Source organism: Streptacidiphilus sp. EB103A (genome assembly GCF_041261405.1).
Classification (GTDB): domain Bacteria; phylum Actinomycetota; class Actinomycetes; order Streptomycetales; family Streptomycetaceae; genus Streptacidiphilus.
The window spans coordinates 285,871-343,541 of the sequence record NZ_JBGCAQ010000001.1 but is presented as its reverse complement, the minus strand read 5'-3'; the positions used below and the strand labels follow the sequence as shown (position 1 = coordinate 343,541).

Sequence of the window (57,671 nt, the reverse complement as noted above, 5' to 3'; positions counted from 1 at the left end):
GTGGCGATGGTCTGCCCTGCGCCCGGTCCGATCAGCGCCAGCGAGGACAGCGACTTCTCGCCCAACGGAAGGGTGGACCCGTCGTTCTTGAGCAGAGTGGCGGCGTCCTGACCCGTCTTGAGCACGGCCTTCTCGTCCGCCGCGGTAGGCAACGGGGTGACGCCGTGCTTGGACCTGCCGTCCAACAGCCCGAAGCGGTCGTACTCGTAGAGGATGCGTCCCACCGCCTGAGTCACCCGGGACTCCTGGACCGAACCGTTGGCGATCGCCGCCTTGAGCGCGGCGGAGGTGAAGAACGCGGGCAGCAGCCCGCCGAACCCGCCTCCGGGCATCTCCATGTCCAGACCGGCGTTGAGGTAGCCGGTGGCGTGGTTGGCGCCCCAGTCCGAGGTCACGAATCCCTTGAAGCCGAGCTCGTCACGCAGGATCGTCGTCAGAGCGTCCGAATTGCCGCACGCCTGGGCACTGTTGACGACGTTGTAGGAGCACATCACCGAGGACACACCGGCGTTGACGGCATCGGCGAAGGGCTGCAGGTAGATCTCGTGCAGGCTCTGCTGGTCCACGCTCATGTTGTTGCCGCCGTCATAGGCGATGTAGTGCTTGACCTGCGCCATCGTGCCCTGGCTCTGGATCCCGGTGATCTCGGCCGCACCGGTCTGACCAGTCAGCAGCGGGTCCTCACCGAAGGTGTTGAAGCCCCGGGACCAGGAGGTGTCCCGGTCCATGTTCACGAACGGCTCCAGCACCACGTCCTGCCCCAAAGCCCTGGCATCGCGCCCGATCACCTCGCCGTTGAGCCGGGCATCGCTCCGACTGAAGGTGGCGGCGACGCCCATGGTGGCGGTCATCCCGGTGGAGTCCTGCTTGGTGATCACTCCGGGCGGCCCGTCACTCAACCGCAGCGAGGGAATCCCCAACCGCGGGACGCCCGGCAGATACCCGGCCTGGTACTGGTTGGTGGACGCGGCCTCGGCCTGCCCCTCGATCATGGAGAGCTTCTCGTCCAGGGTCATCCTGGCCAACAACCGGTCCACCCGGGCATCCCCGGTGACCGACACCGACCGAGCGGACGCAGCGGGCGCCCCGGCCCCGGCCAGCCCGAGCGTACTGACCAGCGCAACGGCACACACCGTCGCCCGGCGGAGACGGCTGCGGTTGTTCATTGACCTGCTGTTGAGGGTGGTGTGCATACGGCTCTGCCTCTCTTCAAGGCGGCACGCCCCTGTGCGCCTGGTGAGCGGAGAAGCCCCCGCCGTCAGGTGGGAACGGCGGGGGCGGCACTGTACGCGAACGGCCGGCAGCGGAGCCCCGGCCTGGGCGAATGCATGGTCATCAGCCGACAGGTCGTCATCCCGACTCACGTGTCACCAAGGACCCATGGCTGTTGAGTGTTCAATGGAACGCCGAACCGGTCAACCCCTTGCACAGGAAGCAACCAGGTTGACCCGCTTGGCTTCAACAACTGAAGACAGCCAGGCAGTTGACGCCCCACACCTGCAACGGCACCACCCATGCCGCGACCGCACCCACCACCTCCCGGGCTCCGCCCGGACAGAAGCGGCTCCGCCGCGCGACAGGACCGGGGGCGGGGCGCTCCGGCGCGGAGCGTTTCGCGGTGGGCGGAGGTAACGCCCCACGCCTGCAACGACAACGCTCGGCGAGGCGCATGACCGCCGTCTCCCGGGCTCCGCCCGGACAGAAGCGGCTCCGCCGCGCGACAGGGCCGGGGGTGGGGCGCTCCGGCGCGGACCGTGCGGCGGGGGCGCGGGGCTGGCAGAATTCACCATTTTAGGGTCACTCGACCTACTTTGGGGTCACTGCCTTGACGTCATATCGGACATACCAGTCACATTTCGTCGGACGAGTGACCCCAAAGTAGGTCGAGTGACCCCAAAACCAGGTCAGTCGCTCAAACCGGGGTCACTTTCGGGACAAGGTGTCACTTTATCTTGCCGATATGCCCGATTCATCCAGAGATTCATGTACCAAAAGTGCCCCGGCGTACCAAAAGTGACCCGAGTTCAGCCGAAGGCACCATGAGGGAACGTTTCTGCAGCTCCGCCCCGGGAGGGCACCGGCGCGCACCCGGCAATGCACGCCCCACCAACCGCCCCCGCTCCTCGTGGTTGCCGCGAGGCGGAGCCGAGCCACCCCAGCCAGGCACGGACCGGCGTGCCCCACGGAGGCGGCGGACGGTCATCGGGAGCGAACGCGCACGTCAGAGACGGCGTCGGGACGGGGGCTCGGCCGGGCGACGGACCCCGCCTCGCCACCGACGGCGACGCCCCGCCTCCCCCGACCGACCACCCGCCCCGCCCCCCTCAGCTCACCGCCGTCGCCAGGAGTCCGCTCCCCAGCCAGTCCGAGGAGTCCTTCACCCCCGGCAGGACGAAGAAGTAGCCGCCGCCCGTCGGGGAGATGTAGTCGACCAGGGGCTCGTCGATCAGCCGGGTCTGCACTGCCTCGAACTGGCGCTGTACGTCCTGCTGGTAGCAGCAGAAGGCCAGGCCCATGTCCAGGTTGCCCACCGAGTCGATGCCGCGGTCGTAGTTGAAGCCGCGGCGCAGGATGCGGGAGTCGTCGGTCTTGGTGGTGCGGGGGTTGGCGATCCGGATGTGGGCGTCCAGCGGGATCGCCGTGCCCTGCGGGTCCTTGGCGTAGTCGGGGATGTCGGTCTCGTTGGCGCCGTCCAGCGGAGCGCCGGTGTCCTTCCGGCGGCCGAACATCTTCTCCTGCTCGCTCAAGGAGACCCGGTCCCAGAACTCCACCAGCATCCGGATGATCCGGATCACCTGGTAGCTGCCGGCCGTCGCCCACGCCGGTTCGCCTGCGCCCGCGTCCACCCACACCAGGCGGTCCATCTCGCGGGTGGAGGTGACGTCGGGGTTGGCGATGCCGTCCTTGAAGCCCAGCAGGTTGCGCTGGGCGCCGGTGGGACGCGGGGTGCTCTGGAAGCCGTCGATCCGCCACTTGACCTGCATCTGCCCGCGGGTGTGCTTGGCGATGTCGCGCATCGCGTGCAGCACGGTGTCCTGGCGGTCTGCGCAGATCTGCAGCGAGAGGTCGCCGTGCGACTCCGCGACCTTGAGGTTGTCGTTGGGGAACGTCCGCATCGCGGTGAGCTTGCGGGGCTTCTGCGCGGCCAGCCCGTAGCGTCCGTCGAAGAGGGACGCGCCGACGCCGACGGTCACGGTGAGGTTGTCCGTCGGGACGACCGGGCCGAGGATGCCGTTGTCGGACGGCGGCGCACCGACGCCCAGGTCGGGTGGGGTTCCGCCGGAGGTGAGGAAGCGGATCCGCTCGGTGAGGGTCTGCAACAGGGTCTGCAGGCCCTTGCGGTCGGCCGCGACGACGTCCATGGAGAGGAAGATGGCGTACGCAGGCGCGGGTGTGATGACCCCGGCCTGGTGGACGCCGTGGAAGGCGACCGATCCATTGCTCGTCGAATCGGCTGACGCGGGGGCGGCGGCCGAGGCGGAGCCGGTGCCGAGGACGACCGCGCCGGTCGCTATCGCGGCACCCGCGGCACCCGCGCCCAGCGCCGTCTTGACGACGGTACGGCGCGACGTGCCGGCTCCGCTCCCGAAACCGAAGGGGCAACTTCCCGTCGAAGGCTGGTACTGGTCAGTGTCAGTCATCAGGCGGACTTCCGGATCTCGAGCAGGTCGGGGATGGGCGAAAGGTCTTCCAGCAGCTGCCCGGTGGCGCCGTTGATGGTGGCGCGGACGGTCGGGTCGAGCTGCTCGACGGGCGTCCAGGTGACGCCCTGGTGCTGGGCGTCCAGCAGTCCGGACAGCCGCGCGATGTCGGCGTCGACGGTGCCAATCAGCGTGGGGCTGCGCTTGGTGATGAGCGGGCGGAGCACCGAGAGCAGTTCCTTGGTGCCGGCCAGGTTGGCCTGAGCGGTGGCCAGGTTGGAGCCGCTGCCCTCGTCGGTGTCACCGGTCAGCTCGAACTGGAGCGTGTTCTCCAGGATCTCGTGGGTGCGCAGTGGCAGGTCGGTCGGGTCGAAGTCCTGACTCGGGAAGGCCTTGCGCAGTCCCGCGACATCCGTCGACAGCTGGGCGGCCACGGACGTCAGGCTCTGTGCGGACTCCCCGTGCCACAGTCCGTACTCGAGGCGGTGGAAGCCGGTGAAGTCCTTGTCGTGGACCCCGTCGGTCAGCCCGTCCGCACGACCGTTGATCTTCGAGTCGAAGTCGGAGAAGGTGCCGTACGCGGCACCCAGCGAGGCGTACTGCAGGTGTGCAGTGAGCCAGTCGGCCTTCGCGGCAGTGAGGTTGCCGGCCTTGACGTCGGCCTGCAGCTTGTCGGTCTCGGTGACCAGGGTGGCCAGGCCCGCGTTGACGTAGGCCTTGTAGGCGGCAAGCGGTGCGTCCAAGTCGGCTGCGGCGAGCGGCAGTACGGCCTGGACCGTCCCTCCGCCGCTGACGGTGACGCTGGCCGAGGTGACGGCCTGGCCTCCGGTGGGCACGCAGCGCCAGGCGTAGGTGCCCTTGCCGATGGTGGCGGTGAGCGCGCGGGTGGTGCCGGGAGCCAGTCCCTCGATCTCGCCGAAGACGGCGTTGCTGCTGGGATCGACCAGGTACACCTCGGAGGTGACCTTGCCGGTGTTGTGCATCTGGAAGGTCTGCTGGCCCGGCTTCGGCGCGGTGAAGCCCTTGCCGCACTCAGTGGGTGAGACGGTGACGGTCGCCGCTGAAGCGGGCTTGCCGTTGCCGGTCGCGATCACCAGGCCGGCGACGACCGCCGGGACGGCGACCACGACGACCGGAACGAGCCACCGGGGACGCGGGCGCTTTCCCTCTCCCCCTGCGCCACCTGCCGCGACGGGCTCCGCCTCGGTCGCGGGTGCCGGTTCCTCGGACACTGGTGCCGGTTCCTCGGTCGCCGCCTCTGCCTTGCGCGCGGATCCCGCCCCGGACTCCGCCGTCGGCTCGGACGCTGCCTCGGACGCCGTCGCGGCCGTCGAAACCGAGGCCGAAACCGCCACCGGCTCAGCCGCCGTTGTTGCCGCCTCCGCCACCGGAGCAGCCGCAGCTGCCGCAACCTTCGGTGCGCGAACTCCCCTCAGGAACAGGGTCATCACCACAATCAGGTAGACGCCGTACGCGACGATCTGAAGCCAGGTCATCTGGGTCGTCAGGTTGAACACGCCCTGGACCAGGGTGGCGTACCAGGAGTTGGCGTCGATGCTGCTGCTGACGTCGACGGCCAAGGCGTGGATGCCGGGGAGGATGCCGCCCTCCTGGAGGTCCCGCATGCCGTAGCCGAGGACTCCGGCGGCGATGACGATCAGGCCCGCTCCGGTCCAGGTGAAGAACCGGGTCAGATTGATCTTCAGCACCCGTCGGTACAGCGCCCAGCAGAGCACCACCGAGAGCACCAGTCCGATGGCCGCGCCGACCAGCGGGCCGGTGGACTCCCCCGCCGTCTGCGCGGTGGTCCAGATGAACAGCGCCGTCTCCAGGCCCTCGCGGCCCACCGCGAGGAAGCTGGTCGCGACGAGCATGCCCGAGCCGACCACCAGCGCGGCGCCGATCTTCTCCCTCAACTCGCTGGAGAGGTTCCGGGCGTTGCGCCGCATCCAGAAGACCATCCCGGTGACGAACGCGACCGCGATCACACTCAGGGTGCCGCCGAACGCCTCCTGCGCGGTGGCGGAGAGGCTGTGCGCGGTGAAGGTGAGTACCGCGCCGAAGCTGAGCGAGAGTGCGATCGCCGCCAGGACGCCGGTCCACACCTGCGGGAGACGCGACTTCTGGTCACTCCGGACCAGGGTGGCCACGAGGATGGAGACGACGAGGCCAGCCTCCAGTCCCTCTCTCAGCCCGATGAGAAAGCTCGGGAATGCGTCGTCCCACATGAATGATCCTTCTGCTCGGCCTGCTTAGCTTAGGCATACCTTACCCAGCCGCGCCCCAAGCATTCCAGAGGGGGGTCGTTCTTACTTGCGCATCGAAGGTCTACAACGCGGTAGACGTTAGGTTGTGGCAGTGATCGCACAACCCCACCGGCGCCTCCCCCTCCGCATGCTCACCGCGGCCCTGTTCCTCGTGGGCCTCGTGGGCCTCGCGGCCCTCACAACCCTGACGGCCCTGGTGCTCGCCCGCGACGGCCGTCCGTTCGGCGTCGACAGCGCCTTGCACAACTGGGTGCTGACGCACCGTCACCCCGCCCTCGACCGCTTCGGCGTCGATCTGGCGGTCACCGGCACCGGGGCGCCCGCCTATGCCATCGCAGCCCTCGCAGGCGCCCTCGCCACCGGCACCCGGCGCTGGTGGTGGCGCGGCGCACTGGTCGGGATGACGGCACTGGCACTGGCCGAGCTGCTGCGCATCTCGCTCGCCACGGCGATCGCCCGCCCTCGCCCACCCCGGGCTGACTGGCTCGCGTACGCCTCCGGCCATGCGTTCCCCTCCGGGCACACCACCACCTCGGCGCTGCTCGCCATCGGACTGTCCGCCGCCCTGCTGAGGCGTTCTCACCGCCCGCCAACCCGAGCCGCCGCCGTGCTCGGCCCGGCCCTGTGGGCGGTCGCAGTCGGCGTCGACCGGGTCTACCTCGGGGTGCACTGGCCAACCGACGTCCTCGCCGGGTGGCTGCTGGCCGCGCTGATCGGCTGCGCTCTGCTGACCCAGCTCGGCGCACTGACGCGAGCGCTGAGCTCGTCGCCCGTTGCATGGTGGCCCACACGGCGGTGGCGGCCACGACCGGAACCGTCCGGAGACCGGGACGCGTGAACCGCCCCAGCTCAGCGCCACGCCACGCCATGCCACGCCCATGCGAACGAACGGTGCATACGCCGCATACACCCCATGCGGCACAAGCGGCACTCCGGCGTCGGGAGAGAATGACCCCATGCGGATACTGCTGGTGGAGGACGAGGTGCGGCTGGCCGAGCGCATCGCCGAGGGTCTGCGCGACCAGGGCATGGCGGTCGACGTGTGCCATGACGGCGAGCAGGCCCTGGCCAAGATCGACCTCACCAGCGGCTACGACGTCCTGGTCCTGGACCGCGACCTGCCCGGCCGCAGCGGCGACCAGGTCTGCCGCGAGCTGACCGGACGCGCCGAGGCGCCGATGGTGCTGATGCTCACCGCGCTCTCCGGGACCGACGACCGGGTCGACGGCCTGGCCCTGGGCGCGGACGACTACCTGGGCAAGCCGTTCTCCTTCGCCGAACTGACCCTGCGCATCCAGGCCCTGGCCCGCCGGGGCCGGTCCCACACCGCCGTGCTCAGCTGCGGGGATGTGACCATGGACACCCTCCGCCGGACGGTCCACCGCTCCGGGCAGCCGGTCGCGCTCACCACCAAGGAGTTCGCCGTGCTGCAGCTGCTGATGGCCGCCGACGGCGCCGTCCTCAGCCAGGAGCAGCTGCTGGAACGCGCCTGGGACGAGCACGCGGACCCGTTCACCAACACCGTCCGGGTCACCGTCAACCGGCTGCGCCGCAAGCTCGGGGCTCCCGAGCTGGTGGAGACGGTGGTCGGCGCGGGCTACCGGATCACCGTGTGAGGCGGCCGGCGATGCCCCCGCTCACCATCAGGGCCCGGCTCACTCTCATCTACGCCGCGCTGTTCACCCTCGGCGGCAGCGCCCTGGTGCTGGCCCTGACCACGGCCTTCTACCACTTCATCTTCCAGCCGCTGCCCGCCGACCAGATCCCCAGCAGCCTGGACCCCGACCACGACCACTTCGTCGGCCTGAGCGACCAGATCCGCGACGCCGCCGCCTCCCATCTGCTCCGGGTCGCCCTGGTGCTGCTGGTCCTGGTGGTCGCGGTCTCGGCGCTGGTCGGCTGGTGGGTCGCCGGCCGGCTGCTGCGGCCGATCGCCGACATCACCGCCGCCGCCCGCCGCGCCAGCGGCACCACCCTGCACGAGCGGCTCAACCTGTCCGGCCCCTCGGACGAGCTCAAGGAGCTCGGCGACACGTTCGACCAGATGCTCGAACGCCTGGACGCGGCCTTCGCGGCCCAGCGCCGCTTCGTCGCCAACGCCAGCCACGAGCTGCGCACCCCGCTCGCACTGACCCGTACCGCCGTCGAGGTCACCCTGGCGAAACCGGAGCCGGACCAGGAGCAGTGGCGCAGCATGGCGCATGACGTGGCCGACTCCACGGTTCGGGCCCAGCACCTGATCGACGCCCTGCTCACGCTGGCCCGCTCGGAGCAGCGGGTCGCCGATCCGGAGGAGGACGACCTCGCCGACATCGCCGCCGAGGCGATGGACCGGGTCGCCGCCCGCTCCCGGGACCGGCGGTTGCGGGTGGAGACCGAGCTCGAACCCGCTCCGCTGCGCGGCAATGTCGCACTGCTGGGCATCGCGGTGTCGAACCTGCTGGACAACGCGGTGAAGTACGGCAGCGAAGGCGGCCTGCTGCGGATCATCAGCGCGCGGTCCGGCGCCGACCGGGTCGAGCTCACGGTCGTCAACGACGGTCCTGTGCTGTCGGCCGACCGGATCGGCCTGCTCTTCGAGCCCTTCCAGCGCGGCGGCCGGGGGCTGGGCCGGGCCGCGGTGCCGGAGCCTCCCGAGGGTGCGGGGCTCGGCCTGTCCATCGTCCGCGCCGTCGCCACGGCTCACGGCGGCAGCGTCACCGCCGAGGCCCGTCCGGAGGGCGGACTGACCGTCAGTCTGCTGCTCCCAGCGGTCTGATCAGCCCGATCCGACCGTCAGCCGAAGCGCGGCGGTGCAGCTCAGGAGGGCCATCCCGCCCAGAACCAGAGGACGACGGCCTGGGCGATGAAGAGCATGGCCTCGCCACCCTCCCGGGACTGCAGCCACGACCATGCCTGCTGGGTGTGTCGCATGCGCCTTCTCCTGGATTCGCTGCTGGGTTTGTGTCCGTACCACTGGATCCGCACAGGCTTCGTCTACAGCGGTGTAGACAAAGCTACCCCCAAACCACTCGATCAGGTGATCCACGCCGATCTGACGTGACATCGACCCCGCCGACGTGATGCGGTCATACCAGGTCCGGATCAACTGATCGACCCCATCGACCCCTGACCGGGTCGACCGTCGATCGCGGACCGGTCGATCACTGACTGATCGGGGAATCTTCATGGCTGAATCGTCGCCATCTCGCAGTGAACTCAGTGAACACAGGGAACGCAACCGGCACCGAAAGCCGGGAACCGGAGTACTCGCCCTCATCGCCGCACTCGTCCGGGCACTGCAGCGACAGCTGCTGTGGATCATGTTCGGCGCGTATGCCCTGGCCGCCGTCCTGCCCGGTCCCGGGGAGGCGGTTCGGTCCGTCACGCTCGGACGGATCGGCGCCACCGCGCTCCCCCTGCAGGCGGGGCTGCTGGCCGTGGTGGTCTTCAACGCCGGGCTGACCGCCAAGGCGGAGCAGTTGCCCGCGCTGCTGCGCCGCCCAGGGCCGCTGGCCCTGGGGCTGGCCATCAACGCGCTGCTGCCCAGCGTGCTGCTGGCGCTGGCCTCGATCGGCGCGGAGGGGTGGCACAACCCGCACGAGGCGCAGAGTCTGCTGGCCGGCCTCGCCCTGATCGGGGCGATGCCGGTGGCGGCCGGCGCCACCGTCTTCTCCCAGGGCGACGAGGGCAGTGCCACTCTCAGCCTGGGCCTGGTGCTGGGCTCCACCCTGCTGAGCCCGCTGACCATCCCGCTCGGTCTGCACCTGGGCGGATTCCTCACCACCGGTGGCTACGCCTCCGATCTGCACGCCGCGGCGAAGACGGCCGGCAGCCTGTTCGCGGTCATGATCGTGGTGCTGCCCTGTCTGCTGGGGCTGCTGACCGGACGGATCGTCAGCAGGATCGGCCGGGGCACGGACAGGCCAGGCGGCATGGGTGGCCTGGGCGGCCTGGGCCCGGCCCTGCCGGTGATCCGGCTGGTGAACCTGACCGTTGTGGTCACCCTCAGCTACACCAACGCCTGCGGGGCGCTGCGGCAGGTGATCCGCAAGCCGGATCCGGACTTCCTGCTGCTGGTGGTCGCCGCGGCGGCGCTGATGTGCTCGGTGTCGTTCCTGTGCGGGTGGGTGATCGCGGGCCGGCTCAGCTGCGACCGGGGCGAGGCGGTGGCGCTCACCTACGCCTCGGGAATGAACAACAGCAGTGCCAGTGCCGTACTGGCGGCGACGCGGATACCGGACCACCCGGCGGTGCTGCTGCCGATCCTCGCCTACAGCCTGCTGCAGAAGATCCTCGCCGGGTCGGTGGGCCGCTTCATCGGCAGCAGCCCCGTCCGCCCGCACGGCCTGCCTCCCGGCCCGCCGCCCGGACGGACAGCAGGACAGGCGGCAGGCCGGGGTCACGCCGGACCGGTCAGCGCGTCCAGTTCGGACGCAGGGTCACGCTGAGGATGGTGCGGTACTCGGCAGGCTGCGCCGCCGGGACCGTGTAGAGGCTGCTCGGGTCGGTGCCGACGACCGAGCCGGTGACCGGCAGCGGCTTGGGCGTGGAGTAGCCGGCGAACAGCATGGTCAGCGTGCCGTTGCGGTTCTGCACCACGGTCGGGTCGTAGACCCGGCCCGAGTAGTAGCCGGAGAGGCCGAGCGCGCCGCCGCTGGTCGCCTGCTTCGCCAGGGCGGAGAAGGTGTAGTCGGTCCCGATCAGCCTCTGCGGGGTGCTCCAGTTCTTCCCGTCCTTGGAGGAGGAGTAGAAGATCTGGTTGAAGGCGTCGCTGTCACCGTCCGAGGCATAGGCGCCGGACAGGAACAGGCCGTAGGTCCCGTCCGGGTTGGTGATGACCGTGCCGCGCGAGCCGACCCAGCGCAGCACCGAGTCACTGCCGGAGGTCGGGTCGTTGAGCCCGGAGACCTGGCCGAGGTCGGTGAAGTGCACGCCGTCGTAGGTGTAGGCGGCGCGGACCACCGAGTAGTCCTCGTTGTTGCCGTAGAGCGACTTGGGCTTGTTCTTGCCCTCGCCGATCGCGGCCAGTTGGGCGTAGGGAACGGTGGCAGCGCCGGGGGCGCCGACGCTGCTGCCCTTGGCCACCGCGCCGGTGCCCCCGGTGCAGCCGGTCAGGGCAGGGCCTCCGTCAACCGTGGTGGCGTTCGCGCCGGTGCAGCTGACCTGCACGATGCCGGCCGCGGTGCCCAGGCTCACGGTGACCGAGCCGCCGGTCGGCTGGAGCGCGGTGGTGTCGCCGACCGGGATGGTGGCGGCAGGCAGCGTCACGGCCGCCGTGGTGGTGGTCGGGGTGAAGTAGTTGAGGATCTTCTCGGTGTAGAGCACGGCGACACTGCCCCTGGGCGCGCCCTGGTAGTGCGACAGGGTGCTGATGATGCCGTCGGGGGCGATCAGGCCCGAGGTCTGGTCGGCGCCCGCCGGGATCGCCGCGTCGGCCGTGACCGCGTCGCCCGCCGCGACGCCGACCCCGGCCGTGTCGCGGGTGGTGCACCCGGTCAGCGCGGTGGCCGTGGCGGCGGCGTCGTTGCAGTCCAGGATGTGGCCGTCGACATTGAAGTGGCCCGGCTGCTCGAAGCCGGTGGTCGAGCCGACGTTCACGGTGACGCCCGCACCGGTCGGACCGGCCGGGATGCTGACCGCCGCGGTCGCGGCGGTGCTGCCGCCCTTGCCGACCGGCTCGGTCGCGGGCAGCCCGGCCAGCGGGTCGCCACCCTTGGGCGAGAGCTTGTGGACGATCAGGTTGACGCCCAGCGCGTCCCCGGTGGGACGGCTCAGGGTGTACAGCACCTGCGCGCGCTTTCCGCTGCCCGCCTCGCCGTTGCCACCGTAACCGGGGACGGACAGCACGAAGGCGTGGCCCTGGCCGTCGTCGTTGGTGTTGCCGGTGGCGCACAGGCCGGCGTTCTGCTCCAGCGCCTCGCCGGTGTACTTCCAGGTCTTGCCGTGGTCGGTCGAGGTGGCCGAGACGACCGCCTCGTTCGTGTCCTTGGGCCGGTAGTCGAAGAAGCCGGTCAGCGTCCGGCCGCCGTCGTCACTGGTGACGAAGGGGAAGTAGTACGGCTGCATCGGCAGCACCGTGCCCTTGGGCTGGCGCAGCACGGTGCCGGTCGCCGAGCTGGTGCCGTTGTCGGCGGAGCAGTAACCGGTGAGCGGACCGGGGGTGCCTGTCGATCCGCTCTGCGCGGGCACGGCACCGGTGCCGGACGGGTCGACGGCCACATTGGGGTAGGTCACCCCGCCGACGCTGATGGTGGAGCCGAACGCCGGGTCCCCCTGGGCGAGGGTCCACGGACCGCCCTTTACCTTGTCGACGACCGGGGTGCCGATCGAGTATCCCGCCAGATGCCGGTGGGAGTGGTTCAGGCTGCTCTGCGGCAGGGCAGCGACGCAGGCGAGTGCGGCCACGCCGACGGCTGCTGCCGTCGCGGTGCGGCAACGAGTCATGGTGAAGCCCTTCAGGGGTGGGCGGTACGGGGATTCGGCGTGATCCTGACCCCATGGCGGCAGCGGCGGCAGGGCTCGAAGCGACTGTTCACCCGGTGTTCGGGCGTCCGCATCCAGCCGGGCACCGGGGCGCTGACAAGTCGAGCCTGTTATCCGGGTGTTAGGTGTTTCGTGCGAGGCTTGCGCGGTCCATGTCCAGCACGAGAACGGTCGCCGCCCACATGTCGACAGGCCAGATGGCAAAGCACCGCGCGGCAGCACCCGCACGGCACGCCCTGAGCAAGGTTCCGGAAGTCACCCTGTACTTCTGGATCACCAAGGTACTCACCACCGGGATGGGCGAGACGACCTCGGACTTCCTGGCCCAGCACATCAACCCGGTGATCGCCGTGGGCCTGGGATTCGTGGCCTTCGCCGCCGCGATGCTGATCCAGTTCCGTGCCCCCCGCTACACCGCCTGGATCTACTGGACCGCGGTGGTGATGGTCAGCGTCTTCGGCACCATGGCCGCCGATGTGCTGCACGTCCAGTTCAAGATTCCGTACACGGTGTCCACCGTGTTCTTCAGCGTGGTACTGGCCGTGGTCCTGGTCGCCTGGTACAAGGTCGAGGGGACACTGTCGATCCACAGCATCCACACCCGCAGCCGTGAGCTCTTCTACTGGGCGACGGTGCTGACCACCTTCGCACTGGGCACGGCCGCGGGCGACCTGACCGCGATGAGCCTGCACCTGGGCTACTGGGCCTCCGGCGTGCTGTTCGCGGTACTCATCGCGATCCCCGCGGTGGCGCACTGGCGCTTCGGGATGAACCCGATCACCGCCTTCTGGTTCGCCTACATCATCACCCGCCCGCTCGGCGCCTCCTTCGCCGACTGGATGGCGGTCACCCACGTCCGCGGCGGCCTCGCCTGGGGCACCGGGCCGGTCAGCCTGGGCTGGGCCGTGGTCATCCTGGGCTTCGTGGTCTACCTGGCCGTCTCCCGCAAGGACGTCGCGGAGCGCGAGCTGAGCTGAGCTGGGCTGAGCCCAGAGGTTACGGCGGCGGCAGCGACACCGGCTCACTACTCGACACCGGTGTCGCGCGGCCCGCGCGCCGCCACCACCGCCGTCCCGGCCGCGAAGACCAGACCCGCGCACAGCCATCCCCCCAGGTCGTGCGCCGGTCGGCCGGCCCACATCCACGGCGTCCGCCAGCCCTCCAGCAGCGCGAACTCGGCCACCACGGTGTAGGCCAGCGTCCCCGCCCAGGCGAGCGCGCCGCCGAGCACCGCGGCGGTGAGCAGCCCGACACCCACCAGCCCGGCGACCTCGCGCAGCACCACCGGATCGCCGCCCGGCAACCGCGCGCCCACAGCCCCGAGCACCAGGGCGCCGACCGCGGCCCCGCCCAGCAGCAGGAGGGCGCCGAGACGCAGCAGCGGCAGCCAGTGGCCGGTGGTCCGCTCGCTCTCGCCGAACGGGTTCCGTGCGGCGACGGCGACGACCGAGGCCGCCCCGCACTCGATCAACAACAGCATCTGCTGGGCGGTGGAGGACCCGTCGCCCTGGATCCAGCGCAGCTCCAGGGCGACCCGCAGCAGCACCGCACAGGCCGTCAACGCGCCCATCGCACTCCACGCCTGACGACTGATCAGATGCAGCCGGAACAGCCTGGGTCCGGCCGATCGCGCCGACCGGACCAGCTCCACCGGCGGCGTCACAGCGGTCACGGCAGCTGCTCCAGGGTGATGTTGCCGACCCGCAGCTCGGCCAGGTGCGCGGTCAGCCAGGCGTGCCGTTCGGCCTCTGGAAGTGCGGCGAAGCGGGCGCCCGCGGCGTAGGCCGGCGTACCGGGCTGCGGCACGACCACCGTGGACCCGTCGAGCTGAGCGAAGATCGCCAGGCTGTCCAGCGACACCCCGGCCGCCCGCAGCAGCCCCTCCGACACCGCCTGCTGCGCCTGATCCGCATGGCCGACCAGGCTGTCGACGACCGTCCCGGCGACCGGGGGCAGCACCTCCGCGGTCAGCCGGGAGACGCTGGACCACATCTGCTGCGAGGTGCAGCAGGGCCCCTGCCTCCCGGACGGCGAACCGGCCGACGGACCCGACCCGATCCACATCGCGCCGTCATAGCCGATGTTCAGCGCCAGCTCGACCACCGGTGGCGATCCGGCGACGACCGCACCCGCGAGTGCCACGTGCCGACTCTCCAGGCTGACCTGTTCGAACCGCACCGGCGCCCCCGGCAGTCCGGCCACCTCCCGCAGCAGCGGATCCAGGGCCGCGGCCAGCGTCGGCAGATACGCCCGGTAGACCGGGTTCAGGCACACCGGGACCGTGGACCCACCGCACACCGGGGTATAGGCGATGGGCCGGTCGTCGGCCGCGTCGTGCAGGGCCGGTACGACCACGCCGTTCGCCGCCACCCTGGCCGTCCCGACCAGCCCGATCGCGGTCCCGGACGAGGCCAGCCCGACCGCGACGACGGCCGCGGCCATCCGACGCAGGCCGTGTCCCCCGCACACGGCCTGCACCCCCAGCAGGCCCAGCGCCGCGACGGTGAGGCCGCCGAGGAACAGCAGCTGAGTGATGGACAGATCGGGCAGGTACGGATAGAAGACCCCCGCGTCGGCCCTGGGCGGCGCCAGCGAGTACGCGGGCGAGGCCATCGGCGAGAGCAGGACGTACCGGCCGCCGCTGCGCAGCGTCTCCCGCAGCACCAGGCCGGTGACGATCGCCGCCAGCGGTGCGGTGAACCGGCTGGGGACCAGCACCCCCAGGGCGAAGCCCAGGGCGCTGAACGCCGCCAGCGCCACGGCGCCGACCACGACCGGCCACCACAGCGGACTGCCCGCGGCGCCCTGCCAGGCGGTCATCCCGTAGAGGAATCCCACGCAGGCCAGATAGGTCCCCAGCGTCCAGCCGGCGGTGGCGGCCCAACTGGCCGTCCGGGCCGCCCAGCGCGGCAGTGGGGTGATGTCCACCTGCTCGCCGATCCCGCGTCGACGGTCCCGGCCGCCGACCCAGGCCGCCGCGCCCACCACGAACGGCGCGAAGTCGTCCACGGCCATGCCCTGACGCAGGATCAGCGTACGCGAACCCCACAGGGCCGGGAGCGCCATGCTGCTGCGGTAGGTGTCCAGCCAGAAGGCCACCAGGGCCAGCGGCACCATCCACATCATCGTGCTGCGGCGCAGCTCCAGCCGCAGCAGCCGACCGGCGGAGAGCCTGAGCACAGCCGGAATCCCGGGGATTCGCGGGTTCCGCGGCCCGCCGGGGCTCCGCGCCGGGAGCGTGACGGCGCTCATGCCCGCGCCGCCGCAAGGACCGCGCTGTAGCCGCGCTCCAACGGTGCGTCGCCGGTTCCGTGGCCGACGCCGCGGGCGGTGAGTTCGTCCGGGGTGCCCTGGAAGGCGATCCTGCCCTGGTGCATCAGGGCGACCTCGGCGCAGGCAGCGCCGACGTCCTCGACCAGGTGGGTGCTGACCACAACGGTGGAACGCTGCCCCAACTCCCGGATCAGGGACCGGAACTCCACCCGCTGCTCGGGGTCGAGGCCGGCCGTGGGCTCGTCGAAGAGCAGCAACTCGGGCTCGTTGACGATCGCCTGGGCGATCCCGGCCCGGCGCAGCATCCCCCCGGACAGAGTGCGCAGTTTCGCCTTGGCCTTGTCGCCCAGGCCGACCTGCTCCACGGCGGCGGCCACCGCTCCCGGCACCCTGCCCGGCGGCATCTCCTTGAGCAACGCGAAGTACTCGACGAACTCCACCACGGTGAACCCCGGGTAGTAGCCCAGGTTCTGCGGCAGATAGCCGAGCCTTCGCCGGATCTCCCGGCGCGGTCCGTGCCCGGATGGGTCCCGGTCCAGCAGCCGCAGGCTGCCGGAGCTCGGCGGGATGACCGTGGCCAGCATCCGCAGCAGCGAGGTCTTGCCCGCGCCGTTGGGCCCGAGCAGACCGAACACGCCCGTCCCGGTGCTCAGGTCCACGCCGTCCACCGCCCGGGTGCGGCCGAACCGCCTGGTGAGGTCACTGATCTCGATGTTCACTCGGTCCCCTTTGTGGTCCTGGTGGTGTACAGCACGACGGCGACGCTGCAGACAGCGACGGCCAGATACGGGAGGACGAGGGCGGACCGGGTGACAGCCGCGGTGAGCTGCCCGGTGGCGGACTGGCCCCCGATCACGGTGATGGTCCACACCGCCAGTGCGGCGCCAACCCCCGTGTTCGCCGACTCCGAGACGGTGGCCACGGCCAGCGCGAGCGCCGACACCGCCGCCATCGGCACCAGCCAGCCGACGGCGATGCCCGCCACGGTGGGCGACACCGCCGAGGCGGCCAGGGCGAGCAGGGCGTTGACCGCGAACACCGCGAGGACCCGGGCCAGCAGCACCATCCGGTCGCTGACCGCCATACTGCGCGACAGCTCCCAGGCCGGATCGAGTCCGGGTCCGTAGGAGTAGGCGACGGCGGCCCCGGCCAGCCCGGGGGCGGCCAGCGCCACCATCGGCTGCCCGGTCCCGGCGGTGGCCACGACCCCGGCGCCGAGCACCACGACCGTGGCGAGCAGCCAGGGCAACAGCAGTGACGGCGCGGTCAGCAGCGCCCGGGCCAGGCCGGGCGAGCGCAGCAGCCGGGTGGCCAGACGCTCGACCGGTCCGGGCTCACGCCGCCACACCCGCGCGGCCACGCCCAACCAGACCCGGCCCAGATCCACACCGTCCAGGCCATCCTGGCCGGAATCGCCCAGGCCCGAGCCGCCCAGGCCCGCGCCGTCCGCATCACGCGGCGCCTCCATCACAGTCCCTCCTCCTGCGCCGCACGCCCAACCAGCGCCGTCCGCATCAACCGCCGCACCCGGTGGGCCCGGCTCTTGACCGTGCCCTGGGGCACGCCCATCAGCTGCGCCACCTGCGCGACCGGCTGATCCTCCACATACAGCAGCCGCCAGACCTCCCGCTCGGCACTGCCCGCCGGACCGAGCACCGCCAGCGCGGCGGCCAGATCCGCCCGCGCCAGCACCGCCTCCGCCGGGTCCCGGGCGGATGCCCGTCCCGCCGCCGCCAGCGCGTCGTCCAGAGCCGTCTCGTCCAGTACGGCAGTGTCGACCGCTCCGGCCTCGTGGCCGTGCCGGCGCAGCCACCCGGCGGCCTGCCGACGGGCTATCACCCAGAGCCAGCCGCCCGCCGATCCCTGCGGTCGGTAGCCCTTGGCGCTGCGCCAGACCGCCAGGAACGTCTCCTGCAGCACATCCTCGACGTCCTGGGCCGGCAGCGCCGTGCGCAGCCGGGCCGCCAGCCACGGCGCATGCCGGCCGAACAGCTCGCGGAGCGCACTCTCGTCGCCGCCGGCCAGGCGGGCGATCAGCTCGTCGTCGTCCATCACTTCCTCTATTGCCGCGCACCGGGGTTCGGTTCACCAGAATCGCGGGCCTTCGGAACACCGCCGTCGGGAAAACAGCGGCGGCGGGGCCGGAGCGTCAAGCCCCGACCCCGCCGCTGACCTATCTGTGCGTGCGCGTCAGCGCACCGGCAGCACCTTGGTGCCCTCCTCGCGGACGGCCTTCAGCTGCTGCGGGTTCAGGCCCAGCAGGGCGAGGATGGTCGGCGCGATCTGAGTGGTGTGGACGGTGGCTCCGTCGACGACCCGGTCCGGGGTGCCGGCGCCGGAGACCACCAGCGGCACGTTCAGGTCGTCCGCGTGGCCGCCGCCGTGCTCGGCGACCTTCTTGGTGCCACCGGTGTAGACGACTCCGTACTGGGCGACACCGAAGACGTCGGGGACCCGGGCGTCACCGGGCTTGACTCCGAAGAAGTGCGCGGCGTCAGCACCGGCGTAGACCTTGGTCAGACCGCCGTGGGTGTATGCCTTCGACTTCTTGTTGATGTCGGTGCCGGTGCCGCTCTGCGCCAGCAGGTACGCCTTGGCGAAGTCGGTGGCGGCCTTGGAGCGGTCCGAGAGCCAGAGCAGCATGGCGTCGTCGTCCACCGCGTGTGCCACCAGGTCGGCGGCCTTGGGGTGGAGCTTCTTCCAGGCGGCGTTCAGGCCGTCCAGCAGCGGGCCGTCGTCGATCCGGGTGAGCGCGGCCGGGTCGGTGGGCGACTGGCCGTGCTTGGCGGAGAGGATGATCGTGGTGCTGCCGTCCAGGTGCTGCTTGTGGATCTCCGCGGTGAGCGCGCCGATCTGGGCGTTGATGTAGTCCAGGTTGTTCTGCAGCAGCGGGCCCGGCACGTTCTTGGCGGTGTAGCCGCCGGTCAGCCCGTCCGAGCTGGGGAGCTTCTCGGCGGTGGACACGGACTGGAAGTTCAGGCCGAAGATGGCCGGGGTGCCGACCTTCTGCGAGCGCGAGTGGTCGTAGCCGTCGATCTCGTTGAGGACGGCCTTGACCTTGTAGCTGTCGTACTGCTGGGTGGCCTTGTTGTCGGTGGTCCAGTCGTTGCCGGCGGCGTAGCCGAGCGCGTTCGAGTTGATCTCCGGGGTGAAGAGGTCCTGGACACCCGTTCCCGACGGACCGTCGAGGATGTCGTAGGCGGCGTGCTTGTCCGACCACGCGGTCCGCAGACCGGCCTGGCGGGCCACCTCGAAGATGGTGTTCACCTGGAGGTACTGGTTCGGGTAGACCGGCTTGCAGGTCTTGGGGTCGACCGGGAGCTTGGTCGGGTCGATCAGCTTGGTCGGGTTGCCGGTCATCGAAAGGATGCTGCCGGGGAGGTTCTTCAGGCCCTGACCAGCGTCGATGGAGGCCTTGTTGATGTCCAGGTCCTCGGTGAGGTCCACCTCCACGCCGGGCTTGACGCCCTTGCAGCTGGTGGTCCCGGCCGGCAGCAGCGCCGCGTTGTAGGTGTCGTCGTAGTAGATCCCGGTGGTGCCGGGGCCGCCGCCGGTGGCCTGGGCGACCATGCCGGGAAAACTGTCCGACGGGTTGGTGGTCTTGGCGTCGGTGTACTGGACGCCGCCGCGGACCAGCTTGGCCAGCGCCGACTGCGGGTGCCTGGCGATGTACCAGGTCAGGTCGGATTGGTGCAGGCCGTCCACCGAGATCAGCAGCACATGCTTGACCGCGGCACGGTGTGCGGCCGACGCGGCCGGCACCGCGCCGGCGGGAGTGGCGAGGAAGGCCCCGCCGATCAGTCCGGAGGCGCCGAGGACGGCAGCCAGGCGAAGGTAACGACGGGTCACAAGGATCTCCAGGGAACTCATGGTGCGTGGCATGGGAGCAAGCTGCGAACAGTGCCCGGGCCATGAGTAGTGCGCCGCCGTGTACGAGGAGCAGCGTGCGCATGAACGGCCGACGAATCAACCCGACTCACACCCTTCTCCTGCCTCCACGCGCCCGACTTCGCCAGGATCGTGGGCCGGGCGGCAGCGGTAAGTGGCTTACATGGCGCCACCATTGCCGAGTGACACGCCCGTGGCTTGTTGCTGTTGCTCGCTACGCTCGCGGCGACAGGAGCAGGAGGGATGCGGGGGCCCGCCGTTGCCGGGCGGCGGGGTGGTCGGTGGTGCCTGCAGAAACGATTCGCCAGGTAGGTGCCCTATGCATTTGGGGTCACTCGACCTACTTTGGGGTCACTCGTCCGACAAATCCTGCCGCGTATGTCCGTTATGTCGTCGAGGCAGTGACCCCAAAGTAGATCGAGTGACCCCAAAACGGACCACGCCGACCGACGCACGCCCCCTCGCCAGCCCACCCGCCCCCCGCACGGGCCTACGGCGCCCAACCAGGCCGCCCCCTCCCGCAGTTAGCCCGCGAGCGAAGCGAGCAACAGCAACAAGCCACGGACGGCGGAGGGCGGCAACGAACGCGCCATATAAGCCACCCACAGCTGCCGCGACCAGCGGAAACGCCCCGCCTCCCCCGACCGCCCTCCCCGCCCCTTCCCCGCCCCTCCCGCCCCCTCAGGCCGACGCCCGCACGATCAGCTCCGTCGGCAGGATGACCGAGGCCGGCGGCTCGCCCGCGATCAGGGACTGGAGCACCCGGACCATCTCGGCGCTGATCCGGTCCCAGGGCTGGCGGACCGTGGTCAGCGGGGGGCGGGTGCTCGCGGCGATGGTGGAGTCGTCGAAGCCGCCGACGGCCACGTCCTCCGGCACCCGGCGCCCGGCCTGTTCCAGGACGGCCAGGGCGCCGTCCGCCATCAGGTCGGAGGCGACGAAGACCGCGTCCAGGTCCGGGGCGGTGGACAGCAGCGCGGCCATCGCGGCCTCGCCGCCGGCCCGGCTGTAGTCGCCCTCGGCGACCAGCGCCGGGTCCTGCGGCAGGCCGGCCTCGGCCAGGGTCTCCCGGTAGCCGGTGAGCCGGTCCACCCCGCCGGGGGTGTCCAGCGGGCCGGTGATGGTGGCGATCCTGCGGCGGCCCGTGCCCAGCAGGTACCGCACCATCGCCCTGGCCCCCTCGTGGTCGTCCGCGGCGACATAGGGCGTGGTCGAGGTGTGCCCCAGCGGCTTGCCGCAGGCGACGACCGGCATCCGGGCCTCGTCCAGCAGCTCCACCATCGGGTTGCCGGAGTGCGAGGAGACCAGCAGGACGCCGTCGACATGCCCCGAGGTGATGTAGCGCCCTATCCGGCGGCGCTCCTCCTCGGTGCCCGCGATCATCAGCAGCAGCGGGATGTCGTGCTTGGCCAGGGCCGTGGTGCAACCGCGCAGCAGCTGGTTGAAGTTGGGGTCCTCGAAGAATCGCGTCTGCGGCTCGGTGAGCAGGAAGGCGACCGAGTCGGAGCGCTGGGTGACCAGGCTCCGGGCATGGCGGTTGACGACGTATCCGGTCTTGCGGATGGCGGCGTTGACCGCCTTCAGCGCCTCCGGGCTGACGTTGTGCCCGCCCTGCAGCACCCGGGAGACGGTGCCGCGGGAGATCCCCGCCTCACGGGCGACGTCGTGGATGGTCGGCGGCCGGCGACGGGCCGGCGTTGCTTCGGTCATCTGCGGTGACGGTTCTTCCTCGGGTAAGGGCTGCTGACGGCTCTGCTGATGCCTGATCAGGACTTTACGGCCCCGGAGAGCAGGTCGAGGCGCCAATAGCGCTGGAGCGACAGGAACAACGCGATCAGCGGCAGCACCGAGATCAGCGAGCCGGTGATCACCAGGGTGTAGAGGGCGGGAGCGGCCGCGCCCTGCTTCAGCAGCGTGAACAGGCCCACGGTCACCGGGAACTTGCTGTCGTCGCCGAGCATGATGAAGGGCAGCAGGAAGTTGTTCCAGATCGCGACGAACTGGAACAGGAACACGGTGACCAGGCCCGGCATCATCATCGGCAGCCCGACCGAGCGGAAGGTGCGCCACTCGGAGGCGCCGTCGATCCGGGACGCCTCCAGCAGCTCGTCGGGGATGGCGCCGGCCGCGTAGATCCTGGCGAGGTAGATGCCGTAGGGGCTGAGGATGCTGGGAATCAGCACGGACCAGTAGCTGTCGGCCAGACCGGCCTTGGCCATCAGCAGGTACTGCGGGATGGCCAGCACCACCGGCGGCATCAGCACGCCGGCCAGCAGGGTGTTGAAGATGGCGCTGCGCCCGGCGAAGCGGTACTTCGCCAGGGCGTACCCGCTGATGCCGGAGACCGCGGCCGAGAGCAGTGCGCCGATCCCGGCGTAGAAGGCGGAGTTCAGCATCCAGGTCCAGAACTCGCCGTTCCGGTAGGCGCTGAGGTCGCGGAGGTTGGAGAGCAGGCCGGTGCCGGGGAACAGGGTGAAGGTGGAGAACAGCTGTGCGCTGCTCTTGGTGGCGGCGATGAGCACCCACACCACCGGGATCAGGCAGTAGACCGCCCCCGCCAGCAGGCCGAGGGTGGGCGCCCAGCCGATGCTGCGGAGCCTGGAGGTGAGCGGGGAGCCGCTCAGGGGCACGGTGACGCCGGTGGCGTCCTGGGTCATCGTCACTGCTGCTCCCCATAGGCACGGCTGCCGACCAGCTTCAGGAATCCGAAGGAGATCGCCAGGGTCACCGCCGCGATGACCACCGAGGTGGCCGAGGCGGAGTAGATGTCACCACGCACGAAGGCGTCGCGGTAGACCTTCATCAGCGGGCTCCAGGTGGAGGAGATGCCGTTGGTCAGGGGCGCCAGCGTGGTGGGTTCGCTGAACACCTGAAGCGTGGCGATCAGCGAGAAGAAGAAGGTGAGGACGAGCGAGGGAAGCACCATGGGAATCTTGATCCGTAGGGCGATCTGCAGCTCGGACGCGCCGTCGATCCTGGCGGCCTCGTACACCTCGTTGGGCAGGGCGCGCAGCGAGGTGTAGATGACGACCATGTTGAAGCCGGTGCCGCCCCAGACCGCGATGTTCGCCAGCGCGACGTACATGCCGTTGCCGGAGAGCAGCTGCGGGGCGCTCATGCCGAGCTTGCCGAGCAGGAAGTAGCCCGGGCTGGTGGTCGGCAGGTAGAGGAAGCCCCAGAGCAGGCTGGCCACCACGCCGGGGATGGCGTAGGGGAGGAAGATCGCGATCCGCGAGAAGGCCCGGAGCCGGACCTTGTCGGCGTCCAGCAGCAGGGCGAAGAGCAGGGCCAGGCCCAGCATGACCGGGACCAGCATCGCGCCGTAGACCAGGACCCGGACGGTGCCGTTCAGCAGTTCGGAGTCGCTGAGCGCCGAGGTGTAGTTGGACAGCCCGGCCCAGCCCTCACTGCGCGAACCCGGCCCCAGCCCCAGCCCCTGGATGTGGATCTTGCGGAAGCTGAGGTAGCCCGCGTAACCGATGGGCAGGGCGAACATCAGCGCGAACAGCACGATCGCCGGTGCGAGGAATCCGAACGGCGCCAGTCTGAACGTGCGACGCCTGGGGGGTGGGGCTGCCGTGGCCATGGGGCGCGGCTCCGTTCCAGGGGTTGAGGGGGGTTGAGGGGGGTTGATGGGTGGGAGTTGAGGGGTTGGCCCCCGCCCGGGTGGAGGCACCAGCCCGGGCGGGGGAGTCACAGTGGCGCTACCGGTGATATCAGCCGGCGACCTTGAAGCCCTGCTTCTGCATGTCGGCCAGGGTGGCCTGGTCCATGCTGTTCAGCGCGGCCACGAAGTCGCTCTTGTTCTGGGCGGCCTTGCCGAAGGCGTCCTTGAAGGCGCTGTACGCGACGTTGACGTTGGGTCCCCAGGCGGCCGGGGCCGTGGTCGCGGCGATCTTGGCGGCGGTGGTGTAGAAGTCGGGCTGGTTGCTGAAGAAGTCCGGCGCGGTGGCCAGGGCGCCGCCGGTCTGGGCGTCGCTCGCGGCCGGGTACACGTAGGAGTCCTTGACCAGCGCGGCGACAGCCGTCGGGTCGGTGTTCAGCCACAGCGCGAACTGGGCCGCCGCGTCCTGGTGCTTGGAGTTGTTGGTGACGGCCGTGGACGAGCCGCCCCAGCTGCCGGTGACGTTGGCACCGGCGGTCCACTGCGGCAGCGGGGCCATGGCCCACTTGCCCTTGGTTGCGGGGGCGCTGCTGCTGAGCACACCGGGGGCCCAGACCGCGCTGACCCAGGCGATCTGGGAGCCGTCCGCGAGGGCCTTGCTCCAGGCCGGGGTGTACATCGGCTGGTTGTCGATGGTGCCGTTCTTGACCAGGTTGCCCCAGAAGGTGGCCACCTTCTGGGTGGCCGCGTCGTTGATGCCGACCTTCCAGGTGTCACCGCTGGTGGTCCACCAGGAGGCGCCGGCCTGCTGGGCGAGGCCGGCGAAGAGGCCGGCGTCGTTGCTGGAGAAGGTGGTGAGGTGCTTGGTGGCGTCCGCCGTGTGCAGCTTCGCCGCGTCGGCCGCGAACTGGTCCCAGGTGGTGGGGACGGTCAGCCCGTACTTGGCGAAGAGGTCCTTGCGGTAGAAGAACATCAGCGGGCCGCTGTCCTGCGGGATCGCGTAGACGGCGTTGCCGCCGAGGGTGACCTGCTTCCAGATCCCGGCCGCGAACTTGCTCGACGCGGAGCCGTCCTGCTTGGAGATGTCGGCGAGGACGTTGTTGCTGACCAGGGTGGGCAGCGCCTGGTACTCGGCCTGGACCAGGTCGGGGGCGCCGCCGGCCTTGGCCGCGGTGATCACCTTGGTGAGCAGGTCGTCGCCGGAGGCCTGCTTCTCGACGGTGACCTGGATGTTCGGGTGGGACTTGTTCCAGATCGCGGCGACCTGGTCGAGACCGGGGGCCCAGGCCCAGTAGGTGAGCTTGACCGGACCAGAGGCCGTGGCCGGGGCGGTGGCACCCGAGGAAGAAGTGGAGCTGCTGCTGCAGCCGGCGAGAAGAGCGGTGGCGACACCGGCGGCCGTCAGGCCGAGGGCGATGCGACGGTGCATCGTAAGCATGGACACTCCAACGGACGATGACGTCCGCACCATGCGGACTGTCGTCTCAGTCACTGTGAGCGTTCACAGTACGGAAACCAACACGACACTTGTCAAGAGTTGTTGCAATCCGGTTATCCAAGGGCCTGCAAATCCCGACTTTCCGGCAGTGAGCAGCTCAGATGTGTCGAGTGATCAACAAAATCCAACATGACGCACCACTTGCCAAAGCCCCATACGCATCGGTTAGCGTGTGCACGTTCCCAGCCCTCTCGCTTCCGCAGGAGTCCCGTCATGCCCCCGAAACCCACTCGGCTCCCCACGCGACTCCTGGGACGCGGCCTCGCGTTCGGCGGTGACTACAACCCCGAGCAGTGGCCCGAGGAGGTCTGGGCCGAGGACATGGCCCTGATGCGCGAGGCCGGAGTGAACGCCGTGAGCGTCGGCGTCTTCTCCTGGGCCCTGCTGGAGCCCGCCCCGGGCGTGTTCGAGTTCGGCTGGCTGGACCGGCTGCTGACCATGCTTCACGACAACGGCATCTCGGTGGCCCTGGGCACCCCCACGGTCGTGCCGCCGGCCTGGTTCTACGAGCGCCACCCCGAGGCGCTGCCGGTCACCAAGGACGGCCAGCGACTGGCCTTCGGCGGACGCGGCGCGATCTGCCACAGCTCCCCCGCCTACCGCCAGGCCGCCACCGGCATCACCACCGCCCTCGCCGAGCGCTACGCCGACCACCCCGCACTGGCCCTCTGGCATGTCCACAATGAATACGGTGCGCCGGTCGCCGGCTGCTACTGCGAGCAGTCGGCCGTGGACTTCCGCCGCTGGCTGCGCGAGCGCTACCAGACCCTGGCGGGACTGAACGAGGCCTGGGGCACCGTCTTCTGGGGCCAGAACTACACGTCCTGGTCGCAGATCGAGCCGCCGCGCCGCACCCCCACCGCCGGCAACCCGGGCCACCAGCTCGACTTCAAGCGCTTCAGCAGCGACGCCATGCTCGCCAACTTCACCGCCGAGCGCGACATCCTGCACCGGCTCGCTCCCGAGACCCCGGTCACCACCAACTTCATGACCGCGCTCAGCCAGGGCCGCAATGTCGACTACTGGGCCTGGGGCCGCGAGGTGGACCTGGTCTCCAACGACCACTACCTGGTCGCCGAGGCCGAGCGCACCCATGTCAACCTGGCGATGTCCGCGGACATCACCCGTTCGGTGGCCTCCGGCGCCCCCTGGCTGCTGCTGGAGCACTCCACCGGGGCCGTCAACTGGCAGCCCCGGAACCTCGCCAAGGGCCCCGGTGAGCTGGGCCGCAACAGCCTGGCCCATGTCGCCCGCGGCTCCGAGGGGGCGATGTTCTTCCAGTGGCGGGCCTCCCGCTACGGCGCCGAGAAGTACCACTCGACCATGCTGCCGCAGGCCGGGACGGACAGCCGGATCTGGCGCGAGGTGGTCCAGCTGGGCTCCGACCTGGAACGGCTGGCGGAGATCCGCGGCACCAGGGTGCGCGCCGACGTCGCGATGCTGTGGGACTGGCAGTCCTGGTGGGCCCAGGACCTGGAGTGGCGGCCCAGCGAGGACCACAGCGCCGAGGAGCGCGCCGACAGCTGGTACGAGGCCCTCTACGACCAGCACCTCACCGTGGACTTCGCCCACCCCGAGGCCGACCTGACGGACTACCCGCTGGTGGTCGTGCCCGCCCTCTACCTCACCGAGACGGCGGCCGCAGAGAACCTGCGGCGCTACGTCGAGCAGGGCGGCGTGCTGGTCGTCTCCTACTTCTCCGGCATCGTCGACGGCACCGACACCGTGCACCCCGGCCCTTACCCGGGCGCGCTGCGCGAGGTCCTCGGGCTGACCGTGGAGGAGTTTCTGCCGCTGCGCGCCGGCCAGACGGTCGCACTCGACGGCACGGGAGTCGGCACCGGCACCGGAACCGGCACTGGGACCCCGGCCGGGGCCGAGCCGCTGAGCGGCGACGTCTGGACGGAGACCGTGGTGCCGCGAGGCGCCGAGACGGTGTGGCGCTACAGCGACGGCCCGGCCGCGGGCGGGCCGGCGATCACCCGGCACGCCCTGGGCGCCGGCCACGCCTGGTACGTCTCCACCCGGCTCTCCCCCGCCCAGCTGGCCCCGGTCCTCGCACTGGCCGGCCAGGACGCCCGACTGCCCGACCGCAGCGAGCTGCCGCACGACGTCGAGGTCGTCCACCGCAGCGGCGCGGAGGGCGAGTACCTCTTCGCGATCAACCACACGTCGACCGAGGCCAAGGTCACGCTGCCCGCTCCCGGCACCGAACTCCTCACCGGGGAGCGGGCCTCGGGCTGCCTCCCGCTTCCCCCCGGATCCGTCCGCGTCGTCCGTCTGGAGGGTTGAGGGGCCATACCGGACCCTGACGACCGCGGACGCGGACCGGCCCCGAGCGATCTTCCCCGCTCGGGGCCGGTCCGCGTGCTGCGTTCACGTGACTCAGGTGGGGTCAGGCGGCGAGCTGCTGGGCCTGGCGGATCAGCTGGTCCGCCTGCCACTCCAGGTTCGCGGCCTGGCGCGGGTCGACGCTCCGGTGGTGGAACGCGGCGCCGTCCAGCAGCGCCACGATCTGGTCGGCGAGCCCGTCCCGGGCACTCCCGAGAGCGGTGAGCGTCGCCTCGGTCGCGGTGTACTGCGCGTCACCGGCACTGGTCGAGGAGACCCCGCGGTTGGACACGACCAGCGTCGCGGCCGCGAAGGCCCCGACCCCCGCGTCGAGCTGCTTGTACGCGGCGGCCAGCCGCTGGTAGGCGCCCAGGTGGTCGGCCAGCGAGTCGGGCAGCGCACTGCGGCTGATGAACTCGGTCAGCACCCGGCCGTCGCTGCGGTAGGTGTCCTTCAGCCCGAGCAGCGCCAGCATGGTGGGCCGGATGTCGGTGTGGTCGGACCACACCGTCCCGGTGGTCCCGAGCTTGCGGACGCCCGGACCGACCAGGCCCAGCCAGGTGGTGTTGATGTCGCTCGCGAAGTCCCCGTGGTTCCAGGCGTACGCCGGGCCGAGGGCGACGCACGGTGAGGCGCAGCCGGCCGCGCCGCCGTAGACGTAGTAGTTCGGATCCGCGAACGAGGTGAAGGTCGGCGTTCGCAGCGGGTCTCCGCTGACCATGTGCAGCAGCTTCATCTCGGTCTGGTCGGCGAGATAACTGTTGATGGTCCCCGACGTCCCGGTGATCGGGTTGACCGCGGTGACCTTGGACCAGGCCTGTTCGAAGCTCCGGGTCACCGTGGCGTTCTGGGCCGGATTGCCGGTGAGGTAGAAGTTGGGCGCGGAGTCCGCGTGCACCTTGAACGGGGTGGTGACGCCCTGCTGGGTCGCCAGCAGGCCGGTGGCGTTCGCGTTGACCTCGCCGATCTGCTGGTAGGTGCAGGGAACGGTCACGCCGTCGCAGTTCGCCGGGGTCGGCGCGCCGCCCACGAAGTGGTCGTTCTCGTCCGCGGTGACCACGAACAGGGTGTTCGAGGAGTTGATGCCGTCCTTGGACAGCCGGGTGAAGAAGCTGCCGAAGGCGTCGTCGTAGGACTTCAGCTGCGCCACGTAGCCGGCCTCGCCGGGTCCGTAGGCACCGCTGCCGGCGCCGTGCTGGTCATGGGCGTCGGAGATGTAGGCGTAGGTGACCGGGACGCCGGACTCCTGCATCTGCGCCACGTAGCCGAGCGAGTTGTTCGCCGTCATGCCGTCGAAGCCGGGGAAGCCCGCGTTGCCCTTGGAGTCGGTGATCTGCTTGCCGTCGGTGGAGTTCACCACGCCGTTCGCGGCGATGGCGGGATCCACCGCCTTGGCGCCGAACAGCGCGCTGTAGCCGGTGTATCCACCGGGCTCGTCGGGCAGCAGGTCGGCGCTGGTCGTGCTCTTGGCACAGACTGCTGAGGTCTTGGCACAGTGGATGCCGATCCCGACGTAGTCGGCCTGGGCCTTCGCCGGATTCGCCTTGGCCTCGGCGGCCTCGGGCGAGGCGGTGCCGAACACCTTGTTGATGTCGACGGTGGTGTTCTCCAGGATGGTGTTCGCCGCCGAGACCGAGCCGAAGTCACAGCCGGCCTTGGTGTAGGCGGTCCACGGCGCGGGAGTGTTCTTCCCGGCCTGGGTGGTCATCGTGTAGGCGGAGTCGGTGGGCGTCGGCACCGAGCTGTCGGCCACCCCGTCGGTCCAGTACGCGAAGGTGCTGGCCGAGTTGGTGGTCCCGTCCGGGTTGTAGTACCGGTACGAGTTGGAGACCGGCTGGCCCTGGTCGCTTCCGTAGAGTCCGGTGAGCGAGGTCAGGATGTCGTTGCCGGTGTGCGCGATCAGCGGGGTGTGGTGGTTGCTGTCCACCACACCGTTGCTGTTCAGGAAGTTGAGCAGGTGCGGCATCTGTTCGAGGTCCGAGGGGACATTGGGGTTGTCCCTGGTGAGGTGCACATTGTCGAACTGGAGATAGATCACATGGCTGACATCCCGTCCGCCGGCCGACAGCCGACAGCCGGAGCTGCTGCCGCCGCTGCCTGATCCGTGCTGCGCTCCGGCCGCTGCCGACGCGCTGGTGCCCGAAACGGCCCCCAGCCCCAGCCCGGCGGCCAGTGCCAGCGCCATCACTCTCTTCTTGCGCATCCTGCTCCCTCTCTGGACGCAGTCACGCGTCGCTGATGACGCGCGTAGATGAGGATGGCACAGGCTGCTCGGCGCCGACAGGGGGCACAACCCCATCACAGGTAAGCAATAGGTGAACTGACGGTTACTCATGCCTCCCGGACCCACAGAGGGAGGTGCGCCGAACCCTCGCACGCCCCTCGCACACACCACGCTCGTCCTGGGGCCGCTCGCGGATCCGTCCGCATGCGCCCCATGACTGCCTGCACCACCCGTAGAATCGCCGGATGAGCGCCCCGGAGACCACCGAACCCCTCCTGACCTCCGACGCCGCCGCGACCGCGGTGGCGGAGTCGGCGGCCGAGGACAGTGCTGCGCTGCGCGTACTGCGCCGGGTCTTCGGCTACGACGCCTTCCGCGGCAGCCAGCAGGAGGTCGTCGAGCAGGTGATCGCCGGCGGGGACGCGCTGGTGCTGATGCCGACCGGCGCCGGGAAGTCGCTTTGCTACCAGATCCCCGCGCTGGTGCGGCCCGGCACCGGCGTGGTGATCTCGCCGCTGATCGCCCTGATGCAGGACCAGGTGGACGCCCTGCGGGCGCTCGGGGTACGGGCCGGCTTCCTCAACTCCACCCAGGACATGGACGAACGACGGCTGGTGGAGGCCGAGTTCGTCGCCGGCGAGCTGGACCTGCTCTACCTCGCCCCGGAGCGGCTTCGGGTCGAGGCGACCGTCCGGCTGCTGGAGCGCGGCTCCATCTCGCTGTTCGCGATCGACGAGGCGCACTGCGTCGCCCAGTGGGGGCACGATTTCCGGCCCGACTACCTGGCCCTCTCCTCCCTGCACGAGCACTGGCCCACCGTGCCGAGGATCGCGCTGACCGCGACCGCCACCGAGGCCACCCACGCCGAGATCACCTCACGGCTGGGTCTGGCCGACGCGCGGCACTTCGTCGCCAGCTTCGACCGGCCCAACATCCAGTACCGGATCGCGCCGAAGGACGAACCCAAGAAGCAGCTGCTGCACCTGCTGCGCACCGAGCACCCCGGTGAGGCCGGGATCGTCTACTGCCTGTCACGCTCCTCCGTGGAGAAGACCGCTGCCTGGCTGGTCGAGCACGGGGTCGAGGCACTCCCCTACCACGCCGGACTCGACTCACGGGTCAGGGCCGCCAACCAGTCCAGGTTCCTGCGCGAGGACGGCCTGGTGATGGTCGCCACCATCGCCTTCGGCATGGGCATCGACAAGCCCGACGTGCGGTTCGTCGCCCACCTGGACCTGCCCAAGTCGGTCGAGGGCTACTACCAGGAGACCGGCCGGGCCGGGCGCGACGGGTTGCCGTCCACTGCCTGGCTGGCCTACGGGCTGCAGGACGTGGTCCAGCAGCGCAAGATGATCGACACGTCCGAGGGCGACCAGGCACACCGCCGCCGCCTCGCCGCCCACCTGGACGCGATGCTCGCGCTGTGCGAGACCGTCGAGTGCCGCCGAGTCCGGCTGCTGGACTACTTCGGGCAGAAGAGCGAGCCCTGCGGGAACTGCGACACCTGCCTGGTCCCGCCGGAGTCCTGGGACGGCACGGTGGCAGCGCAGAAGTTCCTCTCCACGATCGTGCGGCTGCAACGCGAGCGCCACCAGAAGTTCGGCGCGACCCAGATCGCCGACATCCTGATGGGCCGCAAGACCGCCAAGGTGATCCAGTTCGACCATGACGCGCTGAGCGTCTTCGGCGTCGGAGCCGAGTTGGCCGAGGCCGAATGGCGCTCGGTGGCACGACAGTTGCTGGCCCAACGGCTGGTCGCGGTCGAGGGCGAGTACGGCACGCTGGTCCTCACCCAAGAGAGCGCCGAGGTGCTGCGCGGCAACCGCACCGTCGCCCTGCGGCGCGAACCCGCCAAACAGCCGCGCGCCGCCAAGGCCGCGAAGAGCGCAACCGGTGGCCGCAAGGCCGCACCGGCAGACCTGCCGGCAGAGCTGCTCCCGGTCTTCGAGACCCTGCGCGCCTGGCGGGCCGCCACCGCCAAGGAACAGGGCGTGCCCGCCTACGTCGTCTTCCACGACGCGACCCTCCGCGAGATCGCCGCCACCGCCCCGACCACCCTCACCGAACTCGCCGCAGTCAATGGCGTCGGCGAGAACAAGCTCGCCGCGTACGGCCAGCAGATCCTCGACCTGCTGGCCGGGGACACGGGCGCGGAGGACGGGGCGCCCGCCGAGGAGGCGGAGTGACCGACCCGCTCGGCACCACCCTCCGGGAGATCTTCGCCGAGGCCGGCGCCGAAGGCTTCGTCCATGTACGCGAGCTCAACGGGGAACGGGACGGGGCCAGCGGCGGCGACGGCGAGGTGGACCTGGGAGCGGACACCCCGGTCGTACTCGCCTCAGTATTCAAGATCGCGGTCGCCCTGGAATACGCACGCCAGGCCGCCGCCGGAACGGTGGACCCCACCGAGCGGCACACTGTCACCCGCGCCCACCGCAGCGGCGGCGGCGCGGGCAGTGACGGCTGCCGGGACGACGTCGAACTCTCGCTGCGCGACGCCGCATTCCTGATGATGAGCCTCAGCGACAACGCCGCGACCGATCTGCTGCTGGAACGGATCGGCGCCCAGAACGTCCGCGACTCCATCGCCGGCATGGGCTTCACCGAATTCCGCCTGGGCGTCGGCTGCCGCGAGGGCTTCGCCGCCATCGAACGCGAACTCGGCATCGACCCGGCCGGGGACTCCGCCGCGCAATGGGCGCGAGTCCCCGAGGACCGCATCCGCGCCCTCGCCTACCTCGACCCCGCACACGGCAGGGCCGGCACCCCGCGCGAGATCACCGCCCTGTTGGCCGCGATCTGGCGCGACCAGGCCGGCCCCGCCGTGGCCTGCGCAGAGGTACGCGACCTGATGAGCCGTCAATTCAATTCCGGTCGCCTGGAATCCGGCTTCCCCGAGGAGGTGCGGGTAGCCGCCAAGAGCGGCACCCACTGGGGTATCCGCAACGAGGCAGGCGTGGTCGAGTACCCGGACGGCACCCGCTACGCCGTCGCGGTCTTCCTCCGCACATGCTCACTGGCCGACCGGCTCCCAGCAGCCGACGCCGCGATCGGCCGGGCCGCCCGCACCGCCGTCGACCACCTCCGCAAGAGCCAGTAACGGGCGCTTCGCTGCTCTGGCGGAATGGGACCCACGCCCCACCCAACCGGATACCCATGCTGCGGCAGGGCAGCAGGCTGCCGGCCCGACTCGGGGAGGGCGGAGCGTCATGGCTGGGACGGCGGCAGCTGTAGGTGGCTTACATGGCGCCACCGTTGCCGCCCTCCGCCGTCCGTGGCTTGTTGCTGCTGCTCGCTACGCTCGCGGGCCAACAGCAGCGGGGGAGCCGGGTCGGGGCCGGGCACCGTTCCCGGGCTGGGGGTCGTGGTTGGGGCGTGCGGAAAGGGAGTGACCCCAAATCCGGACAGCCCCACGGCAGAAGCGTTTCTGCACGCCCCCGTCACCAACCGCCCCGCCGCCCGGCAACGGTGGGCCGCCCGCACCCCTCCCCGGCCTTGTCGCCGCGAGCGGAGCGAGCTACAGCAACAAGCCACGGGCGGCGGAGGGCGGCAACGGTGGCGCCATGTAAGCCACCTACAACTGCCGCTACCAGCGATGACGCCACGCCTCCCCCACCCCCTATCACTAACAACCACTCGCTATAGAGTCGACCCATGAGCAACAGCAACCATGAGGACGAGATCCTTGACTCGGTGGCCGTGCTGGGCGACCCCGTGCGGCGCAGGCTGTATCACGCGGTGGTGGCTGTGCCGACAGCCGTGGGGCGGGATGCGGCTGCGGCGGCGGTGGGGGTTTCGCGCTCGCTGGCCGCGTTCCATCTGGACCGGCTGGTCGAGGCCGGGCTGCTGACGGTGACGTACCAGCGGCTCTCGGGGCGCAGCGGGCCGGGGGCCGGGCGGCCGGCGAAGCTGTATCAGCGGGCTTCGGGGGAAAGGGAGTTGTCGCTGCCGCCGCGCAGCTACGACTCGGTCGCCCGGCTCCTTGCCGACGTCGTCGAACGGGCCGGGCTCGACCGGGAGTTGCAGTCCGCAGCGCGGCAGGCCGGGGCCGAGGTGACCGCGGGTGGCGGCCGCGATCCCGAAACCGAGCTGCGGGAGCGGGGGTACGAGCCGTACTGGGACCAGGCGACCCTGCGGCTGCACAACTGCCCGTTCCGCTTGCTGACCGAGGAGTTCCCCGCGCTGATCTGCGGGATGAACCTGGCACTCGTCGAAGGAATGCTGCCTGGCTGCACAGGAGGTGGGGGCTGGACGGCGGTGCTGGATCCGCTCCCGGAGGAGGGCTGCTGCGTTGCGCTCAGATCTGAAGGCGAGGTCTAAAAACAATTTACATTGACGTTAGAAGGTCGGTCCGGCCATGCTGTCCCTATGGCTGACTTCCATCTCGCCCAGGTCAACGTCGGACGCATCCTCGCCCCACTCGACAGCAACGCCCTCGCCGACTTCGTAGCCCAACTGCCCGAGATCAACGCCGTTGCGGACGGGGCGCCGGGCTTTGTCTGGCGTCTGGTCGACGAGGGTGGCGCGGACTCCACCGGCGTGCGCCCCGACGAACACGACGACATGCTGCTGATCAACCTCTCGGTCTGGGAGTCGGTCCAGGCGCTGAGGGACTTCGCCTACCGGAGCGACCATCTGAAGGTGCTCAGCCGCCGCCGTGAGTGGTTCGAGCGATCGGCCGAGCACCAGTTGGCGCTGTGGTGGGTGCCCGCCGGCCATCTCCCCACCACGGCGGAGGCGATGCAGCGCATCGCCCATATCCGCGAGCACGGGGAGGGACCCGACGCGTTCACCTTTCGCAACCCGCACCCGGCACCGGTGCCGACTCCCCGTTGAGGCCCGGTCAGGCGTCGCGCAGCCGCAGCAGCAGCCCGCCGGTGAGCAGCGATCCGGCTGCCCAGGCAGCGAGCACGCCCAGCCCGGCCCAGGGTCCGATCGGCAGGCTGCGCAGGCCCGTTGTCGCCTGGATCGCGAGTCCGGCCGTCATCGGTGCGATCTGCTGCAGGTGGCGCTGCCAGTGCGGGTCGGTCACCACCGAGGCGACGATCGGGAAGAGGAAGAGCAGCGCCAGGACCACTCCCACCGCCGTGGCCGAGTCCCGTACCGCGGTGGCAACGCCCAGGCTGAGCAGGGCGATCAAGGCGAAGTACAGAACCGAGCCGGCGGCGGCGCGCAGCACCGCGCCGTCGCCCGGCGACAGTTGCGGATACCCGTGGGCGGCGGTGAAACCGTGGCCCGGCAGGATCAGCGCTCCGGCGACCAAACTGCCGAGCACGGCGACGACGCCCGCCGCGGCCGCCGCGCCGGCGACCAGGGTCGCCTTCGCGGCCAGCACGGTCCAGCGGCGCGGCATCGCCCCCAGAGTGGTGCGGATCATTCCGGTGCTGTACTCACCGCCAATCACCAGGACGGACAGGGTCGCGACGACGATCTGGCCGAGGTAGACCCCGGCCAGGGCGAGCTTCGCCGGGTCGGACGCACCGGCCGTGGTAGCCGTCGCGACAACCCCCGTACTCAGCCCGACAGTCAGCACCACCGCGCCGATCAGCAGTGCCGCCGTTCCCGGCTGGGTGCGCAGCTTGGTCCACTCTGCGTGCAGGGCGAGTCTCATACGTCCCTCCTGCGGAGCAGGTACGCGGCGAAGCCCAGGGCGAGCGCGGCCCAGCCGCACATCACCGCGAGACCAGCCCACGGCGACAGCGGGAAATAGCCTGACGACGGCGTGTAGACACTGTCGACCTGAGCAAATGCCCGGAGACTCTGCTGCACGGCGAAACCTGCCGCCGGGGTGACCCGCAGCAGCCACTCCGAAGGACCGGCCGGCAGCACCGATGAGGTCGCCAGGATGTAGGGCAGGACGATCGCCGCGATGACAATGGTGACAGTCCCCGCACCGCGCCGCAGGATCGTGCCGACGGCCAGCGCCAGGACGGCGGCGACGGCGAGCAGCAACCCCGTACCGACCACCAGGCGGAGTTCGGTCAGCAGGCTGACGGGATAGAGCGCAACGCCGTTGGACTTCAGGGTGTGCACGCACAGTGGCATCGCCACCACCGCTGCCGCCACCCCGGTGACGAAGGCGACAGCGGCTGCGACCACTGCCTTGGCCGCCAGCACCCGGCCGCGCCCCGGGCTCGCGGTGAGCGTGGTGCGGATCAGGCCGCGCCGGTACTCGGCGGTGATGAACAGCGTCCCCAGCACAATCACGACCACCAGCCCGGCGAAGGTGCCGATCAGGGTGCGTTCGACGGCCTGGCCGTCCCCCATCGGGCCGCCGACTGCCGGGGCGATGTCGCCCGCCCCACGGACGCTGAAGGCGCCTGTGGACTGGTCCTGCTGGAAATCCCCGGATGTCTGAGGGCCCTGCCCTCCACGGCTTGATCCGACGTCATCACCCTTCCAGGCCGCGCCGACTGTCCCGCCCCCCTGGAGGGTGACCCGGTCGATGGTGGCGGTCGCGCTGGCGGGGGTTCCCGTTCCACTGCCGCTGCCGAATCCCGATGCGGTCGTCTGCACCGCGTCGGGCGAGGCGGCGAACATCCCGATCTGGACGGTGGACGGCAGCCCGGCCAGGTGCGCGGTGCCGATCCGGCTCCAGTTGCTGCCGTCGCCGGAGTCGTAGCCGGTGAGCGTGTCGCCGGAACGGGTCAGCCGGAGCCAGCGCGGGGAGCTCGGGGAGACGGTACCGGAGAGCCCCGCGACGTCATGGGTGAAGTCGTACTGCATCCGCACCCCGTGGGCGCCGGTGACCATGACCGCCGCGTAGGCCGAGCCCCGCCCGGTGCCGTTCTTGACGATGACTCCGGCTTTGGCCCAGGCCTCGGAAGTCGACAGACCGGTGACCCTGACCGTGATGCTGCCGTCGCCCGCCAGCGCCTGGTGCACGAAGTAGAAGGAGTCGGTCACCGACCCTCCCTCGGGGCCGACCGGGGCCGTGGGGCAGGCGATGGGACCGTTCGGGCCGCCGCAACTGCGGTGACTGCTCAGGGCGCTGAGCAGCCCGACCCCGATCAGCAGCAGCGCGGCTACGACCAGGCCGACCACCCAGCTGCGAACGGTGCGGAACTTGGTCCACTCGGCGCGCAGCAGTTGCGGGAAGCCGGCCCGGGCGCCCTGCGCCTGGGAGCGGTACGGCGCAATCGTCGCGCTCATCGCGCCACCTCCTCGGCCGAGGAGCCACCCACGACGAAAGCGGTTCCGGCATCCTCGCCCTGGAACTCCACCGCGTCCCTGGTGAGTTCCATGTACGCCTCTTCCAGCGTCGCCCGGTGCGCGGACACCTCCGAGAACGGCACGCCGTCGGCCGCGAGCAGGGCGACGATGCGTTCCGCCGCCAGTCCCGACACGGTGAGCGTCTCCCGGTCGGTGGCCGCCACCGTGGCGCCGGCCCGCGCGAGCAGCGTCATCGCCGCCGAGCGCTCCGAGGTGCGCAGCGTGACCCGGTCCCCGGACGCGGCCGCGACCAGCTCGCGGACGCTGGTGTCGGCGATCACCCGGCCGCGCCCCAGCACCAGCAAATGGTCTGCGGTGTCCTGCAGTTCGCTCATCAGATGGCTGGAGACCAGGACGGCCCGTCCCTGCGCGGCCAGCGAGCGCAGCAGCCCGCGCATCCACACGATCCCCTCCGGGTCCAGCCCGTTGAAGGGCTCGTCCAGCATCAGCACCGGCGGGTCGCCGAGCAGCGCGGCGGCTATCCCGAGCCGCTGCCGCATCCCCAGGGAGTAGCCCCCGGCCCGGCGGCGGGCCGCCGTCTCCAGCCCGGCCAGCCGCATCACCTCGTCGACCCGCTTTCCGCTCAGCCCCTGGGAGTGGGCGAGCCACAGCAGATGGTTGCGGGCGGTCCGGCTGGGCTGCAGCGCGGCGGCGTCCAGCAGCGCACCGACGTGGCTCAGCGGGTGCCGTAGGGTCCGGTACTCGTGTCCGCCGATGAGTGCGGTGCCCGCGTCCGGCGCGTCCAGGCCCAGGATCACCCGCATCGTCGTGGACTTCCCCGCGCCGTTGGGTCCCACAAAGCCGGTTGTCTGACCCGGCGTCACCGTGAATGTCAGGCCGTCCAGGGCCTGCGTCGGCCCGAAGCGCTTGCGCAGGCCGGTTACCGCGATGGTTGCTTCCATGACAGAAATCATGGCGACGGGCATGACCACGGTCGTCGCGCCGTGGAGCCATCTTGCCCGTCACCGATGCCAGGGACTCCTCCGCCCGCGCATCCCCCACAGGGGGGATCCCGGCGTCCCTGACCCGAGGGTCGCCAACGCGCCCTGCCGACAGTGACAATGATCGACGTGAGCCGAGCGGACGAAAGCAGGCAGGAGCGGCGCCGACGGGAGGGACGGGCCCTCGCCGTGGTCACCGCCCTGCTCGCGCTGGCCGCGACGGTCGAGTGGGCCGTCCGCACCACCGCCGCTCCGCCGACCTTCCAACTCGGTCTGCTGCTCTGCCTGCTCGCGCTCGCCGGGACGCTGCCGCTGGCGCTGCCGCGTCCGGACCTCTCCGCTGCCGCCGTCACGTTGGCCGTGGTGCTGTCGCTGGTGCCCTTCCACACTCTGACCGGCGCCGGCGCATGCGCCCAACTGGTCGCGCTGTACCGGCTCGGCCGCAGCGGTGCGCAGCCGACAGCCGCGGTGCTCGCCCTGCCGCTCCTGGCGCTGGCGCTCAGCGATCCCGCCGACACCGGTACCAGGGTGCTCACCGTGCTGCTCGCGGCCCTGGCCCCGACGGCGGCCTGGGCCGGCGCCGCGCGGCGGGCCAGGGACGAGGCGCTGGAGAGCAGCGCCGCCCGACAGGTGGTCGTCGGCACTCTGCTGGAGCACACCGCACGCGGCGAACGGGCCCGTATCGCACGGGAGTTGCACGATGTGGTGGCCCATCACATCTCGATGATCTCAGTGCAGGCCGAGACGGCCCGGCTGACCACCCCCGGCCTGCCCGCCGCCGGTGCGCAGCGGCTGTCGGCGATCGGCGACACCGCTCGCGCCGCGCTGACCGAGATGCGCCGACTGCTGGGCGTGCTGCGCGAGGACGCCGGGACGGACACCGCCGCCGCGCCCGCGGAACGCCGCCCTCAGCCCGGCCTGGGCCAGCTCAACGACCTGCTGGACGACGCCCGGGACGCGGCGGGGACGGGCACCCGGCTCATCCTGCGGGGGCTGCCCGACCGGCTCGACCCCGGGGTCGAGCTGGCCGCCTACCGGATCGTCCAAGAGGCCCTCACCAACGCCCGGCGGCACGCGCCGGGCGCCGCCGTGGACGTGGAACTGCACTACACCGACGACTCGTTGCGGTTGCGCATCCGCGACAACGGACCGGGCCCGGCCCCCGAGCCGGCGGTCGGCGGCCACGGACTGCTGGGCATGCGCGAGCGGGCCGCCGCCGTGGGCGGCGAGCTGCACACCGGCCCCGCGCCCGGCGGCGGCTTCCTCGTCGAAACCGTACTGCCGACCAGGTCGGAGGCCGTCCGATGACCACCCCCCAGCACACGCCCGGGACGCCCGGGCCGGTCCGCATCGTCGTCGCCGACGACCACCAGGTGGTCCGTACCGGCTTCGCCGCGCTGCTCGACACCCAGCCGGACTTCACCGTCGTCGGCACGGCCTCCGACGGGACCGAGGCGGTGCGGATCTGCCGCGAACTGCGCCCCGACGTCGTGCTGATGGACGTCCGGATGCCGGGCACCGACGGGATCGAAGCCACCCGGCAGCTCACCGGCTCGGGAGTGGAGACAGACCGTCCACGCATCCTCATCCTGACCACCTTCGACCTGGACGAGTACGTCTACGACGCGCTGCGCGCCGGCGCCAACGGCTTCCTGCTGAAGGACGTCACCGCGGAGCGGCTGTTCGACGCGGTGCGGATCATCGCCGACGGCGAAGCCCTGCTCGCACCCACTGTCACCCGCAGGCTCATCAGCGAGTTCACCCGGCATAGGCCCACCCACGCGGACGACCGTCCAGCCGCGGCGCTCACCTCCCTCACCGACCGGGAGACCCAGGTGCTCCGACTGCTCGCCGAGGGCCTGTCCAACTCCGAGATCGCAGTCCGGCTGGTGGTCACCGAGGAGACCGTGAAGACCCATGTGAGCCGCATCCTGAACAAGCTCGGCCTGCGCGACCGGACCCAGGCCGTGGTCGCGGCCTACGAGACCGGACTGGTGGTCCCCGGCGCCCACGACCCGGCCTGACACCCGACTCCGTACTCCTCCGGGGCGCCTGAGTCGGCGACCGCTCCCTCGTGCACGGTCGCCGACTCAGGCGTCCCGGAGGTTGTTCCCCGCTCGGTCAGTCGGTGCTTGCAGCGCCGGCCTCGGACGCCGCGTCGGCCGCCTGGTAGAAAACGGTGGCGCCCTGCTTGGCCTTCTCGACCTGACCACGCTTGACCAGCGCCTCGGCAGCTCCACGGGTCAGGTTGGTCTGAACCGTGGTGACCTCGCCGCCGAAGAGCTCCTGCGCGATCTCGCTGGGCTTCTGCGGTCCCGGCTTCGCGCTCAGAAACGCCAGCACCCGCGAGGGCAGGCTCGGCGTCGCTCCCGTGGCGGCAGGCGCCTTGGCCGCCGCCTTCCGCTTCGGGGCCTTGGGCGCCCGGGCCGGCTTGGCCGCCTTGGCCGGCTTCGCCTCCCGCCGCGGTGCCGGCACAACCGCCTCAGCGGCGACCGGCTCCGGGGCCGGGCTGGCTTCGGTCGGCCCCGCGGTGGGCTCCGGGCCGACCGCGGCCAGGACTCCCTTCAGCCAGGCCTCGGTCTCCCGCAGCGCCGGCAGCTGCTCCTCGATTTCCGCGATCCTTGCCTGGACCGCCTCCAGTCGGGCGGCGATGTCGGTCGCCAACTCGGCCGAGACGGCGGACTTGCTCAGTTCCTCAGCATGCATACGTGATTGCCTTTGCCCAGTGCGGGCACTGGTTCGCCCGCGTGACTGCCGAGCATAGACACTTCACCCAATAACCGGTCACAGGAACGCTGCGGCAGCCACGGCATAATTCGGCGAAACACGCACAGGGAGAGTACAGATGACGAGCGACAGCACGGCAGTTCGGATCACTGAACTGGGCTTCGAGCACGCCGACGAGGTTTTGACGATCTATCAACTCGGGATCGACGAAGGCAATGCCACCTTCGAGACCACCGCCCCGGAGTGGGAGGCTTTCGACAAGGCCAAGCTCCCGGCGCACCGCCTGGTGGCCCTGGACGAGGACGGGCAGGTGCTCGGCTGGGCCGCGGTCACAGCGGTCTCCGAGCGCTGTGTCTATGCCGGGGTCGTGGAGCACTCGGTCTACGTCCACCCGGACGCCCGGGGACGGGGCGTGGGCGCCGCACTGCTGGACGCCCTGATCTCCTCCACCGAGGCCGCAGGCATCTGGACGATCCAGTCCGGGATCTTCCCGGAGAACACCGCCAGCCTGGCACTGCACCGGCGCGCCGGTTTCCGCGTGGTCGGCACCCGCGAGCGCATCGGCCGCCACCACGGCACCTGGCGCGACGTCGTCCTGCTCGAACGCCGAAGCTCCGCCGTCAACTGACCCCCGGCGGGAGCTGCCCGGGACCGATCCCGCCCGATCTTGACCTGCCCGTACGGTGCTCGTAGTCTTCGCTTGGGAAAGCGCTTTCCACTCAGGCGCTCCACCACTCCACACGCCGTCCCCGGAGAGCACCCACCCATGTCCACTCCGCCTGTCCCCGTCCCCGTCCCCGGGCTGACCGTCGTCGCGGACTCCTTCCTCAGGGACGGCCGCCCGCACCGGATCGTCTCCGCCGCGATCCACTACTTCCGGATCCGCCCCGAGCTCTGGCGCGACCGACTGCTGCGGCTGCGCGCCATGGGCGTCAACACCGTCGAGACCTACGTCGCCTGGAACGTCCACGAGCCCGAGCCCGGCAACTTCGACTTCGACGGCCCGCAGGACGTGGCGGCGTTCATCGCCACCGCCGCCGACCTGGGCCTGGACGTCATCGTGCGCCCCGGCCCGTACATCTGCGCGGAGTGGGAGTTCGGCGGACTGCCCGGTTGGCTGCTGGCCGACCCGCTGCTGCGGCTGCGCCGCAACGAGCCCCGCTACCTCGCCGCCGTGGACGCCTGGTTCGACGTCCTGCTACCGGTCCTGACGCCGCTTCAGGCCGGACGGGGAGGTCCGATCGTCGCCATGCAGGTCGAGAACGAGTACGGCAGCTACGCCAACGAGACGGCCCACCTGGAGTACCTGCGCCAAGGACTGCTGCGGCGCGGCGCCACCGACTGCCTGCTGTTCACCGCGGACGGCGCAGGCGACGGCTTCCAACTCGGCGGCAGGCTCCCCGGGGTGCTCTCCACCGCGACCTTCGGCTCGCGCCCGGACGCCTCGCTCGCCACGCTGCGCCGCCACCAGCCGAACGGCCCGCTGTTCTGCTCCGAGTACTGGCACGGCTGGTTCGACCACTGGGGCGAACCGCACCACGTCCGCGACGCCGAGGAGGCGGCCGAGGTCCTGGACAGCCTGCTCAGCGCAGGCGCGTCGGTGAACATCTACATGGGCCATGGCGGGACCAACTTCGGCTGGTTCAACGGCGCCAACCACAACGGCACCGCCTACCAGCCCACCGTCACCAGCTACGACTACGGCGCGCCGGTCGGCGAAGCCGGCGAACTCACCGAGAAGTTCCACCGCTTCCGCGAGGTCATCGCCCGCCACCTCGGCCCCAACGCATACCCTCTGCCCGAACCCGCCCCCCCGCCTGACGCCCCGCCGGCTCCGCCCCGAAGCCGTCACCGCCCTCCTCGACTCGCTCGACCTGCTCGCGGCAACACACCACCGTCCCGAGCCCGAACCCATGGAGGCGCTGGGCCAGTCGCTCGGTCTGATCCACTACCGCACCCGACTGCGCGGACCGCTACCGCAGGCAGAACTGGCCGTCGACGGCCTCGCCGACCGCGCCCAGGTCTTCCTGGACGGCGCCGAGTTGGGAGTCCTCCACCGCGACCACCCCCGACAGACCCTGACCATCGCCGTCCCGGAGGGCGGCGCGGTACTCGACCTACTGGTCGAGAACCAGGGACGGATCAACTACGGCCCACTGCTCACCGACCGCAAGGGCATCAGCGGCGGGGTACGGCTGGACAACCAGTACCAGTTCAATTGGGAGATCCGCCCTCTCCCCCTTGCCGACCTCACCCCGCTCAAGTTCCCACCCACACAGGCCTCCTCGTCCACCGGCCCCACGTTCCACCGACTCCGCCTGAATCTCGACGCCCCGGCGGACGGCTTCCTCGCCCTCCCCGGCTGGACCAAGGGCACGGTCTGGCTCAACGGCTTCGCCCTGGGCCGCTACTGCGACCAGGGCCCGCAGGAAACCCTCTACGCCCCGGCGCCGCTCTGGCGGACGGGGAGCAACGAGATCATCATCTTGGAACTCCACAGTCCCGGAGCACACGTTGAACTGACGGACACTCCACGCCTGGGAGTGACCGACAACGCACCGATCCCCGAGTGGTAGCAGGTAGGACAGGGGCGGCAGCGCCCCACGTATGCAACGGCAACGTCCGTGCCACGACCTGGCGCACCGTCTCCCGGGCTCGCGCCCGGAAAGATGCGGCTTCGCCGCGCGACAAGGGCCGAGGGCGGGGCGCTCCGGCGCGGAGCGATTCGCGGTGGACGGGGGTGACGCCCCACGCCTGCAACGGCAGCGTGTGGTGGGGCGCGTTACCCGCCGTTTCCCGGGCTCGCGCCCGGAAGGAAGCGGCTTCGCCGCGCGACAAGGCCGGGGGCGGGGCGCTCCGGCGCGGAGCGATTCGCGGTGGACGGGGGTGACGCTCCACGCGTGCAACGGCAGCGTGTGGTGGGGCGGGTTGGCCCCCGTCTCCCGGGCTCCGCCCGGAAAGATGCGGCTTCCTCCCCAAGCACTTCGTGCAGGGGTACCCCATGCGCGACAAGGGCCGGGGGCGGCCCGGGTCCGGCGCGGAGCGCTCGCCCGGGGCGCGGGGCGGGGCCTTTCACGCCCACCATTGCGGGGGTTGGGGAAGTCCAGCCTCGCCTTGGGGAGTGCTGGACCCGCTCAGCGAGCCGGATCCACCCCAGGATGAGCCCGGACCTCCCCAACAACCCCATCCGTGGGCCATTCGAGCGGTTTGGCCGGCTGCTGGGGGGAGCTACACCCACGCTGGGTGCCGTAGCAACCATATATGGGGGTAATTCACCCCAGCATGGTTGTAACTCCCCCCAGCACAGGCAATCCGGCCTGGAGAAACGTTTCTGCAGCCCCGGCACCGGCGCGCACCCGGCAACGCACGCCCCACCAACCACCCCGCTCCTCGTGGTTGCCGCGAGGCGGAGCCGAGCCACCCCAGCCCGGGACCGACCATCGCGCCCCACGGAGGCGACGGAGAATCACCGGGAGCAAACGCGCACGTCAGAGACGGCGTCGGGACGGTGGCTCGGCCGCGAAACGGACCCCGCTCCCGCCTCCCGACGGCGACGCCCCGCCTCCCCCAACCCACGACCCACCACCCGCACCGACTTGTCAGTGCCGGCTGCCACGATGTGCCCATGGACACCGTGGATCAGAAGCTGAGCAGTAAGCAGGCGTCGGACGAGGTCGGCGAGGAGGGGTGGCGTTTTCTGCTGGGTACCCTGCGTGCCTCCGTGCCGGTGGGGTCGCTGGGGCAGGGGGTCGAGGTTGCGGCACGTGCGGTTGCCGCGTGTGGGGATGACGCCGATGGTCACCTGCGTGTGGATGTCCGTCCGGAGCGGGTCGTGCTCACGCTGCAGTCACTGGTCCAGGCCGCTGTGACCAGGCGTGATACCGATCTCGCGCAGCGGCTCTCCGCAGTCGTGCGCGAGGCCGGGCTGCGGACGGAGCCCGAGCTCGGCACGGCGGCAGCACGGTCGGCACCGGCAGTGCGATCGGTGCAGATGCTGGAGATCGGGATCGACGCGCTCGACATCCCCGCCATCCGGCCGTTCTGGAAGGCGGTGCTGGGCTACACCGACGAGGCGGAGTCGACGGGGCCCAGCGATCCCCTCGTCGACCCGGTCGGGCAGGGGCCCGCGATCTGGTTCCAGCAGATGGACCAGCCTCGTCCGCAACGCAACCGCATCCACTTCGACCTGTGCGTCCCCCACGACGAGGCGCAGCACCGGATCGACGCCGCTCTGGCGGCAGGGGGCCGGCTCGTCTCCGCGACCCGTGCGCCGGCCTTCTGGGTGCTCGCCGACGGCGAGGGCAACGAGATCTGCGTGACGACCTGGCAGGGACGGGACGACAACGACACCCCTTAGCCGGGGGGACGGTGCGTAGGATCTGCTGCCATGGAGATCTGGATCAACCCCCGCTGCGGCAAGTGTCGAGTAGCCGTGCACGCGCTGGACGACGCCGGAGCCGAGTACACCGTGCGCCGCTACCTTGAGGACCCGCCCAGTTCCGCCGAACTGGAGACCGTCCTGCAGCGACTCGGCCTCGAACCCTGGGACATCGCGCGGACCGACGAGCCGGTCGCGAAGGACCTCGGCCTCAAGGACCAGGCCGCTTGGCCGCGTACCCCTGAGACCCGTATCCGTTGGATCGCCGCACTCGCACAGCACCCGATCCTGATCCAACGGCCCATCATCACCGCCGACGACGGCCACGCCGTTGTCGCCCGCACCGAGGAAGCCCTGCGCGGTGTCCTGCCCGGACGGAAGCAGCGGAAGTAGCCACGGCGACGCAACAGAGTGACGTCCGCCGACCCATCACATTCCGGCAACATGGCGTCAGCAACCGTCCCGGGGTGCCAATCTGACGCAAAGGAACACCAATCACGGGGGCACCGCCATGGCGTTCACCAGTTCGTCCGAGCCGTTCCAGGAGCCACCGCCGCGCCGGTCGCGCGGCCACATGGCGATAGGGGTCGCGGTTCTGCTGATGTTCTGCGTGCCGCTGCTGATCCTGGTGTCGACCGGGCCCGGCGCGGCGAAGAACGCCGCCGACCCGCCCGCCTCCCCCGGAGCCTCGGGTTCGGCCTCGGCCTCAGGTTCGGCCTCAGGTTCGCCGTCGACCGCGAAGACGCTCCGCCCCGTCGGCGCGGTCGACCCCTCCGGTGCAGCGGTCCCTGCATCCCCCGGCATCCCGCGCCCCTCCGGGTCCCGCCCGCTGATGCCCCCGCTGCCCCCGCCCGGGGCGCCCTGGCCCCCGCCGCCGGGGGCGCCCGTTCCCCCCGTCTGCACTCTCGAGTACCGGGTCGACTCCCACGGCGGCACCGTCTGGACCGCGATGACCGCTGTGAAGGGCGAGCTGACCGTCGAGGCCGTCTCGGCGGGGGCCACCCACCGCCAGGAGCTGCAGGCGCTGAAGGTCCCCGCCGAGGTGGGTGAGCTCCCGCTGACGGCCGCCATCGCCCAGGACCGCCAGCTCCACGCGACCCTGTCGGCCGCCGACGGCACTATCTCCACCTGCCTGGTCGGCCCACAGGCCTGAGCCGCCGGACTGCGCAGCTCGTTCTCCCCGCATATGGTCGATGACAGGTCAGCCTGTGCGCGGGTCGGGGAGGATCGGCGCACGGGGCCACCCTCTGCGGAATGAGCCCGTATGGATGCCGTCCTCAACGCCTCCGTCCTCGCCGAGCTGCGCCGGCCGCGCCCCTATCCCGCGGTGTCCGTCCTGGTGCCCACCCATCGCCGCGAGCCGGACAACGCCCAGGACCCGGTGCGACTGCGCAATCTGGTCGCAGAGGCGAAGGAGCGGATCCAGAGCGACCCGGCCGTGTCCCGGGCCGTCCGGATCAATGTGATCGAGCAGCTGGACCGGGCCGTGGCCGAGGTGGACCTGGTGCACGCCAAGGACGGCCTGGTGCTGTTCGCCGCCCCCGGGGAGCACCAGGTCTGGAGTCTCGCGCGGCCCGTGCCGGCCCGGGTGGTCCTCGCGGACACGTTCGTGACCCGCAACCTGGTCGCCTCCCACATCGCCGAGCAGCCCTACTGGGTGCTGGCGGTGGCCGCCGACCATGTCTCGCTCTGGAACGGAGTGCTGGACCGGCTGACCGAGCACCGGGCGGACGCCTTCCCGCTCACGCGCAGCCTGGAGGACCCGGACTCCGAGCGCAAGGAACGCATCGGGGACCTGCCCAGCATCTTCCGCGACGAGCAGACCCGCCAGTTCCTGCGCCAGTCGGCCGAGGCCGCGTCCGCCGTGCTGGAGGCCAACCGCCGCCCGCTGTTCCTGGTCGGCGAGGCAGCGGCGCTCTCGCTGCTGGGCGAGGCGTCCACCGGCCATGTGATCACCACCTTCAACGGGGCCGCCCAGATCACCCAGGGCGGCCTGGCGAAGGGCCCGGCGCAGTCGCTGTTCAAGGCGGTCGGCCCGGTGCTGGAGTCGCGGCAGCGACGGCGTGTCTCCGAGGTGCTCGCCGCCCTGGACCAGGCCCGCAGCCGCCGCGAGTTCGCCGCCGGACTCGACGAGGTCTGGCAGAACGTCACCCAGGGCCGGATCGCCTCCCTCAGCGTCGAGGAGAACTACCGGACCATCGTCCACGACGACGGCGAGCACCTGGTCCCGGCCGCAGACCCCACCCATCCCCATGCCCGCGAGGACATCGTCGACGAGATCATCGAGCGGGCCCTCGACACCGGCGCCGAGGTCACCTTCGTCCCCGACGACAGTCTCACCCGCATGGAGCACATGGCCGCCGTCCTGCGCTACTGACCGCCGGGCACCGCCAGCGGCCCTGCCACCAACACCGACACCGACACCGACACCGATCGTCGAGAATCCTCCCGTGACGAGATCCCAGGCCTATCGCGACAGGCTGGTGGACGCGCTGGTCGCGCAGGGCGCGATCAGCACCGCCGAGATCGAGGCGGCGATGCGGGCGGTGCCGCGCGAGCTGTTCCTGCCGGGCGTGCCGCTCGACCTGGTCTATGCCGACGACGTGGTGGTGACCAAGCGGGACGCGAGCGGCATGGCCCTCAGCTCGGCGTCCGCGCCGGGCCTGGTCGCCGAGATGCTGCGGATGACGCGGGCACGCGCGGGCCGGCGGATCCTGGAGATCGGCACGGCCACCGGGGTCAACGCCGCCTACCTGTCCCGGCTGGTGGGCCCGCAGGGACGAGTCGTCACCATCGAGATCGACCCCGACTTCGCCGCCGGGGCCCGCCGCGGCCTGGCGGCCACCGGGGCGGACAACGTCGTCCCGCTTCTGGGCGACGGAGAGTACGGCGCTCCCGACGCCGCACCCTTCGACGCCGTCGAGGTGACCGCCCAGGCCGGTGACATCGCCACCGCCTGGCTGGACCAGCTCCGCCCGGGCACCGGACGTCTCGTCGTCCCACTGACCCTGCGCGGGATCTCCCGCACCTTCGCCTTCGAGGCCGAGGAGGACCACTGGATCGCCACCGAGCAGCTCCCCAGCGGTTTCGTGCCCATCCGCGGCGACGGGGCCCGGCCCCAGCGCACCGTCGCGCTGCTCCCCGGGGCCGCCGGAGCCGATACGGCGCGGCTGCGCATCGACGACGACCAGCCCGCCGACGCGGCCTCGCTCAGGGCCGCCCTCGCCACTCCGGCGTACCGGCTGTGGACCGGGACGACCCTGCCGGGCGATGACGGAACCCTCTCCCACCTGGACATCTGGCTCGCCGCGTCCCTGGACCTGTACGGACGTTTTGTCAACGTCGGCCCGATCGTGGAGGCCGGTCCCGGCCCGCTCGGCTGGACGCCGCCGTTCGGGACTCCGGCCAGCTGGGACCGCGACACCGTCGCCTACCTGGCGCTGCGCCGCTGCCAGGGCTTCGCGGCCGGCTTCGAGCTGGGCGTCTGGGCGCACGGTCCGCACCGGGAACAGCTCGCGGCAGAGCTCGCTGACCAGATCCGGCACTGGGACCGGCACCGGCGCGGCGGCCCCGAGCCGGTCGTCCGCGCCTACCGGGCAGGCACCCCGGACCACCGTCTCGCCCCCGGCCGGATCGTGGACCGCCCGCAAACCCGCATGGTCATCGGCTGACCGGAAGCCCCGGCACCCGTCTGCCGCTGCCTCCGTTCAGCCCAGGGTCGCCGGGCAGGTCAGGGCGCGGGTGTGGTCGACGCGCCGTTCCGGTCCGGTGAGCAGGAGCGGGATGCGGGCGCGGATGTCGGCCTCGGCGCTGGAGGCGGCTAGGCGGAGCTCCAGGCGTCCGGGTTCGACCAGGCGGTGGCCGTCGCGGCCGGTGAAGGAGGTGGTGTCGGTGTGCAGCCGGAAGGTCACCCGGCGCTGCTCACCCGCCGGGATCTCCACCTTGGCGTAGCCGATCAGCCGTGACTCCGGACGGGTGACCTGGGCGACCAGGTCGTGCAGGTAGAGCTGGACGACCTCGGCGCCGTCGCGCGGGCCGGTGTTGCGGACCTGGAGGCTGATCTCGACCTCGCCGTCGGTGGGGACGGTGGCCGCCGATGCCTCGGCCCGGTCCCAGGTGAAGGCGGTGTAGCTGCGGCCGTGGCCGAAGGCGTACAGCGGGGTCGGGTCGAGGTTGCTGACCTCGTTGGCGCGGCCCAACGGCGGCTGCAGATAGGTCCAGGGCTGTCCGCCCGGGCCGACGGGAATCCCGACGGGGAGCCGCCCGGAGGGGTTGACCCGCCCGGAGAGCACTCCGGCGACCGCCGGTCCGCCCTCCTCGCCGGGGAAGAACGCCTGGACGACGGCGCCGAGACGGTCCGCCCAGCGCCCGAGGGCGTACGGGCGGCCCGTCAGCAGCACCAGCACGACCGGGGTCCCGGTCTCCAGCAGCGCGTCCAGGAACTCGCCCTGGACGCCGGGCAGGGTCAGGTCGTCGGCGTCGCAGCCCTCGCCGGAGGTGCCGCGGCCGAACAGGCCGGCCCGGTCGCCCAGCACAGCGACGCAGACCGACGACGCTTGCGCGGCGGCCACAGCCTCGGCGAAACCCTCCCGGGAGGGGGCGGAGACGTCGCAGCCGCGCACGTGCCAGAGCTCGGAGCCGGGCAGCTCGGCGCGGAGCGACTCCAGCAGCGTCGGCACCTCCACCCCGGTCGGTGTGCCCGGGTGCAGCACGCCCACGTGGGCGGGGAAGGAGTAGCAGCCCATCATGGCCATCGCCTCGTCGGCGAGCGGGCCGACCACGGCGACGGAACCCGGCAGCACGGCGTCCTGTCCAGCGGCGTCCTGTCCGGCCGGGCCGAGCGGGAGCACGCCGGCGGCATTGTCCAGCAGTACGACGGCCTGCTCAGCCAGGCGGCGGGCCAGCCCGCGGTTGTGCGGCGGGTCCAGGTCGACGCTGCCGCGCTCCTGACCGGCCCCGACCAGGGCGGCGGGTTCCGCCGACCAGTCCGGGTCCAGCAGCCCCAGTTCGCACTTCTGCAGCAGCACCCGGCGCAGCGCCCGCTCTACTGACGCCTCGTCAATATCACCACGGCGGACCGCGGAGACCAGCTCCTCGCCATAGGCCCGTACCGTGGGCAGCTCGACGTCCACGCCTGCGGTCAACGCCAGCCGGGCCGCGTCGGCCCGGTCGGCGGCAACGCGGTGCAGGGTCTCCAGGAAGCCGATACCGAAGTAGTCGGCGACCACCGTTCCCTCGAACCCCCAGGTGTCACGCAGGAGTTCGGTGAGCAGTCGCGGGTCCGCCGCGGCCGGGACGCCGTCGATCTCGGAGTAGGAGTGCATCACCGAACGGGCGCCGCCGTCCCGCAGGGCGTGCTCGAACGGGGGCAGGATGACATCGGCGAGCTCGCGGGCCCCGGCCCGGACCGGGGCGAGGTTACGGGCGCCGCTGGACGCCGAGTAGCCCGCGAAGTGCTTGAGCGTGGCGACGATCCCGGCCGACTCCAGCCCGGCCACATAGGCCGCGCCGACGGTGCCCACCAGGTACGGGTCCTCGCCGATGGTCTCCTCGACCCGGCCCCAGCGCAGGTCGCGGACCACGTCCAGGACCGGCGCGAGGCCCTGGAGCACGCCGACCGAGCGCAGGTCGCGGCCGATCGCGGCGGCCATCTCCCGTACCAGCTCCGGGTTCCAGGACGCGCCCCAGGACAGCGGCACCGGGTAGATGGTCGCGCCCCAGGCGGCGAAGCCGGCCAGGCACTCCTCATGGGCGACGGCCGGGATGCCGAAGCGGTTGGCCTCGGCTATCCGCTGCTGCGCGCGGGCCAGCGAGCGGGCGCCGAGCGCCGGGTCGACCGGCGCGGTGCCGAACGGCCGGGTCAGCTGGCCGAGTCCGGTGCTGATGAGCTTGTCCAGGTCGACCGGGTCGGCCAGGTTGTCGTGCATGTGCGGGGCGACGCCGCCGCCCTCCGCGTCCGCACCCACCCAGACGCCGTAGAGCTGGGCGACCTTCTCCTCCAGGGTCATCCGGCCCATCAGGTCGGCGACTCTGGCCCCGGCGGGCAGGGAAGGGTCCCGCCAGGGGTCGTGAGGGTTGCTGGGGTCGTGCTCGGTCGCCATCGGAGGAGGCGTCCTTTCGTGGATGCGGTGCTGATGGGCTGAGGGGCTGGTGGAATGAAGGCCCGGGAGGCCGGTGGGTCACTTGCCGCCGACGCCCATCAGGCCGCTGATCAGCGCCTTGCGGGCGAGCAGGTAGGCGACGAACATCGGGATGCCGGACAGCACCACGGCCGCCAGCGTCGCCGGGATGTTCACGCCGTACTGGCTGCTGAGCGTGTAGAGGCCGGTGGTCAGCACCCGCTCGTTGTCGGACTGGGTCAGGATCAGCGGGAAAATGAAGCCGTTCCACGCGTTCAGCGCGGTGAAGACGGCCACGGTGCTCAGCCCGGACCGGGACAGCGGGACGACCAGCTGCATCAGGATGCGGGCCTGGCCGGCGCCGTCCAGCGCCATCGCCTCGTACAGCTCCTCGGAGATGTCCCGCATGCTGCCGACCAGGATCAGCAGGGTGACCGGCATCGCGAAGGCCGCGGTGGGCAGGATGATGGCCGGCAGCGAGTCGTACAGGCCCATCTTCCCGATGATCACGTACAGCGGCACGATGGTGACCGGCGCCGGGATGGCCAGGCCGAGCAGGAAGATCCGAAACGCGAAGTCGGCCCATCGGCCCGCGCTGCGTACCACCACATAGGCGACCGGTACGCAGAGCACCACCACGGCGGCCACCGTGAAGGCGGTCACCAGCACGTTGTTGACCAGGAAGCCCCAGAAGCCGCTGTCGAGCACCAGCTTGTAGTTGCTCAGCGTCAGAGTCCTGGGCCAGGACAGCGGGTTGCCGCCGAGGGCCTCGTCCTGGGTCCGCAGCGAAGTGGTGACCAGGATGTAGAGCGGGACCAGGACGATGACCAGCCAGACGCCGGCGCCGAGGCCGGCCAGCGGGTTGGCCTTCAGCCGCAGACCCTTGAACCGGATTCCGCCGAAAGATTGACTCATCGTCACATCCCCTCCCGGGTGGAGCGCATGGACCCGAAGCCGGAGAACTTGACCATGAGCAGGGACAGCAGGGTGGAGACCACGACGAGAGCGGTGCCGAGCGCGCTCGCGTAGCCGAAGTCGAAGCCCTGGAAGGCCTCCCGGTACATCCCGTAGGACAGCGTGGTGCTGGAGGTTCCGGGGCCGCCCTGGGTGAGCAGGAAGACGGTCTCGAAGGAGGTGAGCGAGCCGACGATGATCAGCACCGAGGAGGTGGTGATCGTGTGCCGCAGCTGCGGCAGGGTGATGTGGAAGAACTGGCGCCAGCGGCCGCAGCCGTCGATGGAGGCCGCCTGGTACAGCACTTCGGGGATCTGCCGCGCCCCGCCCTGGTAGATAAGGGTGTGGAAGGGGATGAACTGCCAGCCGCCGACGAAGGCCACCGCGATCAGCGCACCGTTGGGCGAGCCGATGATGTTGCCGTCGGGGAAGCCGATCCACGGTCCGATGGTGGTGGCCAGACCGAAGTTGGGGTCCAGGATCGCCTTGAAGAGCAGCGCGATCGCGGTGGTGGACAGCACCAGCGGGATGAAGAAGACCGCCGACAGTACGGCCCGGTTCCTCTCCCGACCGGCCGCCCAGACGCCGAGCAGCAGGGCAACCGGAGTCTGGAAGGCCCAACTCAGCACGGTCAGCACGACGGTGGTCGCGGTCGCCTGGCGGACGTCGCTGTCCTGGAACAGCCGGGTCCAGTTGGACAGGCCGGAGAACTGCGGCGTGCCGAGGCCGCCCCAGCTTCCGCAGAAGGAGAGGTAGACCGCGTAGACCATGGGGACCACGGCGAAGACCGCGAAGAACAGCACGCCGGGCACCGCCCAGCCGGGGCTGGGCCGCCCGACCCGCGCGGCCGCACTGCGGCGGCCCGGCGCTGCCTCCCGGGCGTCCTGAACCATGGCGTCCTGGCCCTGCTCACCGGCCTGGGCCCGGCCCGGCCCGCCGTCCGTACCGGCGGGCCGGGCCTCTGCTTGACGGGACATTACTTGAGCGCCTTCATGTCGGTGACGAACTGCTCGGGGCTGACCTGACCGGCGAAGAGCTTGCCGATCTCGGTGGTCATCCGGGTGGCCTGGGTGGCCGGCAGCGCCTGGTCCCACGACAGCTGGAAGGACGGGGCCTTCTGCACCATGTCGTACTGGAACTGCGCGAACGCGGGGTTGGGCGAGCTGCCGAGCAGGCTCTTGGCCGAGGTGGTGGCCGGGACGTCCCCGTTGGCGACCAGCTTGTTCGCGTAGTCCGAGGAGGCCATCGCCTTGAGGAAGGCGATCGCGGCGTCCTTGTTCTTGGTGTGCGCGTTGACGGACCAGTAGTTGGTCGGGTTGCCGACCACGTCGGCCGCGTCACCGGTGCCGCCGTCCACCGTCGGGAAGTTGACCCAGCCCTCGTCCTTGGTGGCGAAGTCCTTGTGGTTCGCCAGCTGGTTGGAGTAGTCCCAGGTGCCCATCAGCTGCATCGCGGCCTTGCCGGTGCCGAGCAGGGTCGGTGCGGCGTTGTTGGTGTAGCTGGTGGCGGTGAAGGTCTTGCCGAAGGCGCCGTCGTCGATGAGCTGCTTGGCGATCTGTGCGGCCTTCAGCACCGCCGGGTCGCCCCAGGCGGAGGAGTCGCCGGCGGCGATCTTCTGGAAGACCGTGGGCCCGGCGATGCGGTCGAGCAGCTCCTCCAGCCACATCTGCTCGGTCCAGGCGTCGGCGCCGCCGAGCGCGACCGGGGTGATGTTCTTGGCCTTCAGGGTGGTGATGGCCGTCTGCAGCGCCGCCCAGGTGGTCGGGGCCTGCAGGCCGTTCTGGGCGAACAGGGTCTTGTTGTAGAAGAGCACCACCGGCTGCATGCCGCGCATGGGTATGCCGTAGTTCTTGCCGTCGAGGGCGCCGGCCGCGAGGACCGAGGGGAGGAAGGAGCTCTTGAAGGAGGCGTCCTGGGTCAGATAGGGCGTCAGGTCCAGCAGCTCGCCCGCGTCGACGAAGGACTTGATGCTGCCGCCGCCCCAGTTGTAGAGCAGGTCGGGAGCGTTGGGCGAGCCCATCACCGCGTTGAGCTTGTTCTGGTAGGAGTCGCCGGGGACCTCGACCAGCTTGACCTTGACCTTGGAGGTCTTGTTGAACTCGGCGACCGCCGCTTCCTGGACCTTCACGGCGCCGTCGCCGTAGACGTACGCGGTCAGCGTCCCACCGCCGGAGCCCGAGCCCGATCCGGAGCCGCAGGCAGCGGTCAGCAGACCGAGACAGACCGCCCCCACCATCGCGGTGGTTCTGACAGCCCGCCGACTCCCCTGCCGAGCACTGTTCGACCTGATCGCCATTGCACACACCTTCGTGTCGAATGTTTCGAAGCAAAGTCCGAATGATTACGGGGAACTTAAGCGGCAGTTGCGATCGACGTCAAGAGATCACCGAGAGGATCTCGTTCCCGTTCCGGTCACGATCGGCTAGCATCTCCGCCATGAGCACCGCCCGAGAACCCCATCTGCGCAGCGAGAACGGCTCCTCGTCCGGTGGAGCGACGCTCGCTGAGATCGCCCGCGCCGCGGGCGTATCAGCTCCGACAGTTTCGAAGGTTCTCAACGGACGTTCGGACGTGGCCCCCGCCACCCGGCTCCGCGTCGAGGAACTCCTCCAGCAGCACGAGTACCAGCCGCGGCGGCGCAGCGGCCCGGCCCCGTCGTCCCTGCTCGACCTGGTGTTCCACGAGCTGGAGAGCCCCTGGGCGATGGAGGTCGTCCGCGGGGTGGAGGCCGTCGCCCGCGACGAGGGCCTGTCGCTGGTCGTCTCGGAGTCGGCAGGGCGGCTCAGCCCCGGGCAGAGCTGGGTCGACGCGGTGCTGGCCCGGCGGCCGGTCGGGGTGATCCTGGTCCTCTCCGACCTCGACCAGGCCCAGCGCGACCAGCTGACCAGCCGCGGCATCCCCTACGTGGTGATCGACCCGGCCGGCGACCCGGGTTCCGACGTGCCCGCCATCGGCGCCACCAACTGGCAGGGCGGCCTCAGCGCCGCCCGCCACCTGCTCGAACTGGGACACCGCAGGATCGGCGTGATCAGCGGACCGGCCCGGATGATGTGCAGCCGGGCCCGGGTGGACGGCTACCGGGCCGCGCTCGACACCGCCGGGGTGCCCTTCGACGAGACCCTGGTCTCCGAGGGCGACTTCCACCACGAGACCGGATACACCGCCGGACTGGAGCTGCTGGCCCGGCCGGACCGGCCGACCGCCATCTGCACCGGCAACGACCTCCAGGCGCTCGGCCTCTACGAGGCGGCCCGCGAGCTCGGACTGCGCATCCCGCACGACCTCAGCGTGGTCGGTTTCGACGACCTCCCGCTCGCCCGCTGGGTCGGCCCGCCGCTGACCACCGTCCGCCAGCCGCTGGTGGAGATGGCCGAGTCCGCCGTCCGCTTGGTCCTCGACCTTGCCCGCGGCAGCACCCCGGCCACCCGCCAACTCGACCTGGCCACCCGGCTGGTCGTACGCAGCAGCACCGCTCCCCCGGCGGGAGACCGGTCGTAGCCGCGCGCCTACGAGGTCTCCGGGACCATCCGGTGCAGGCCCTTGCGGTCGTAGTAGGAGGTCGCGGCCAGGCCGAAGGCGAGGGCGACCGCCACGCCGATAGCGATCATGATCCAGGCGCGGGTGAGGCCGGCCTCGGCGCGGGCGTCGAAGTAGAGGATGGCCCGCATCCCCCCGCTCAGCTGCCGCATCGGCTCGAACACGGCCAGCCAGCGGTAGAAGCCGGGGAGTGCCTCCAGCGGGATCGTGGCGCCGGAGGAGGGCAGCGCCAGCACGATGAAGACGAACATGCTGACCAGCTGGCCGATGCCGCCGAAGGCGGCGTTGATGGACTGCACCCCCAGACCCACCGTGGCGCTGGCGCAGAACGAGAACACCCACAGCAGCCACAGATGCGAGGCGTCCATCCCCAGCAGCGCCACGCACATCAGCATGATCAGCCCGGATGTCAGCGCGGCGACGACCACGGACATGACCCACTTGACCAGCAGGGTCCGGGTGCGGTTGATCGGCACCGCCGGGCGGCGGGTGTGCCAGGGGCCGATCTCGCTGTCCGCGTAGCCCAGGCCCACGTCGACGCCGTTGCTGATGACGTTGCCGCCCATGAAACCGGCGAGCACCAGCAGCAGGGTGTAGTAGAAGGCGGTCAGGCCCAGTCCGCTGTGGGTGCCGATCGGGTGGCCGACCTGGACCGAGACGGTGATCGGGTCGGCGAGCAGCAGCCGAGCGGCGCTGCTGGCGCTGCCGTCGGCCACCGTCGGCGCGGCGGCGGTCAGGGACTTGCCGAGCTCCCGCGAGGCCTGGTGGGCGGCGGTCTGGTTGATGGTGCTGGCGAAGGAGGAGGCCAGGCTGCCCACACCCGGATTGGTGAGCACGTTCAGGGTGGGCCGCGCCGGGCTCGCCGTACCGGTGCTGCCGAGCGCGGCCACCGCCGCGGTGAAGCCGGCCGGCACCTCCAGCACTCCGTCGAGCCTGCCCGAGGCCAGCTGCTGCTGGGCCTCGGACTGGTCCAGCCGCCGCCAGGAGGCCTGCCGCCTGGGGTCGGCGGCGGTGGCGATCGAGTCGGTGATCTGCGCGCCGAGGTTGGTCTGCCGACCGGCCACCACTCCGCCGCGGTCGGCGTTGACCAGCCCGACCGGCAGCCGGTGCAGGTTCCCGTTGGGATCGACGATGCCGCCCATGTAGAAGAGCGAGAGCAGCAGCACCACCAGCGAGACGATGGCCGTGGGGAAGATCCAGATCTTGGGATTGCGCAGCACCTGGAGCGGGCGCACCTGCCCCGGGCGTGCCCGGTCCTCACGGGGGAGAGGGGAAGACATGGCACTCCAGGGGCTGGGACGGTCGGCCTTGGGCAACGTAACCGCTGACGCCGCCCGGACCGGGCGGCCCGCCCGCCCGCGCACCGCGGTTCTACCCGACTGGCCGAGCGGACGTCTGATTGGATGGGCCGCCGGACCCACTACCCGACACGGAGCTCCGTTGACCGGCCCCACCGAGCACCCGCCCCACTCCCCCGCCGACTACCCGCCCGAGATCCGCGCCGCGCTCGCCGCGCACACCACGCTCACCCTCGCGTATGCCGACGCCGAGGGCCCCGGCGCCTGCGCCGTGCTCTACGCCTGCGCGCCGGACGGCTCACTGGTGCTGGTCACGGCCCGCACCACGCGCCACGGCAGCGCGCTGGCCGCCGACGGCTCGGTGGCCTTCACCGCGCAGGCGGACGGCCAGGACTGGCAGTCGCTGACGGGCGTTCAGGGCCGGGGGCGGTGCCTGCTGCTGACGGGTGACCAGCGGGACACCGGCTGGGCGGCGTACGCCGCCCGGTTCCCCTTCGTCGGCGCCGATCCGCGCCTCGGCGAGGCGCTGCGACGCACCGACCTGTGGACCCTGCGACCCGACTGGCTGCGGCTGATCGACAATGGCAGGGGTTTCGGACACAAGCAGGAGTGGCCCGCCTGACCGCACCCCGCAGCGTTCCCGAACCCGCCGCAGGGCCGCCACCTGCGGCGTCTCACCAGCTGACATGTTGCCCGGGCGTTACCGAAACGTAGCCGATGCGATTGACAGGGCACCGCACTGACCGAAATGCTCGACGAATGTCCGGAACCACCCCCCTGATACGCCGCCGTCACGTGGACCACGAGCGCTGCGCCGCCGACCTGTGTAGCTGAGCGCATCGCCCTCGCCGCTTCGACCGTGCCGTTCTTCCGGACCCCATCGCAAAGGAACATCCTCGTGTCCCGTGCCCGTACAGCTCTCGTCGCGTCCGTCGGAGCCGTCCTCGCCCTGACGGCCGCCGCCTGCGCCCCGCAGTCCACCACGTCCTCGTCGTCGGCGTCTTCGTCGTCAGCGACGGCGTCCGGCAGCGCCTCGGCCGGGGGCAGCGCCACCGCAGTCGCCGCCTCGTGCTCGACGAGCAGCCCGAGCCTGTACAAGCAGGGGCAGCTGACGGTCGCCACCGACTCGCCGGCCTACGCGCCGTGGTTCGACAGCAACAAGCCGTCCAACGGCAAGGGGTTCGAGAGCGCCGTCGCCTACGCGGTGGCCGGGAAGCTCGGCTTCAGCGCCGCCCAGGTGAAGTGGGTCGTCGAGCCCTTCGACAACTCCTACGCCCCCGGCGCGAAGAACTTCGACTTCGACATCAACGAGAT

45 protein-coding genes and 1 pseudogene (2 of these 46 only partly in view) are annotated in these 57,671 nt (G+C 71.0%); 22 read left to right on the top strand and 24 right to left on the bottom strand.

Annotation, left to right across the window (positions count from 1 at the left end):
* From ABH941_RS01510 to efeU, 3 genes are all read right to left on the bottom strand, one after another.
* Positions 1–1,193, bottom strand: the beginning of a protein-coding gene (locus ABH941_RS01510; protein ID WP_370126668.1) for a beta-glucosidase. Its footprint begins 1,450 nt before the window's first position; 1,193 of the gene's 2,643 nt are visible here — the first part of the coding sequence; its start codon is at positions 1,191–1,193; its stop codon lies beyond the left edge, outside the window.
* Positions 1,194–2,324: 1,131 nt separating this feature from the next.
* The gene (gene efeB / locus ABH941_RS01505) at positions 2,325–3,641 is read right to left on the bottom strand and encodes an iron uptake transporter deferrochelatase/peroxidase subunit (protein ID WP_370126667.1); all 1,317 of its coding nucleotides are present in this window, start codon (positions 3,639–3,641) and stop codon (positions 2,325–2,327) included.
* A complete protein-coding gene (gene efeU, locus ABH941_RS01500; RefSeq protein ID WP_370126666.1) occupies positions 3,641–5,869 on the bottom strand; it encodes an iron uptake transporter permease EfeU in 2,229 nt (742 codons plus the stop codon). Before efeU ends, efeB begins: the two co-directional genes overlap by 1 nt.
* A gap of 130 nt (positions 5,870–5,999) precedes the next feature.
* On the opposite strand from efeU, the gene ABH941_RS01495 reads away from it, so the two are divergent.
* From ABH941_RS01495 to ABH941_RS01480, 4 genes are all read left to right on the top strand, one after another.
* Positions 6,000–6,746 (top strand): phosphatase PAP2 family protein, encoded by a 747-nt coding sequence (locus tag ABH941_RS01495; RefSeq protein WP_370126665.1) that lies wholly within the window; start codon positions 6,000–6,002, stop codon positions 6,744–6,746.
* A gap of 118 nt (positions 6,747–6,864) precedes the next feature.
* Entirely contained in the window at positions 6,865–7,524 is a 660-nt protein-coding gene (locus ABH941_RS01490; RefSeq protein WP_133998435.1) for a response regulator transcription factor, read from the top strand.
* 11 nt (positions 7,525–7,535) lie between these two features.
* Positions 7,536–8,666 carry a sensor histidine kinase gene (locus ABH941_RS01485; protein WP_370126664.1) on the top strand — a complete coding sequence of 377 codons (1,131 nt, stop codon included), beginning with the start codon at positions 7,536–7,538 and terminating at the stop codon, positions 8,664–8,666.
* A 409-nt stretch (positions 8,667–9,075) separates the two neighbouring features.
* The gene (locus ABH941_RS01480) at positions 9,076–10,338 is read left to right on the top strand and encodes a bile acid:sodium symporter family protein (RefSeq protein ID WP_370126663.1); all 1,263 of its coding nucleotides are present in this window, start codon (positions 9,076–9,078) and stop codon (positions 10,336–10,338) included.
* Here ABH941_RS01480 and ABH941_RS01475 read toward each other — a convergent pair.
* On the bottom strand, positions 10,304–12,334 hold the full coding sequence (locus ABH941_RS01475; protein WP_370126662.1) for a hypothetical protein: 2,031 nt from the start codon (positions 12,332–12,334) through the stop codon (positions 10,304–10,306). The genes ABH941_RS01480 and ABH941_RS01475 overlap by 35 nt on opposite strands.
* Before the next feature lie 191 nt (positions 12,335–12,525).
* On the opposite strand from ABH941_RS01475, the gene ABH941_RS01470 reads away from it, so the two are divergent.
* Complete coding sequence (locus tag ABH941_RS01470; RefSeq protein WP_370126660.1) at positions 12,526–13,350, top strand: hypothetical protein; 825 nt, start codon at positions 12,526–12,528, stop codon at positions 13,348–13,350.
* A gap of 47 nt (positions 13,351–13,397) precedes the next feature.
* Here the strand turns inward: ABH941_RS01470 and ABH941_RS01465 are convergent, their stop codons facing one another.
* From ABH941_RS01465 to ABH941_RS01420, 10 genes are all read right to left on the bottom strand, one after another.
* Positions 13,398–14,045, bottom strand: a complete 648-nt coding sequence (locus tag ABH941_RS01465) for a hypothetical protein (protein WP_370126659.1) — start codon at positions 14,043–14,045, stop codon at positions 13,398–13,400.
* The gene (locus tag ABH941_RS01460) at positions 14,042–15,553 is read right to left on the bottom strand and encodes a hypothetical protein (protein ID WP_370126658.1); all 1,512 of its coding nucleotides are present in this window, start codon (positions 15,551–15,553) and stop codon (positions 14,042–14,044) included. The genes ABH941_RS01465 and ABH941_RS01460 overlap by 4 nt, the downstream gene beginning before the upstream one ends.
* A gap of 68 nt (positions 15,554–15,621) precedes the next feature.
* Positions 15,622–16,365: an ABC transporter ATP-binding protein gene (locus ABH941_RS01455; protein WP_370126657.1), complete on the bottom strand. Its 744-nt coding sequence runs from the start codon at positions 16,363–16,365 to the stop codon at positions 15,622–15,624.
* Positions 16,362–17,114, bottom strand: a complete 753-nt coding sequence (locus ABH941_RS01450) for a hypothetical protein (protein ID WP_370126656.1) — start codon at positions 17,112–17,114, stop codon at positions 16,362–16,364. Before ABH941_RS01450 ends, ABH941_RS01455 begins: the two co-directional genes overlap by 4 nt.
* Positions 17,114–17,698 (bottom strand): RNA polymerase sigma factor, encoded by a 585-nt coding sequence (locus ABH941_RS01445; protein ID WP_370126655.1) that lies wholly within the window; start codon positions 17,696–17,698, stop codon positions 17,114–17,116. The genes ABH941_RS01450 and ABH941_RS01445 overlap by 1 nt, the downstream gene beginning before the upstream one ends.
* Positions 17,699–17,836: 138 nt before the next feature.
* Positions 17,837–19,528 (bottom strand): alkaline phosphatase family protein, encoded by a 1,692-nt coding sequence (locus ABH941_RS01440; RefSeq protein ID WP_370126654.1) that lies wholly within the window; start codon positions 19,526–19,528, stop codon positions 17,837–17,839.
* A gap of 687 nt (positions 19,529–20,215) precedes the next feature.
* Positions 20,216–21,244: a LacI family DNA-binding transcriptional regulator gene (locus tag ABH941_RS01435; RefSeq protein ID WP_370126653.1), complete on the bottom strand. Its 1,029-nt coding sequence runs from the start codon at positions 21,242–21,244 to the stop codon at positions 20,216–20,218.
* 56 nt (positions 21,245–21,300) lie between these two features.
* Positions 21,301–22,191 (bottom strand): carbohydrate ABC transporter permease, encoded by an 891-nt coding sequence (locus tag ABH941_RS01430; protein WP_134005496.1) that lies wholly within the window; start codon positions 22,189–22,191, stop codon positions 21,301–21,303.
* Positions 22,192–22,193: 2 nt separating this feature from the next.
* Positions 22,194–23,120: a carbohydrate ABC transporter permease gene (locus tag ABH941_RS01425; protein WP_370126652.1), complete on the bottom strand. Its 927-nt coding sequence runs from the start codon at positions 23,118–23,120 to the stop codon at positions 22,194–22,196.
* A 130-nt stretch (positions 23,121–23,250) separates the two neighbouring features.
* The gene (locus ABH941_RS01420) at positions 23,251–24,576 is read right to left on the bottom strand and encodes an ABC transporter substrate-binding protein (RefSeq protein WP_370126651.1); all 1,326 of its coding nucleotides are present in this window, start codon (positions 24,574–24,576) and stop codon (positions 23,251–23,253) included.
* A gap of 273 nt (positions 24,577–24,849) precedes the next feature.
* Here ABH941_RS01420 and ABH941_RS01415 point away from each other — a divergent pair, with 273 nt between their 5' ends.
* Positions 24,850–26,928, top strand: a complete 2,079-nt coding sequence (locus ABH941_RS01415) for a beta-galactosidase (RefSeq protein WP_370126650.1) — start codon at positions 24,850–24,852, stop codon at positions 26,926–26,928.
* A gap of 103 nt (positions 26,929–27,031) precedes the next feature.
* On the opposite strand, the gene ABH941_RS01410 is transcribed toward ABH941_RS01415, so the two are convergent.
* Positions 27,032–29,170, bottom strand: a complete 2,139-nt coding sequence (locus tag ABH941_RS01410; protein WP_370126649.1) for a hypothetical protein — start codon at positions 29,168–29,170, stop codon at positions 27,032–27,034.
* 266 nt (positions 29,171–29,436) lie between these two features.
* Here ABH941_RS01410 and recQ point away from each other — a divergent pair, with 266 nt between their 5' ends.
* From recQ to ABH941_RS01390, 4 genes are all read left to right on the top strand, one after another.
* Complete coding sequence (recQ, locus tag ABH941_RS01405; RefSeq protein WP_370126648.1) at positions 29,437–31,377, top strand: DNA helicase RecQ; 1,941 nt, start codon at positions 29,437–29,439, stop codon at positions 31,375–31,377.
* Entirely contained in the window at positions 31,374–32,291 is a 918-nt protein-coding gene (locus ABH941_RS01400) for a serine hydrolase (RefSeq protein ID WP_370126647.1), read from the top strand. Before recQ ends, ABH941_RS01400 begins: the two co-directional genes overlap by 4 nt.
* 554 nt (positions 32,292–32,845) lie before the next feature.
* Positions 32,846–33,511, top strand: coding sequence for a helix-turn-helix transcriptional regulator (locus ABH941_RS01395; RefSeq protein WP_370126646.1), 666 nt, complete (start codon positions 32,846–32,848; stop codon positions 33,509–33,511).
* Between the two features lie 48 nt (positions 33,512–33,559).
* Complete coding sequence (locus ABH941_RS01390) at positions 33,560–34,027, top strand: DUF3291 domain-containing protein (protein WP_370126645.1); 468 nt, start codon at positions 33,560–33,562, stop codon at positions 34,025–34,027.
* 7 nt (positions 34,028–34,034) lie between these two features.
* Here ABH941_RS01390 and ABH941_RS01385 read toward each other — a convergent pair whose 3' ends face one another.
* The 3 genes from ABH941_RS01385 to ABH941_RS01375 are packed head-to-tail and all read right to left on the bottom strand — an operon-like array spanning position 34,035 to position 37,305.
* Complete coding sequence (locus tag ABH941_RS01385) at positions 34,035–34,802, bottom strand: ABC transporter permease (RefSeq protein WP_370126644.1); 768 nt, start codon at positions 34,800–34,802, stop codon at positions 34,035–34,037.
* Positions 34,799–36,343 carry an ABC transporter permease subunit gene (locus tag ABH941_RS01380; protein ID WP_370126643.1) on the bottom strand — a complete coding sequence of 515 codons (1,545 nt, stop codon included), beginning with the start codon at positions 36,341–36,343 and terminating at the stop codon, positions 34,799–34,801. The genes ABH941_RS01385 and ABH941_RS01380 overlap by 4 nt, the downstream gene beginning before the upstream one ends.
* Complete coding sequence (locus ABH941_RS01375; protein ID WP_370126642.1) at positions 36,340–37,305, bottom strand: ABC transporter ATP-binding protein; 966 nt, start codon at positions 37,303–37,305, stop codon at positions 36,340–36,342. Before ABH941_RS01375 ends, ABH941_RS01380 begins: the two co-directional genes overlap by 4 nt.
* A 168-nt stretch (positions 37,306–37,473) precedes the next feature.
* Here ABH941_RS01375 and ABH941_RS01370 point away from each other — a divergent pair, with 168 nt between their 5' ends.
* Together ABH941_RS01370 and ABH941_RS01365 are read left to right on the top strand one after the other, a co-directional pair.
* Entirely contained in the window at positions 37,474–38,652 is a 1,179-nt protein-coding gene (locus tag ABH941_RS01370) for a sensor histidine kinase (RefSeq protein WP_370126641.1), read from the top strand.
* On the top strand, positions 38,649–39,368 hold the full coding sequence (locus ABH941_RS01365) for a response regulator (protein WP_370126640.1): 720 nt from the start codon (positions 38,649–38,651) through the stop codon (positions 39,366–39,368). Before ABH941_RS01370 ends, ABH941_RS01365 begins: the two co-directional genes overlap by 4 nt.
* Positions 39,369–39,465: 97 nt before the next feature.
* On the opposite strand, the gene ABH941_RS01360 is transcribed toward ABH941_RS01365, so the two are convergent.
* Positions 39,466–40,050, bottom strand: a complete 585-nt coding sequence (locus tag ABH941_RS01360; RefSeq protein ID WP_370126639.1) for a hypothetical protein — start codon at positions 40,048–40,050, stop codon at positions 39,466–39,468.
* A gap of 139 nt (positions 40,051–40,189) precedes the next feature.
* On the opposite strand from ABH941_RS01360, the gene ABH941_RS01355 reads away from it, so the two are divergent.
* From ABH941_RS01355 to fxlM, 7 genes and pseudogenes are all read left to right on the top strand, one after another.
* Entirely contained in the window at positions 40,190–40,699 is a 510-nt protein-coding gene (locus ABH941_RS01355; RefSeq protein WP_370126638.1) for an N-acetyltransferase family protein, read from the top strand.
* A 138-nt stretch (positions 40,700–40,837) separates the two neighbouring features.
* Positions 40,838–42,647 (top strand): annotated as a pseudogene (locus tag ABH941_RS01350) (beta-galactosidase family protein).
* A 1,049-nt stretch (positions 42,648–43,696) separates the two neighbouring features.
* Positions 43,697–44,428: a VOC family protein gene (locus tag ABH941_RS01345; RefSeq protein ID WP_370126637.1), complete on the top strand. Its 732-nt coding sequence runs from the start codon at positions 43,697–43,699 to the stop codon at positions 44,426–44,428.
* A 30-nt stretch (positions 44,429–44,458) separates the two neighbouring features.
* Entirely contained in the window at positions 44,459–44,842 is a 384-nt protein-coding gene (locus ABH941_RS01340; RefSeq protein ID WP_370126636.1) for an arsenate reductase family protein, read from the top strand.
* 118 nt (positions 44,843–44,960) lie between these two features.
* Positions 44,961–45,602, top strand: a complete 642-nt coding sequence (locus tag ABH941_RS01335) for a hypothetical protein (RefSeq protein ID WP_370126635.1) — start codon at positions 44,961–44,963, stop codon at positions 45,600–45,602.
* 111 nt (positions 45,603–45,713) lie between these two features.
* The gene (locus tag ABH941_RS01330) at positions 45,714–46,826 is read left to right on the top strand and encodes a chemotaxis protein (RefSeq protein WP_370126634.1); all 1,113 of its coding nucleotides are present in this window, start codon (positions 45,714–45,716) and stop codon (positions 46,824–46,826) included.
* A 73-nt stretch (positions 46,827–46,899) separates the two neighbouring features.
* A complete protein-coding gene (gene fxlM, locus ABH941_RS01325; protein ID WP_370126633.1) occupies positions 46,900–48,120 on the top strand; it encodes a methyltransferase, FxLD system in 1,221 nt (406 codons plus the stop codon).
* Positions 48,121–48,156: 36 nt separating this feature from the next.
* On the opposite strand, the gene ABH941_RS01320 is transcribed toward fxlM, so the two are convergent.
* The 4 genes from ABH941_RS01320 to ABH941_RS01305 all read right to left on the bottom strand — a co-directional run bounded on the left by ABH941_RS01320 (position 48,157) and on the right by ABH941_RS01305 (position 53,758).
* Positions 48,157–50,550 (bottom strand): glycoside hydrolase family 3 N-terminal domain-containing protein, encoded by a 2,394-nt coding sequence (locus ABH941_RS01320; RefSeq protein WP_370126632.1) that lies wholly within the window; start codon positions 50,548–50,550, stop codon positions 48,157–48,159.
* A gap of 78 nt (positions 50,551–50,628) precedes the next feature.
* A complete protein-coding gene (locus ABH941_RS01315) occupies positions 50,629–51,483 on the bottom strand; it encodes a carbohydrate ABC transporter permease (protein ID WP_370126631.1) in 855 nt (284 codons plus the stop codon).
* Positions 51,484–51,485: 2 nt separating this feature from the next.
* The gene (locus ABH941_RS01310) at positions 51,486–52,415 is read right to left on the bottom strand and encodes a carbohydrate ABC transporter permease (RefSeq protein ID WP_370127060.1); all 930 of its coding nucleotides are present in this window, start codon (positions 52,413–52,415) and stop codon (positions 51,486–51,488) included.
* 83 nt (positions 52,416–52,498) lie between these two features.
* Positions 52,499–53,758, bottom strand: coding sequence for an ABC transporter substrate-binding protein (locus ABH941_RS01305; RefSeq protein ID WP_370127059.1), 1,260 nt, complete (start codon positions 53,756–53,758; stop codon positions 52,499–52,501).
* Between the two features lie 200 nt (positions 53,759–53,958).
* On the opposite strand from ABH941_RS01305, the gene ABH941_RS01300 reads away from it, so the two are divergent.
* Positions 53,959–55,020, top strand: a complete 1,062-nt coding sequence (locus tag ABH941_RS01300; protein WP_370126630.1) for a LacI family DNA-binding transcriptional regulator — start codon at positions 53,959–53,961, stop codon at positions 55,018–55,020.
* An 8-nt stretch (positions 55,021–55,028) separates the two neighbouring features.
* Here the strand turns inward: ABH941_RS01300 and ABH941_RS01295 are convergent, their stop codons facing one another.
* Positions 55,029–56,339 (bottom strand): YhgE/Pip domain-containing protein, encoded by a 1,311-nt coding sequence (locus ABH941_RS01295; protein ID WP_370126629.1) that lies wholly within the window; start codon positions 56,337–56,339, stop codon positions 55,029–55,031.
* A 160-nt stretch (positions 56,340–56,499) separates the two neighbouring features.
* Between ABH941_RS01295 and ABH941_RS01290 the strand changes: the two genes are divergently transcribed.
* On the top strand, positions 56,500–56,979 hold the full coding sequence (locus ABH941_RS01290) for a pyridoxamine 5'-phosphate oxidase family protein (RefSeq protein WP_370126628.1): 480 nt from the start codon (positions 56,500–56,502) through the stop codon (positions 56,977–56,979).
* A 276-nt stretch (positions 56,980–57,255) separates the two neighbouring features.
* On the top strand, positions 57,256–57,671 hold the beginning of the coding sequence (locus ABH941_RS01285) for an ABC transporter substrate-binding protein (protein WP_370126627.1). The gene runs 508 nt beyond the window's last position; 416 of the gene's 924 nt are visible here — the first part of the coding sequence; its start codon is at positions 57,256–57,258; its stop codon lies off the right edge, out of view.

Bases quoted from the DNA above. Each gene is read 5' to 3' on its own strand.
- efeB (WP_370126667.1), bottom strand. From the start codon at position 3,641: ATGACTGACACTGACCAGTACCAGCCTTCGACGGGAAGTTGCCCCTTC.
- efeU (WP_370126666.1), bottom strand. From the start codon at position 5,869: ATGTGGGACGACGCATTCCCGAGCTTTCTCATCGGGCTGAGAGAGGGA.
- ABH941_RS01490 (WP_133998435.1), top strand. From the start codon at position 6,865: ATGCGGATACTGCTGGTGGAGGACGAGGTGCGGCTGGCCGAGCGCATC.
- ABH941_RS01485 (WP_370126664.1), top strand. From the start codon at position 7,536: ATGCCCCCGCTCACCATCAGGGCCCGGCTCACTCTCATCTACGCCGCG.
- ABH941_RS01480 (WP_370126663.1), top strand. From the start codon at position 9,076: ATGGCTGAATCGTCGCCATCTCGCAGTGAACTCAGTGAACACAGGGAA.
- ABH941_RS01475 (WP_370126662.1), bottom strand. From the start codon at position 12,334: ATGACTCGTTGCCGCACCGCGACGGCAGCAGCCGTCGGCGTGGCCGCA.
- ABH941_RS01470 (WP_370126660.1), top strand. From the start codon at position 12,526: ATGTCCAGCACGAGAACGGTCGCCGCCCACATGTCGACAGGCCAGATG.
- ABH941_RS01450 (WP_370126656.1), bottom strand. From the start codon at position 17,114: ATGGAGGCGCCGCGTGATGCGGACGGCGCGGGCCTGGGCGGCTCGGGC.
- ABH941_RS01445 (WP_370126655.1), bottom strand. From the start codon at position 17,698: ATGGACGACGACGAGCTGATCGCCCGCCTGGCCGGCGGCGACGAGAGT.
- ABH941_RS01440 (WP_370126654.1), bottom strand. From the start codon at position 19,528: ATGCCACGCACCATGAGTTCCCTGGAGATCCTTGTGACCCGTCGTTAC.
- ABH941_RS01435 (WP_370126653.1), bottom strand. From the start codon at position 21,244: ATGACCGAAGCAACGCCGGCCCGTCGCCGGCCGCCGACCATCCACGAC.
- ABH941_RS01430 (WP_134005496.1), bottom strand. From the start codon at position 22,191: ATGACCCAGGACGCCACCGGCGTCACCGTGCCCCTGAGCGGCTCCCCG.
- ABH941_RS01425 (WP_370126652.1), bottom strand. From the start codon at position 23,120: ATGGCCACGGCAGCCCCACCCCCCAGGCGTCGCACGTTCAGACTGGCG.
- ABH941_RS01420 (WP_370126651.1), bottom strand. From the start codon at position 24,576: ATGCTTACGATGCACCGTCGCATCGCCCTCGGCCTGACGGCCGCCGGT.
- ABH941_RS01415 (WP_370126650.1), top strand. From the start codon at position 24,850: ATGCCCCCGAAACCCACTCGGCTCCCCACGCGACTCCTGGGACGCGGC.
- ABH941_RS01410 (WP_370126649.1), bottom strand. From the start codon at position 29,170: ATGCGCAAGAAGAGAGTGATGGCGCTGGCACTGGCCGCCGGGCTGGGG.
- recQ (WP_370126648.1), top strand. From the start codon at position 29,437: ATGAGCGCCCCGGAGACCACCGAACCCCTCCTGACCTCCGACGCCGCC.
- ABH941_RS01395 (WP_370126646.1), top strand. From the start codon at position 32,846: ATGAGCAACAGCAACCATGAGGACGAGATCCTTGACTCGGTGGCCGTG.
- ABH941_RS01390 (WP_370126645.1), top strand. From the start codon at position 33,560: ATGGCTGACTTCCATCTCGCCCAGGTCAACGTCGGACGCATCCTCGCC.
- ABH941_RS01385 (WP_370126644.1), bottom strand. From the start codon at position 34,802: ATGAGACTCGCCCTGCACGCAGAGTGGACCAAGCTGCGCACCCAGCCG.
- ABH941_RS01380 (WP_370126643.1), bottom strand. From the start codon at position 36,343: ATGAGCGCGACGATTGCGCCGTACCGCTCCCAGGCGCAGGGCGCCCGG.
- ABH941_RS01375 (WP_370126642.1), bottom strand. From the start codon at position 37,305: ATGGAAGCAACCATCGCGGTAACCGGCCTGCGCAAGCGCTTCGGGCCG.
- ABH941_RS01365 (WP_370126640.1), top strand. From the start codon at position 38,649: ATGACCACCCCCCAGCACACGCCCGGGACGCCCGGGCCGGTCCGCATC.
- ABH941_RS01360 (WP_370126639.1), bottom strand. From the start codon at position 40,050: ATGCATGCTGAGGAACTGAGCAAGTCCGCCGTCTCGGCCGAGTTGGCG.
- ABH941_RS01355 (WP_370126638.1), top strand. From the start codon at position 40,190: ATGACGAGCGACAGCACGGCAGTTCGGATCACTGAACTGGGCTTCGAG.
- ABH941_RS01345 (WP_370126637.1), top strand. From the start codon at position 43,697: ATGGACACCGTGGATCAGAAGCTGAGCAGTAAGCAGGCGTCGGACGAG.
- ABH941_RS01340 (WP_370126636.1), top strand. From the start codon at position 44,459: ATGGAGATCTGGATCAACCCCCGCTGCGGCAAGTGTCGAGTAGCCGTG.
- ABH941_RS01335 (WP_370126635.1), top strand. From the start codon at position 44,961: ATGGCGTTCACCAGTTCGTCCGAGCCGTTCCAGGAGCCACCGCCGCGC.
- ABH941_RS01330 (WP_370126634.1), top strand. From the start codon at position 45,714: ATGGATGCCGTCCTCAACGCCTCCGTCCTCGCCGAGCTGCGCCGGCCG.
- ABH941_RS01320 (WP_370126632.1), bottom strand. From the start codon at position 50,550: ATGGCGACCGAGCACGACCCCAGCAACCCTCACGACCCCTGGCGGGAC.
- ABH941_RS01315 (WP_370126631.1), bottom strand. From the start codon at position 51,483: ATGAGTCAATCTTTCGGCGGAATCCGGTTCAAGGGTCTGCGGCTGAAG.
- ABH941_RS01310 (WP_370127060.1), bottom strand. From the start codon at position 52,415: ATGGTTCAGGACGCCCGGGAGGCAGCGCCGGGCCGCCGCAGTGCGGCC.
- ABH941_RS01305 (WP_370127059.1), bottom strand. From the start codon at position 53,758: ATGGTGGGGGCGGTCTGTCTCGGTCTGCTGACCGCTGCCTGCGGCTCC.
- ABH941_RS01300 (WP_370126630.1), top strand. From the start codon at position 53,959: ATGAGCACCGCCCGAGAACCCCATCTGCGCAGCGAGAACGGCTCCTCG.
- ABH941_RS01295 (WP_370126629.1), bottom strand. From the start codon at position 56,339: ATGTCTTCCCCTCTCCCCCGTGAGGACCGGGCACGCCCGGGGCAGGTG.